This is a genomic window from Psychromonas sp. (genome assembly GCF_047632995.1).
Lineage (GTDB): Bacteria > Pseudomonadota > Gammaproteobacteria > Enterobacterales > Psychromonadaceae > Psychromonas.
Window position 1 is genome coordinate 1 of the sequence record NZ_JBLIEK010000005.1, and the last position, 57671, is coordinate 57671.

Here is a 57671-nt window from a genome sequence, read left to right on the forward strand (position 1 = left end):
ACTATTGATGTTGCCTTGCATTATAAATAATGCGAGGACTTTGATTTTTTTGAAATCACATCAACAATAAGTGTCCACACAGATTGTTTGATTAAATTGTTAAAGAGCAGCCTTTCGGCGAGGTGCGTATATTACGCGCCTTTCAAACGATGTCAACAGCCTTTTTAATGTTTCCAATTAACGTTTAACGTTATCAGAAACTAGCCTCTTTCGTTCTCATTCACGGGCGTTGCAGCCCTTGTCTGTGTGGCGCATTATAGGGATTCGGGTTTGTTTGGCAACCCTTTATTTGCACAATAATTTCGTTTGCTTGTTTAATGAGCAATCATCCGTTTTTTCCCTTTTTTTGTTTTATCATTAAAATAATTTCTGTTCTGTCATGCTGTGTTTCTAAATTGTTCGACTATTTTTATTTTGTGTCCATTAATGGCAAATTTATAGTTTTATGATTAGTACCTTGCCGTGTGATTTAGGTAACATAGCGCCCTTTCTTATTTTCAGTTTTATTTTGAGTGGTATTTTATGACATTTTCGTTGGGTCAACGCTGGATCAGTGATGCAGAGTCAGAATTAGGATTAGGCACTATCGTGGCTATAGAAGGCCGTATGTTGACTTTATTATTTGCAGCTTCCGGTGAACAACGCCTTTACTCTATCGCAGAAGCTCCCATCACTCGTGTTCGTTTTAATATAGGTGATGAAATACTTAGTCATCAGGAGTGGAAGCTTTTGGTGGAAGAGATCGATGAGACAGATAATTTAATTACTTATATAGGTACGCGGACAGATACTGGTGAGCCTTGCCAATTAAAAGAGACTTTTTTAAATAACTTTATCAAATTTAATAAACCGCAAGATAAACTCTTTGCCGGTCAAATTGATAAATTCGACCGTTTCGTATTACGTTATAAAGCATTAACACATCAACATCAGCAACAGAAATCTAATTTACGCGGGTTGTTAGGCGCGCGTGTTGATCTTATCCCACACCAATTTTACATTGCAGAAGAAGTCGGTAAGCGCCACGCGCCCCGCATTTTATTGGCAGATGAAGTCGGTCTTGGTAAAACGATTGAAGCGGGACTAATTATCCACCAGCAGTTGATAACAGGTCGCGCAAAACGTGTATTAATTGTATTACCCGAAAACCTGCAACATCAGTGGCTAGTGGAGATGATGCGCCGCTTTAACCTGCATTTCAGTATTTTTGATGATTCACGCTGTAATGAAGCCTATCTTGATGAAATAAATCCATTTGAAACTGAACAGTTAGTTTTATGCAGCATTAATCTGTTACGTAAGAAGAAACATTTTGAACATGCTTTAGAAGCAGATTGGGATCTGTTAATTGTTGATGAAGCACACCATCTGATTTGGGATAAAGAGAAGCCCAGTCGTGAATACCAAGTTGTTGAAGCATTAGCAAATGCTATTCCCGGGGTTTTATTGTTAACCGCAACCCCTGACCAATTAGGCCATGAAAGTCATTTTGCACGTTTACGTTTACTTGATCCAAGTCGTTTCTTTGATTACCAAACATTTGTTAATGAGGAAGCCGGTTATAAACCTGTTGTTAATGCTGTTAATCTATTGCTTGATAACCAGAAGTTAACTGATGACGCTAAAAACAGCATTACTGAGCTGCTCAGTGAGCAAGATACCCAACCATTGTTTAACATTATTGACGATCTTTCACTTGAAGATAGTGAACGTCAGCAGGCGCAACGTGAATTAATTAGTAATCTATTGGATCGCCACGGTACAGGCCGGTTGTTATTCCGTAATACACGTTCTTCCATTCAGGGTTTTCCAAAGCGCAGTTTAAAATCAATTGCTCTGCCTTTACCTGAACAATATAAAACAGCCATTAAAGTGTCTAAAATGTTGCCATCAGGCACGCGCGAGCAACAGGCATTTACTGCACTTTACCCGGAGAAGCTTTATCAGGATTTTGAAGGTTCTACGAGTAATTCATGGTGTTTATTTGATCCTCGTATTAGCTGGTTAATTGATCTGACGTTGCAGTTAAGAGATGACAAAATATTAATTATTGCAGCCCAAGCGGAAACTGCATTAGCCATTGAAGAAGCGCTACGCACACGCGAAGCGATTAAAGTGGCCGTTTTCCATGAAGGATTATCATTGATTGAACGTGATAAAGCAGCCGCTTACTTCGCTCAGGGAGAAGGCGGAGCACAGGTAATGGTCTGCTCTGAGATAGGATCTGAAGGTCGCAACTTCCAGTTCGCTCATCAACTTGTACTGTTTGATCTACCGATCAACCCGGATCTGCTTGAACAACGTATTGGCCGTTTAGATAGAATCGGGCAACGTTGCGATATTGAAATTTATACACCTTACTTAAAAGGCACTTCACAAGAATATCTGCAACATTGGTATGAAAAAGGGTTATCCGCTTTTACACAGACAACACCGACCGGCCATACTGTTTATGAGTTAATTAAAGATGATTTAATTGAACTGTTAGCCACGGGAAATAATGACAATGATGAATTTACCAAGTTAATTCAAACAACGCGAGAGTTTAATCAGAAGCTTAAAAAGCAACTCGAGCAAGGCCGCGATAAGCTGCTTGAAATCAACTCAAGCGGCATTTTACACCCAAGCGAACTGCTTGATGATCTCACTGAAGCGGATCAGCAATCTGACTTTACCCAGTTTGCACTGCAGCTGTTTGATGTTGTTGGCGTGCAGCAGGAAGACAAAGGCGAGCATTGTTTAGTGCTGCGACCAACCGATCATATGCTGACCTCTGATTTCCCGGGCTTAAGCGAAGAGGGAGCAACGGTGACCTTTAATCGCAAAACCGCATTAAGCCGTGATGATGTGCAATACTTAAGCTGGGAGCATCCAATGATAAGCGGTGGTATGGAGATGATTTTAAGCTCAGACACAGGTACTACATCTGTGGCTATTCTTAAAAACAACACGCTGCCGGCAGCCTCTACTTTTCTAGAGCTAATCTATATTGTTGAAGCGCTTAATACCGACAATGCCCAATTAAGTCGTTTTTTACCTACAACACCGATTCGTTTACTGCTCGATAAAAACGGTAAAGATTTGGGACAGAGTGTGACTTTTGATAGTTTTGATCGTCAATTAACCCCGATTAACCGTCATATTAGCCGTAAAATTGCCAATACATCGCAGCCATTAATCCATCAGCTAATTAAAAGTTCACTGCCAACCGCACAATCTTTAATGGCTGACGTTCTGCTTAGTGCAAAACAGGAGATGCAACAAACATTGCAACAAGAGCTGGACCGATTACAAGCATTACAATCCGTCAACCCGAATATTCGTGAGGATGAGATTCAATATCTCCGTGATCAACAAACTGATTTTGAGAAGATATTAAATCAAACGCAATTGAAGTTGGACGGAATTCGCTTTATCGTCTCAACCCATTCGTAATCGCTTCGCCTTTACATTCATCGCATAATAAGAGGAGTACGCTCCTCTTGTTATTTATTCAGTTGAGTTAATATGCCAAATTTTGTTTACTACCCGCCACAAGGGCCCTACTTAGATATCCTTTATCAGGATGATGATATTGTGGTATTAAATAAACCAGCGGGATTATTGAGCGTACCAGGTCGTGAAAAAAAAAATAGGGATAGTTTAGCATTACGCGTTCTACGCATTTGGCCCGATGCCTGCGTTGTACATCGTTTAGATTTAGCAACTTCTGGTATTCTTGTTTTTGCGATGCGAAAATCGGCACAAAGCCACATCGGTCGTCAATTTCAGCAAAAAGTAATAGATAAAACTTACTATGCACGTGTAGAAGGGGTAATCACAAAAGAGGAAGGCTTAATTGATCTGCCTATTCGCTGTGATTGGGAAAACAGACCCCGCCAGATTGTCGACTTCGAACAGGGTAAAAGCTCACAAACTCAATGGCAGGTTATTAAGCGCGACAAGCAGAGCACGCTTGTTTGCCTAAAACCATTAACCGGTCGCACGCATCAGCTGCGGGTTCATATGCAAGCACTGGGTCATGCTATTATTGGCGATGACTTTTATGCAACTGTTTTCGGTCAGCAACTCTCTCCAGAGAGATTAGCTTTACACGCTGCAAGTATCACTTTAACGCACCCTGGCACTGAGCAGAGAATCACCTTCAACTGCCCGCCTCCTTTTGCAAACATTTAAAATAGCTGAGACCTATTAAAGTCATCGGAACAAACAGAGATGAAGGATGCGAATTAATTACAAAAAAGTGTTACTTTCACATATTATCAACTGGATATATGGAATTGCTATATGAAGTTCATAATTGTTACAATAATCAGTGCTTTTTAGATGAAAAACAGTAGCCGAATACGATTTTATTCACTAGTATTTGCCTCTCGTTTTTTTATTGCGATAAATGCCATAAAACAATTTAGCGTGGCTATTTTCTGTAGCAGAAATAACAAAAAACAGCAGGGGCGTAGCAACACTTACAAAGCCCTACAAATATGTTTAAATAAATAAATACAAAGACGTATAAATAAATGGTGAACATGATCCAGATCTGTTTTTACCTTTTTATTGTACGTAAAATCGACTATTCATAATAACAAGCGATCACGGACTTACTATGCAAATAGGTATACCTAGAGAGAGCCAAAAAAATGAAAACCGCGTAGCGGCGACTCCCAAAACAGTAGAGTTGCTGATTAAACAAGGTTTCACTTTTATTGTAGAAACAAACGCAGGAACAGCCGCTAGCTTTTCTGATCAAGCCTATCAAGATTCAGGTGCGCAAATCGGCACCGACAATGAACTTGTATGGCAATCAGATATTATATTTAAAGTTAACGCGCCTACCGACAGTGAAATTGGACAAATGAAAGAGGGAGCAACCTTAGTCAGTTTCATTTGGCCAGCTCAAAATCCAGATTTACTGAGCAAACTAGCCGCTAAAAAAATTAGCGTAATCGCAATGGATAGCGTGCCACGCACCTCTCGTGCGCAGGCTCTTGATGCGTTAAGTTCAATGGCCAATATCGCGGGTTACCGTGCGGTTATTGAAGCGGCTAACCAGTTTGGGCGTTTCTTCACCGGGCAAATCACTGCAGCCGGTAAAGTGCCGCCTGCTAAAGTACTCATTATCGGGGCGGGTGTTGCCGGTCTGTCTGCATTGGGTGCGGCTGGAAGTTTAGGTGCAATTGTTCGCGCATTCGATACGCGTCCTGAAGTAAAAGAGCAAGTCGAAAGTATGGGCGCTGAGTTTCTCGAAGTTGATTACGTTGAGGAAACAGAAGTCAGCACCACAGGTTATGCAAAAACCATGAGTGCAGGTTTTCAAGCCGCACAAGCACAAATGATGGCAGAACAAGCGAAAGATGTTGATATCATTATCACCACAGCGCTTATTCCTGGTAAACCCGCACCGCTTCTCGTTACGAAAGAGATGATAGCGTCAATGAAATCGGGTAGCGTGATTGTCGATTTAGCGGCACAAGCTGGCGGTAACGCGGCTTTAACTGTTAAAGATGAGATATTCCAGACGGAAAATGGCGTAAAAATCATTGGTTACACCGATTTACCAAGCCGTTTACCTACCCAATCAAGCCAACTTTATTCGACAAACTTAGTTAACCTGATGAAACTGCTTTGTAAAAACAAAGACGGTCTAATCGATATCGACTTTGAAGATGAAGTAGTACGCGGTGCGACAGTCGTTAAAGAGGGTGAAATCTCATGGCCGCCACCAGCAATTAACGTCAGCGCAGCTCCCGCAGCTAAAGATGCACAAACTAAAGAAGCTGTTGTGGTTGAAGAAAAAAAACCGAACAAATGGATCAAACCAGTTTCTGCCATTGTTGCAGCGGGTTTATTCGGCTGGCTGGCAAGTGTTGCTCCAACAGACTTTCTAGCTCATTTCACCGTATTTATACTGGCATGTATCGTAGGTTACGGAGTGGTCTGGAATGTTGCGCATTCACTGCACACACCTCTTATGAGTGTGACAAACGCAATCAGCGGCATCATAGTTGTCGGTGCGCTGCTTCAGGTCGGTAGTGACAGCGCAGTTGTTACTTTGTTATCTACGATTGCGATACTAATCGCAACCATCAACATAGTGGGCGGTTTTACTGTTACACATCGTATGTTGAAAATGTTCCAAAAGGATAAATAACCATGTCTCAAGGATTAATTACTGCTGCATACATTATTGCAGCCATCCTATTCATTGCCAGCCTTAGTGGTTTGAGTAGCCAAGAAACTGCTCGAAAAGGTAATATCTTTGGCATCATAGGCATGATCATTGCTGTTATCGCAACCATTGCCAGCGCGCAAGTTTCCGGCTTAGGTTACATTACTATAGCAATGGCTGTCGGCGCTGGTATCGGTGTACGTTTAGCATTAAAAGTTGAAATGACTTCAATGCCTGAGCTTATCGCTATCCTGCATAGTTTTGTAGGTCTGGCGGCCGCCGTTATCGGTTTCAACTCATATCTTGATCACAGCGTGCTATTCGGTGCTGCAAAAACGATTCACAATGTTGAAGTGTTCTTAGGTATCTTCATCGGTGCGGTGACCTTTACCGGTTCAATTGTTGCCTTTGGCAAGTTAAGCGGAAAAGTCAGCAGTTCAGCATTAGCTTTACCCGGCAAAAACTGGATCAATATCGCGGCGATCACAGCGTCTGCGTTATTATTGGTGAGCTTTGTCACGGGTGATTTAGGCCTGATAGCATTAATCATTATGACAGTGATTGCATTGGCATTCGGCTGGCATTTAGTGGCTTCAATCGGCGGTGCAGATATGCCCGTTGTTGTTTCAATGCTTAACTCCTATTCGGGTTGGGCAGCAGCAGCAACAGGTTTCATGCTCTCAAATGACCTGTTAATCATCACCGGTGCATTAGTGGGCTCTTCGGGTGCAATCCTTTCTTACATTATGTGTAAAGCAATGAACCGTTCATTTATCAGCGTTATTTTAGGCGGTTTTGGTAACGAAGTATTTGCACAAGATGGCGATAATGAATATGGCGACCATTTTGAGACCAACGCGCAAGAAGTTGCTGACTCATTAAACGCGGCTAAAAATGTAATTATCGTACCAGGTTACGGTATGGCGGTTGCACAAGCGCAATATCCAGTTGCGGAACTAACTAAACGTCTTCGCGCTAAAGGTAAAAATGTTCGTTTTGGCATCCATCCTGTTGCCGGCCGTTTACCGGGTCATATGAACGTATTATTAGCTGAATCTAAAGTTCCTTACGATATCGTATTAGAGATGGATGAGATCAACGCAGATTTCCCTACAACTGATGTGGTACTGGTAATCGGTGCAAACGATACAGTTAACCCAGCGGCCAATGAGCCGGGTACACCTATCTCGGGCATGCCGGTATTAAGCGTTTGGGAAGCAGAAAAAGTTATTATCTTTAAACGTTCAATGGGCGCAGGTTATGCTGGCGTTCAAAATCCATTGTTCTTCAATGAGAACTCGGAAATGTTGTTAGGTGACGCTAAAACATCTGTTGATGCTATTTTACAAAATATGTAACCAGCTCTGATTATATAAAGAGTAAAAAGGCGCTTTTTAAGCGCCTTTTTTATATCGATTCGCACTGAAATAATCTCCCCTGCTATAAAGTCATCAAAAACCTACCAGTGAACGTTGTTAAAAAAATTAAAAAAGCATCCTTACTAAAAAACAACAACAAACATAAGCTATTGATTATTAAGAATTAAAAGATAATTGTTAATGATCGGTTAAAAAAAAGTTAAAAAGTATGAAATTTTTTCTCCGATTCCTCGGTTTATATAATCGAATACGACAAAAAATGCACAAATGGTGCTTACTTCATCTTAATCATTATATATAGGATTTCTATTATGAAAAAATCAAATCTTGCTTTAGCCGCGACTGTTTCAACACTTCTTGCTGTAGGCGGTGCGCTTATTTCAACCCCAGCGATGGCCGCGGGTAAAGAGAAATGTTATGGCGTTGCAGCAGCTGGTCAAAATGATTGTGCAACAAAAACAAGCTCATGTGCAGGGACTTCAAAGGTTGATAACCAGGCAGATGCTTTTCTAGCTGTACCGAAAGGTTTATGTGAAAAATTAGCAGGCGGTAGCTTAATGCCAAAAGAAAAATAGTATTTATATATAGATTAGGGCGTTAACGCCCTAATCTATTTCAACTGTAGTGGAGGTTTAAGGGGATATTGTGAAGAAAATTGACAAAGGTGCATTTGGAATAGGGTTACGCGCACCGCACTATCAAAATATATTATCCTCAAAACCAGCGCTTGGTTTTCTTGAGATACACAGCGAGAATTATTTCAATCCACACAGTAAAAATCATTTTCACCTTGAACAGATTGCTGAATGTTATCCACTGAGCTTTCACGGAATAGGTTTATCATTGGGTAGCAGTGAGCCGATCAGTGTGAGTCACTTAAATAATCTCAAGCAGTTAGTGGACCGCTTTGAACCTGCGCTTGTCTCTGATCATTTAAGCTGGAGCTCTTTGCAGGGCAATTTCTTTAACGATCTATTACCTATTCCCTATACCAAAGAGGCTCTCTCCTGCTTTGTAAGCAACGTCAATCAAGTTCAAGAGACGCTACAACGACAGATACTGATAGAAAACCCCTCCTCCTATTTAGAGTATAAAAACAGTGAGATGAGCGAGCCTGAATTTATCAATGAGATAGCAAAGCAAACCGGTTGTGGTTTACTGCTGGATCTGAATAATATTTATGTCAGCGCGACTAATCATCAATTTTCAGTGGAAAAATACCTGGATATTATAAATGCCCAAGCCGTGCAGGAGATTCATCTAGCAGGCTTTACTAAAAAAGAGGTCAATGGCGGATCTATTTTAATTGATACGCACAGCACCTTTGTTAGCCAGGCTGTTTGGGATATTTATGAGCAATATATAAAGCAGACAAAAACAGAGGCAATCACCCTAATCGAGTGGGATTTAGAGATACCACAACTTGACATTTTAATCGGGGAGCACAACAAGGCCAAAAAAATAAGGCAGGCTATTGATGGGGGCTGCAGTGATGAAAATCAATAAATTACAGCAACAATTTAGTGAAACGCTGTTATACAAAAACGATTTGATCGCATCTGAAATTCAAGAAAAAGAGCACTTCAGCAGTAATGATTTACTGCAGCTTTACCGCAATAGTTTTGTAATGGGTGTAACCGAAGCACTTGCGGTTACCTATCAGCATACCTTATCGTTAGTGGGAGAAGACTTTTTTAATACGGTAGCCCGACAATTTATACTGACGCAGCCGCCCCGCGAAAATAATATAATTAATTACGGTAATGGTTTTAGTGGTTTTTTACAAAACTTGCCGCAATTAAAGAGCTTGCCTTATATTGCTGAAATGGCGCGATTTGAATGGTGTTTAGAGCAAACAAGTAACGCGCAACTACAATCCGAGCCGCTTGATATCGAAAAACTGGCAGCCCTACCCGCCACTTTATTTGCAACAATTATCTTTAATATACCCTCGCAAGTAAGCCTTTTTGTAAGTGAGCAAGATATCTACCGTTTGTATCAGATGATTGTTAACGACAAGGTAGAAGAAACCGACTTAAATAGCCCTTGTTACCTGGCTTTAAAAAAACAGGCGGATTTTAATGTCGAACTTATCGAGTTAAGTGTCAATCAGTATGCACTGCTGCAACAAATCTCCAACCATCGCACTTTAAGCGAAATAACACCGGCTGATTTACATCAGTTTCTACCTGTATTACTGGAAAAAGAGCTACTCAACGGATTTACTGTTAAGGAAACATCATGAATAAAACACTCGAATTTTATCAGCGCTCAGTGCAAAAAATGCACTGCTACGCCACACCTCTGTTGCTCTTGTTTACACGTTTTTGGGTGGCGAGTGTTTTTTTGAGATCAGGTTATTTAAAAATAACCACGTGGGATAGCACCTTATATCTTTTTGAAGAGGAGTATCAGGTGCCCTTTCTACCATGGGAAATGGCGGCATATTTAGGCACCGCGGCTGAGCTGATAATCCCAATTTTTCTATTATTCGGCTTGCTTACAAGACCGATGGCCGCTGTTTTATTTGCTTTCAATATAATGGCGGTTATTTCATACCCGGTGCTTTGGGAAGGCGGTTTCTATGATCACAAATTATGGGGATTAATGATGCTTATCAATCTGTTTTGGGGAGCGGGCTCGATTTCTCTTGATCAATTGCTAAAAAAACATTTTTTAATTAAATAACCCGGCTTTGGATTGAGAGAAAATCGTTTGCCAAAATTAATGGGTAACCACAAAATCAAATAACAGTAATTCGCTTATATCGTTAACTTCAGCGGTTATCTGTAATTGCCAAATCATCTGTTTGGAGGTGCAGGCGCCAACTAAGGTTTTCGCCGCAAAGCCCTTTTCAAAGGGGCTAAAAAGAACGGGAATACGTCCCATAAACATATTTTTACCGATAATTTTTGCATCGATTATCCGCCACGTTTGCAGTTCTGATTGTAAATTAAAATCGATCCACTGCTCAGCTTTGATAGGGGGGTTAGCAACAGTTAACCAAAATGCGCCCTGCGGGGTGGTAAACTCACAGGGAGTAAAATAATCACAGTTCACCAGTTCCGCTTCACTCTGGTTCTTTGGCGCAACAGCTTGGACGCTATCAAAAGTTCGCCACAGCACCAGTGCAAGTAAAACAAGCAACATCAGACCCAACTGGATAACTCGACCTTTTTTTAACATTGTAAACCCCTGTAAAAATAATGAACTGCACTAGCTTGTAACACAAAACGCAACATTGTTAACATTTAGATAACCAAATTCTGTTCATTTAAAACATCTTCACGTAAACTCTAGCAAAAATTAATATGTTTTATCAGTGATGCCAAGAATAATTTATTGATGAATAATAATTACTTATATTACGCCATAAACAAACTTACATTGTAAATACATGCATGGAATCAAAACAATGACAAGCGCAACTACAATTCAACCTGACTACAACTATAAAGTTGTCCGTCAGTTCACACTTACCACCATATTTTGGGGTATTATTGGCATGAGTGTCGGAGTGTTAATTGCAGCTCAGTTAATCTGGCCCGTACTTAACTTCGACACCCCCTGGCTAACATACAGCCGTTTGCGTCCACTACATACCAATGCGGTTATCTTTGCATTTGGTACGTCGGCATTAATGGCCACCTCTTTTTACGTGGTGCAACGTACCTGCCAAACACGCTTGTTTGGGGGGCAGCTCGCTTCGGTGGTCTTTTGGGGCTGGCAATTGGTGATTATCTCAGCCGTCATTTCACTTCCTTTGGGCTACACCACGTCAAAAGAATACGCTGAACTTGAATGGCCAATCGATCTGCTTATCACTGCAGTATGGGTTGTCTATGCAATCGTATTTTTTGGCACATTAGCAATACGTAAAACATCACATATTTATGTGGCAAACTGGTTCTTCGGTGCATTTATTCTCACTGTCGCTGTATTGCATATCGTCAACAGCCTGGCCATCCCGGTTTCAATGGGCAGCATGAAATCTTACTCTGTCTACGCAGGTGCGGTTGATGCCATGGTGCAATGGTGGTACGGACATAACGCAGTAGGTTTCTTATTAACCGCTGGTTTCCTGGGTATGATGTACTATTTTGTTCCCAAACAAGCAAACCGTCCGGTCTACTCTTACCGTTTGTCTATTATCCATTTTTGGGCATTAATTGCGGTTTATATTTGGGCTGGCCCACACCATCTTCACTACACGGCGTTGCCTGATTGGGCACAATCGTTAGGCATGGTGATGTCGTTAATCCTGTTTGCGCCATCTTGGGGCGGCATGATCAACGGGATTATGACGCTATCGGGGGCTTGGCATAAACTGCGCAGCGATCCTATTTTACGTTTTTTAGTGGTCTCACTCTCTTTCTACGGTATGTCTACCTTTGAAGGCCCGATGATGGCAATTAAAACGGTCAATGCCCTATCGCACTATACTGACTGGACGATTGGCCATGTGCATTCCGGCGCATTAGGCTGGGTTGCGATGATAACCATCGGCTCCATTTACCACTTAGTACCAAAACTATTTAATCAAAAGGGGATGTATAGCGTTGCCCTGATCAATCTGCATTTCTGGTTAGCAACCATAGGCACGGTGTTGTACATAGTGGCGATGTGGATTTCCGGTGTAATGCAGGGGCTGATGTGGAGAGCTGTGAATGATGACGGTACCTTAACCTATACGTTTGTTGAGTCACTGGAAAAATCATATCCTTTCTACACTATCCGTTTCGTTGGTGGTTTAATCTTCTTATCAGGTATGTTTGTGATGGCTTACAACACTTACAAAACTGTTGTTGCAAAAGATGGCTCTATAGCGCCTCAAGAACTTGGTTAGGGAGTTAGATAATGAAGCACGAATTTATTGAAAAGAATGTTGGTCTACTGGCTCTCTTTATCATCATCGCAATCAGCTTTGGTGGTCTGGCCCAAATCACACCATTACTCTTCCAAAAAGAGACCAATGAGCCTGTTGATACACTGCGTCCCTATACTGCATTGGAAATGGAAGGTCGTGATATCTATATCCGTGAAGGGTGTAGTGTATGCCATAGCCAAATGATCCGCCCTTTTAGAGCAGAAACAGAACGTTACGGTCACTACAGTGTCGCGGGTGAAGGTGTTTGGGAACATCCGTTTTTATGGGGGTCAAAACGTACAGGTCCGGATCTGGCACGTGTTGGTCAACGTTACTCCGATGCCTGGCATGAAGTTCACCTGCTTAATCCGCGCGATGTTGTACCACAATCCAATATGCCAGGCTTCCCATGGCTTGCAGAGAACCACCTGACAGGTGAAGATACTGCGCGTAAATTGGAGATATTTAAAAACAACTTCGGTGTGCCCTATACGGAACAAGATATTGCAGGAGCAAAAGCGGCAGTTGCAGGAAAAACCGAGATGCAAGCGTTAATTGCTTACCTGCAGTCACTGGGACATGCGTTTAGATAACTAGGGTACCCAGTTTGCTGGGCACCTCTTTCAACTACTGGGGGCTTTATGGATTACGCAACATTTAATGGACTATACACGCTGTTCTTAATTATTATTTTCGTTGCTTTAATTGCATGGGCATACAGTAAAAAACATAAAAAGTCGTTTGAAGAGATCGGAAACTCCATTTTCGATGAAGATCAAGACTCAACAAAGTATGTAAGCGAAAAAGACGAACATACAGGAGCTAAAAAATAATGACCGTTTTTTGGACAATATGGATAACTGTGATCACTCTGATCGTTATTATTGGTTGTGCGGTGCTGCTTAGAGCGACCTCAAAAAACAATACTGGCGTCGAAGAAGGTCAACCAATGCCACATAGTTTTGATGGCATTCAAGAATTAAACAACCCACTGCCTAAATGGTGGGTCGGTCTATTTTGGTTCACTATCATTGTTGGTTTGCTGTATAGCCTCGCATTCCCAAGCTATACCGCCAACTGGAATGGTTTACTTGATTGGACAAGCTCTGAGCAGAGCGTCATGTCACCAGAAGAATCTGAAGCGCTTGCAGAAACATCACATTCCCAGTACCAACGCGAAATGAATGCGGCAGAGAAGAAATTTGGCAGCGTATTTAAGCAACTTGCTTATGATGAAAATGGCGTTTACAAAGATTTCACTTTAATTGCCAAGGATCCGGAAGCGGTCAAAGTGGGACAGCGTTTATTCCTACAAAACTGTGCTCAATGTCACGGTTCTGATGCGCGTGGCAGTAAAGGTTTCCCTAACTTAGCGGATAATGATTGGCTATACGGTGGTGACGCCATTAGCATTAAACAAAGCATTATGCAGGGCCGTAAAGGGGTAATGCCCGCCTGGAAAGATGTATTAGGGGAACAAGGTATTAAAGAAGTGGCAACATATGCACTTAACCTAAGCGGACGTCGCGTTAACTCAGTTGAAGCGAGTGCAGGGGAAGAGCGCTTTGTTATCTGTGCGGCTTGTCATGGCGCGGACGGGAAAGGTTCTCACCTGCTTGGGGCTCCAAACCTAACCGATACAACATGGTTATACGGCGCTTCCCGCAAAGCGGTAGAGGATAGTATCCGCAATGGCCGCAATGGTGTTATGCCCGCTTGGGCGGACGTACTCGGTGAAGATAAAGTTCATTTAATTGGCGCATTTGTTTATTCGCTTTCACAACAAGAATAAGTATAGAATAGCGGCAAACATGACCTTTGTTGACTATAAAAAGCCTCGTTTTCGAGGCTTTTTATATGCACAGTTAATTCATTGACACTCTCGTTATAAGGCTATTATGAAAAACAGTAATAAAAAATGGTTTAAACAGTTCTGGCCTTGGTTTTTAATCATATTGCCGCTGACCGCAGTAATCGGGGGGATCAGTACCCTTATTATTGCCAGCCATAATAAACCAGATATGGTTGTGGATGATTATTACAGCAAAGGCAAAGCAATAAACGCCGATTTTACGCTGCTAAAAAATGCGCAAAGTCGCAATATTAATGCGCTTGTAACGCAAATAGATAACGAACTTATTATTCACTTAAATGGGGTTAAGGATAGCAGCTCAATCAATCTCTCTTTATTTCATTCTACACTGGCAAATCGCGATATTTCTTTACTGCTTACCGCCGACGGCAAAGGGGATTTTCATTTTAGCAGTGATGCCGACCTTAAAGGTAAATGGCAACTGCGCATCGAACCCTTTGATAAAAGCTGGCGTCTGCAAAAAACAGTTACCTTACCGACCACTACTCTTAGTTTGTAATGGTTGCACAGAAAAACTGCTTTCATTGCGGAGAGCCTAATCCAGAAAACAGCCATTACCAAGTGACTATTAACGGGCAACTACAAAAGATGTGTTGCCCGGGATGTACCGCCGTAGCACAAACCATAGTTGATAGCGGTTTAACATCCTACTATGCACATCGCAGCGACCATGCAGAAAAAATAGTGGCGTTGGTTCCCGATGAGCTAAAGCAACTGGATTACTATGATCTCACAAAAATCCAGGAAGATTTTGTTAAACAAAACCAATCAATCAGTGAAATAACCCTAATGGTTGAGGGGATAAATTGTGCTGCCTGTGCCTGGCTTATCGAAAAACAGCTCCGTTTTATACCCGGTTTGCTTTTTGTTAATGTAAATACCACCCTCCATCGTGCCGTCATTAAGTGGGATAACCAGCAGCTTAAACTCAGTGCTATTTTAAAAGAGATCCAAAAAGTAGGTTACAAGGCTTACCCTTTTCAAGTTAATAAACAGGAAGCCTTTTATACACAGCAGGTAAAGTCATATCTGCAACGTCTGGGACTCGCAGGTCTTGCGACCATGCAGATTATGATGTTTGCAATTGCGCTATATTCCGATTTTTTCTCGGTTATGGAAGCCGAGTTTATTCACTATTTCCGTTGGGTAAGTTTGATTTTGGCAACGCCAGTATTACTTTATAGCGCGCAACCTTTTTATATCAATGCGTGGCGTAATCTGCGTAATAAAGCCTTGGGTATGGATATCCCGATCTCCATTGCCCTGCTCGGCGCCTACAGTGCATCCGCTTATGCGACCATTATAGGGCGCGGTGAAGTGTACTTCGAATCTGTTTCTATGTTTACTTTTCTGTTATTACTGGGCCGCTTATTAGAGCTACGAGCAAGACGCAAAGCATCCGAAACAACAAGCAATTTATTGCGCCTGCTACCCTCAATGGCAACCTTAATTGAAGATATAAATAAACCACAGCAACAATCAATTATCCCGGCAAAAACGCTTCAGATAGGGCAGATTATTTTAGTCAAAGCAGGCGAAACAGTACCCGTTGATGGCACTATTATCGATGGCACCAGTAATATCGAAGAGTCAATGTTAACTGGCGAGCATCTGCCAGTTAGTAAAGGAGAAAACGATCCTGTTTTCGCCGGCACTGTGAATAGCAGCAGCCCGTTAACCATTCGCGTTGATAAGCTCGCCCAAAACAGTTTGATTGCCGATATTATTCACCTGCAGGATAGCGCGCAGCTTAACAAACCGCGCATTGAAATTTTGGCTGATACTGTCTCCCGCTATTTTGTTGCAACCTTACTTATTGTCGCATTACTCACCTATATCGGCTGGAGTTTAATTGCCCCCGAACAGGCTTTTTGGATAACGCTTTCCGTGCTGGTCGCGACCTGTCCTTGCGCACTGTCTCTTGCCACTCCCACGGCATTAACTTGTGCTACCGCACAACTCAATAAGCAAGGCATTCTAATTAAACAGCACCATGTACTGGAAACTCTTAATAAAATTGATCACATGGTATTTGATAAAACTGGCACCTTAACCAAGGGTGATTTTTCACTTCTTAATACAAGGGTTTACGGAGAGTACTCAAAACAGCAGTGTATCGACCTGGCATCGCAGTTAGAAAATGTATCGGAACATCCCATTGCACGAGCATTTCAAAAACAACAAAAAAACACAATTATATTAAATAATATTGTCAATATACCCGGTCAAGGACTGCAGGGTGATTACCGTCAACAAACATTAAAACTCGGACACGCACTGTTTTGCGCAATTGATACCCCCCTGGAGAGCAAAGAGTTGCTGATTTATCTCACTGTCGATAAAAAATTATTAGCAACCTTTGAATTAGGTGATCAGTTACGCGAAAGTGCTGCGACAATCATTGACTATTGCCATACTCGAAAAATTAAAACCACGCTGTTGACGGGTGACATCTCTCTCAAAAGTGAAGATATTGCGACCTTATTGAAGATTGATAATGTCATAAAAGGGGTGACACCTGAGGGAAAACTGCTCTATTTACAAAAACTGCAGAGAAAAGATAAGGTGTTAATGGTCGGTGATGGTATCAATGATGCGCCTGTCTTAGCAGGTGCCGATGTTTCCGTCACACTGGCAAGCGGCAGCGATATTGCCAAAAACAGTGCAGATGTGATTTTATTGGGTGAAGATCTCAATAAGCTTCAGGCGCTCAATAAAATAGCGCAAAAAACGACGGCTATTATTAAACAAAACCTTGCCTGGGCAATCGGCTATAATCTCATTATTGTCCCGCTTGCCATTATGGGGCACGTTCCCCCTTATATTGCAGTAATAGGTATGTCGTTTAGTTCGTTAATCGTAGTTAGTAATTCCCTGCGCTTACTAAAATAGAGCCGGTCATTGCCGCATATAGCTTAATAAGGTTACTAATATGAGTATTATTTATATCTTAATTCCAATCGCCATGCTTTTTGTCACGATCGCCGTAATACTTTTTTTCTGGGCGATAAGATCAAATCAATATGATGATTTAGACCGCGAAGGTATTAATATCTTATTCGATGAAGAGACCCCTAACACTGATCTGCTGCAGAATAAAAAAACAGCTCCAAGTGATTCAGAAAAAACAGATTTGGAATCCTCTGATGCTGATCAATGATTTTATTGCAGCACTGCTGATAGGGTTACTCGGCGCAGGCCACTGTTTGGGGATGTGCTCCGGTATTGCCAGTGCCATCAGCTTTTCAGTAAAAGAAGAGCAAAGCAAATTATCTTCAATGCTCTCATTACTATTATACAACTTAGGCAGAATATGCAGCTACTCCCTTGCCGGCGCTATTTTTGCGGCTAGCAGCGGCATACTAATCCTCTTTTTCGGGGGCAAAGAAGCGTTAATTTACCTGCGTTTGTTAGCGGCTATTTTAATGCTGCTATTGGCATTATATATCTCCCGCATCTGGTTTGGATTATTGAAGCTAGAGCGCGCGGGGCTGTTTATCTGGAAATTTATAAAGCCCATTGCACAATTTTTCATCCCCTTAAAACACCCATTATACGCTTTCCCTTTGGGTTTTTTATGGGGCTGGTTACCCTGCGGTCTGGTTTATTCGACATTGTCATGGGCTGCCAGCAGCGGCAGTGCAAGTAATGGTTTTATTATTATGGCCGGATTTGGTTTGGGCACCCTGCCAGCTATGCTCAGTGTCGGAACGCTTAGCCAACAACTAAAATATTATTTAAACCATCACTACTTTAGATATGGAAGCGGCGTGTTGTTAGCAAGCTTTGCGCTACACACCTTTTATATCGCAGTGAAACAATTGCTATAATAAACGATTACAAATATGGTCATTGCCCAATAAGGCGATATTTATTGCCCCTCCTTCCTCACTTTTTATTGTTCACCCGCTCACGTGTGAAGCGAAAATTACTTTATTAATTTATCATTACCTTTTTTATTGTGACCTTTTGTACTTAATTTACCGCTAAATAGACAATTTAAGAGGTAAAATGGAGCAGATTTGCACAAATCATTGGAAAGTGTTCAAAGCGACTTTAAATAATGCTAACATTGATTTAAGTCAAAAAAGGAAACTAAAAGAGCTATGGAAAAAAGTAATACGCATCGCATTCAATCGGGTGGTTCTTCCATTCGTTGCCAAGACTGTAGTATCAATCAGCTATGTATTCCTTACTCGCTTAATGAAACTGATTTAGATCGTTTAGATAATATTATTGAACGTAAAAAGCCGATTCAGAAAGGGCAGGAAATATTTAAAGCAGGGCAAGAAATGAAATGTCTTTACGCCATTCGTTCGGGCACACTTAAATCATACACAATAACTGAACAAGGTGATGAACAGATCACCGCTTTTCATCTTGCAGGTGATCTAGTGGGCTTTGATGGCATTAGTACTGGCACGCACCCGAGTTTTGCCCAAGCACTTGAAACAGCAATGATCTGCGAAATTCCTTACGATACACTCGATAATCTTTCCACCACGATGCCAAATCTGAGACAGCAAATTTTGCGTTTAATGAGTTCTGAAATTGTCGGTGATCAAAATATGATTTTGCTGCTGTCGAAGAAGAATGCAGAGGAGCGCCTAGCGTCTTTTATCCATAATCTATCTATCCGCTTTGCGACCCGCGGTTTCTCCCAACGGGAGTTCCGTTTATCAATGACACGTGGTGACATTGGCAACTATTTAGGACTCACGGTCGAAACCATTAGTCGCCTTTTGGGACGTTTCCAAAAAAGTAATATGATTGCTGTAAAAGGTAAATATATCAGCATATTAGATGACAAAATGCTTGCAGAACTGGCCGGTGAAAAGAAAAAAGATTGATACAACACTCTGTTCTGAAATTATCCTTAATTAAATAGTCTTTTCGTGACGACAAGGCTATCGATTTTTAACTATCTAATCTAAATTAATAAGTATCTTCTTTTCCCTATTAGAGGCCTACTATGCTTAACTACCGCAATATTTTAGTTTTTATCGATCCTACTCAAGAGTCTCAACCCGCTCTCGCGCGAGCGGTAGGTATCGCTCAAAAAGATAAAAAAGTGAAAATAACCCTGTTTTTATGTTGCTATGATCTTAGTTATGAGATGACATCACTAAGCTCAAGCGATGAGCGCCAAGCAATGCAGAGCCTTGTTATTAAAGAAAACCAGGATTGGTTAGAGACCCTGGCGCTACCTTATCAAGAGAACGGTTTAAATATAAATAATCAGGTTATTTGGCATAATCGCCCTTTCCAAGCCGTGATTATTGAAGTTTTAAAAAATAATTATGACTTAGTGGTTAAATCAACTCATCAACATTCCAAATTAAGTGCCATTTTATTTACCCCCACCGATTGGAATTTATTAAGAAAATGTCCCGTTCCAGTATTGTTAGTTAAACATCACCAATGGCCGGAAAACGGCAATATTCTTTGTGCCATTGACTGCAAAAGTATCCAAGATGAAGAACATCACCAACTTAATCAGCAGATTTTAAGTGAAGCTAAAATAATGGCAGAGGTGATCAATGCAAATATTCATATTGTTAACGCCTACCCCAGTCCGCCAATGAATATTATGCTTGAACTACCCGAATTTGATCCCATAAATTATGAAGATGGTTTGAAAAAATTCCATCAAAAAACCTTAAATGGATATGCGCAAGCTAATAACATCCCCAAGGATAGAACTCATCTGAGACAAGGCTTACCAGAGGATGTGATCAGTGAGGTTGCCAATGAAATTGATGCCGAATTAGTGATTCTCGGCACTGTCGGTCGCTCAGGTTTAAGTGCCACGTTATTAGGGCATACAGCAGAGCAAGTGATCGATAACCTAGACTGTGATTTACTCGCTTTAAAACCACAAGGTTTTATAAGCCCTATTAAAATTTAACTGAGGTATCTATGAATCGATTAGTTGCTGGCGATAAAGCCCCATTATTCACCTTACAGGACAACCAAGGGGATAACGTCTCATTAGCCGAGTTAGCGGGAAAAAAAGTGTTAGTTTATTTTTACCCGAAAGCATTAACACCCGGCTGTATTACACAAGCGTGTGGATTACGAGATGTAAATGCTGAGCTTGCCGCTTTAAATACTGTAGTTTACGGTATCAGCCCTGATCCGGTGAAAAAGCTAGCAAACTTTGTCGACAAAAAAGAGCTGAATTTCCCTTTGCTCTCAGATCAGGATCATGCGGTTGCAGATGCATTTGGAGTCTGGGGAGAAAAGAAATTCATGGGCAAGACTTATGATGGCATTCATCGCATTAGCTTTTTAATTAATGAACAAGGTGTTGTTGAAAAAGTGTTTGATAAGTTTACAACTAAAGATCATCACCAAGTTGTTTTAGATTATCTGCAAAACTAACGGCTTATTATAATTTAAAAGGGCTGCGCGCCCTTTTAAATTTTACTTAATGTTAATAATTAAGTGTTCTAATATCTTTTTCAGCAAGCGACCAGAAAAATAACTTTCTCTCTATATCCCACTGCCATTTTTGACACTATCCGGATCCAAATGCTCTAATTGCTCCCGGGTTGGCCAGGCGTTTAATACCGCTTTTACTAGCGTTGCTAGAGGAATAGCAAAAAATATCCCCCAGAACCCCCACACGCCGCCAAATATCAATACCGACATAATAATGATAACCGGATGTAAGTTAACCGCTTCCGAAAATAAAATAGGGACAATTAAGTTACCATCAAGCGCTTGTATTATAAAATAAGCTACCATCAGATAGATGAAATCAGGGGATGCCCCCCATTGGAAAAAGGCCACCACAGCCACCGGCACAGTAACCGCCGCAGCACCGATATAAGGGATTAATACCGATAAACCGACTAGCATAGCCAGTAATGCCGAATAACGTAACTCCATAAAAAAGAAGGTGAAATAGGTAGACACACCAACAATCAGAATTTCAATTATCTTGCCGCGAATATAATTCATAATTTGATCATTCATCTCAATCCAGACTTGATCTGCCAGTTTGCGGTTTTGCGGGAGAAATTTAACAAAACTATTGATTAACAGTTTTTTATCTTTAAGCATAAAAACCATCATTAAAGGTACTAAAATCGCGTAAACGATTAATGCAGCAATATCTAATAGTGAAGCAAAGGATTGTGATAATAGAAAACCACCGCTGTCTAACAGATAAGCACGTAAATTTTCAACAATATGCGTAATAGTGACCGGATCAATTGCCTCCGGATACTGGCTTGGGAGGGTTAGCACATAGGTCTGTACCTGATTAAACATCGCAGGCAAATCACGAAGTAAAGCAGCGCCTTGTTTAAATATCGTTGGCAGCAGGCCTAAAAAAGCAAAAATAGATAACGAAAAAAATAGTGAGGTAACAAGAAATGTCGCAATCGTTCTGTTTAACTTAAAACGCATTAAATAATTGATCGGCCAATCAAGCAGATAGGCCAGCACTAATGCAACAAACAGCGGCACTAAAATATCACCAAAAAAATAAAAAACTAAAAAAGCGCCAATCAGCAATAAAAAGAGTGCACTTAAATTGGGATCAGCAAAACGGTGCTTATACCAATCAGTTAATTGTCTAAACATAAATTCTTCTACCTTTTGTACTTACTTCAATAACTAATGAAACATTACTATCTAAAACGCTCATTGAATAATAATAGCCTTTTTTATCAAGGTACAAGATAATATCCTGCATCGCTTGCTTATTTGCAAAAAGGGCACAAACCTGCCGCCTTCTCGATGGTTCTGCCCTCTCATTGTGTAATAATAAAAAACGTTTTAATGTCACGAGTGCCATCGGGCACTGTTTTTCGCGCAAATCTATAATTTCCATCTAATTCAATTTTCAATAAAAACAGTAGATTATCATCTTTGCTCCCCTATAAGACAATCATCGCTTGCAATAACTTGAAGCTTAGTTATGATTTTATTCTGTTATCTATTATTCCTTTAGTGATGTGTGGTTACTGTGCTTAACAAATCCCTTATTATTTCACTCTATTTTATCTTTCTGTTGTTCTCCAATATTACAACTGCATCGAATATGCTTCCTGATATTGGTACGGTTGGTGCGGGGGCATTAACCATTGAAAAAGAAAAAGAATATGGCTGGGCATTTCGTTTAATGGCAAATCAGGCACTGCCAATAATTAATGATCCCGTCCTTAACCATTATATAAATGAACTAGGTCAGAATCTGGTTGGCCATACCGACTCGGTTAAACTGCCATTTAACTTCTTTCTTATTGAAGATAAAGAGATTAATGCAGCAGCATTCCTAGGCGGCAATGTAAAAATTCACAGCGGTCTGTTTTTATATGCTAAAAATGAAAGTGAACTGGCGAGTGTAATTGCACATGAAATCGCACATATAACACAACGTCACTTAGCGCGTATGTTAGAGCAGCAATCCTATAGTAACCCTGCAACATTAGCCGCACTGGCAGGCTCTGTTTTACTTACCTTAGTCTCACCCGCAGCGGGAATGGCCGCATTAAGCACAAGCATGGCGCTCACTATGCAATCACAAATCAACTATACGCGCTTACACGAGTATGAAGCAGACAGGATCGGCATAAAGATACTGTTCGATGCCGGTTACGACCCTTCTGGTATGGCAAACTTCTTTGGCACACTGGCTGAAAAATATAAATACGCCAATTTACCGCCGCAAATGTTGTCAACCCATCCCCTGCCGGAAACTCGTCTAGCCGAGGCTCGTTTACGCGCCAGCCAGCTTGATGTGAAAAATATTAAAAGCAGCTTAGATTATCAATTAAGTAAAGAGAGGATCACCGTTCGTTATAATGATATGACGGCGAGTGCGGCCATTGATTATTACCACAGCCTACTTAGAAGCAAGAAGTACCAGCTTAAAGAAGCGGTCTTATATGGGCTCGCTTTAGCGCACCTTGCAAATAAAGACTATAAAATAGCGCATGAAATCACTTTAGATTTATTGAAAAAACAACCCGATAATCTGTTTTTTGTGGATCTGCTGACAGATACGTCACTGTCATTGAATAAGGCGGATGAAATAATCAAACTGCTTGAAGAATATTATAAAAAGTCACCTGAAAATCCTGTGTTCACCCTTAATCTGGTTAATGCATTACAGGAAAACAGACAATATACTGAAGCAGAAAAGATACTGGAGTTATTTATACGTACTCATCCTCACTCTATTTTGGCTAACTCAATAGCTGTCGATCTTTATAAAAAAATGAAAAACCGGGCCAAAGAGCACGCCAGCAAAGCACAACAGTTAGCCCTGCAAGGGCGTTTTAGGGAAGCAAGTCAGGAGATGGGGAGTGCGCTGGCCTATGCAGATAATAAATTAGACCAAGCGCGCTACAGCGCTAAAATTGAATTCTATAAAAAGGATGATTTACGTTTGAAAGCGTTACAGAAATAAGCGCCAGGGGCGGAGCATAAAATTTACGTCCGCGCCCTCGCTCGATCTCATCTTAAAAGAAGATCACTATTTTCTGTTTTGAGCTGATTGGCAATGCCCGCCCCAATTGATAGACCCAGTTTATTAACAACAGCCTCAATAGCAGAAGGTTTAACAGAATAATCAACAATATTTTCCGCCTTGACTATCTCTCTTGCGACAAACCCAGGACTGCCTAAGCCATCAATTAAACCCAGTTGCAGCGCTTGCTCGCCATTCCAAATCAGCCCTGAATATAATTCAGCACTGTTTTCACCTTTGCTGATACGCTCTCCTCGTCCTTCTCTGACCACCTTGATAAACTGCTGATGAGTTACATCTAACACCTCTTGCCAGAACTCCCTCTCTTTTTCTTTGCTTGGCGAAAAGGGGTCTAAAAATGCCTTATGCTCACCCGAGGTAAAGTGACGACGTTCAACACCTATTTTTTCCATTAGCTCAACAAAACCAAAACTTGATGCAGTCACGCCAATTGAGCCCACCAAGCTGGCTTTGTCCGCATAAATTTGATCTGCAGCTGCTGCAATATAATATCCGCCAGAGGCGCCTAATTCAGCAATCACTGCATACAGTTTCTTTTGCGGATATAAAATACGCAGACGTTTAATTTCATCATAAACATAGCCGGCCTGAACAGGGCTTCCGCCCGGGCTATTGATCACCAGCATCACCGCTTGGCTAAATTCATTTTCAAAGGCCGCGCGCAAGCCAGTGACAATAAAGTTTGCATTGGCATCTTGATCGGCCGCGATAATTCCATTGACGCTCACCATTGCAGTGTGGGCTGCATTTTCTTTATCACTGCCATTATTAAAAGGCGAACCTACAAATAAAATCAGCACAACAAACAGGTAAATAAAGGTTAAAATTTTAAACAATCCCCCCCAGCGCCGCGATCTCTTCTGTTCAGCAAAGGTTTCTTGAATAAACACCTTCAGCCATTTATCTTCTTGCTCACTATTTTTGTCCATTATCTCGCCTCCTGCATCGCTTATTTATCATTATGGCAACGCTTATATTTAAAAGAATAATTATTAAATAATATTACTTCCCATGAGCCACAATCCACTTTTTCAATTCTGTAAGATCATTTTTATAGTGTGATTTAATTAACTCAAGCCAATCATCAATATTATCCCACCATGCAGGCAGTTGCGGTGATTGCATCTTTTGTGCTAATTCCTGAATACGTTTTAATCCCACAGAGCCTGCTGCGCCCTTTATTTTATGCGCTTCGCTGACAATGCCATCCTGATTTTTTGCAATCATATTAGAGTCTAGTACCTGCAGATAATCCGGCATCAGTTTTTCAAACAAAGCAACATTACCCAGCATGACCGAGGTTGGTAAAAAATCTAATAACTCAGTTAACATTACCTCATCAAATAGCAATTCCGGTTTATCGGCAGGGTTACAGGGCAACGGCAGCGCACTTTTATCGACCGGTTCTGCAGATAAAAACAACCTTTTGATCATGCTGTTGAATGATTCCCCCCGCAGCGGTTTGCCTAACGCATCATCCATACCCTGATCAATAAATTGCTGTTTGTCTGCAAAGACATTCGCGGTAAGCGCAACAATAGGGGGCAAATTTGAGCCATATGTTTCACGTAACTTTTTAGTTACCTGATAGCCATTCATATCCGGAAGCTGGATGTCCATTAATATCAATTGATATTGTTTATTTGCCACTTTTTGCAGCGCTTGTTCGCCGTTTATTGCGCTATCAACCTGGTGGCCTAATTTTTCTAGCAATGATTTTGCAACAATAATATTTAGCTCGATATCTTCAACTAATAAAATAGAGAGTGACGGCAGGTTTGACGATAGCGCTTTTTGTTGAGGCTCTTTGTTAGAATATTGGACGGGAATAGATAATTTAAAAACACTCCCTTTGCCCACTTCACTGTTTACAGTGAGTTCCCCTCCCATCACCTGGACTATTTGTGATGAAACAGCTAAACCTATTCCCGTTCCGGTTGCATCTGTATTGCCTTTAACCTGGTAATACATGGCAAAAATTTTATCCTGTTGATCTTCGGGAATACCGATACCGGAATCTTTTATCTCAAAGCAAAGTGTTGCTTGCAAGTCGTTTTCATATTCACAGAAACAACTGATACTCACGCTGCCTTGCTGGGTAAATTTTACGGCATTACTCACCAAGTTCCACAAAACCTGACGTAAACGGGTATCATCGGCAGATATATAGTGAGGAAGCAGACTGTTTTGCACAAAGCGTAATGTTAACCCTTTCTGCTCTGTTTGGATAAACGCCAAGCTTTTTAAATCACTCATAAAATCAAATAGATCAATATCATTACTGACTAAATGTAAGCGGCGACGATCAAGCTTATCTAAATCAACAATATCATTAAAGATATTGCCTAAGGTGATTGCGCTGATATGGATGGTTTTCATAAGCTTAATTTGCTCGCGACTAAGCGGCTCATCTAAGAGCATACGGCTTAAACCGACGATACCATTTAACGGGGTACGCAATTCATGACTGATCGTTGAAATAAATGTCGTTTTATCTCGACTGGCTTTCTCTAAAAACTCTTGATGCTTTTTACGCTCGGTAAGATCTCTCCCAAAACCAATAATACCTACGCATTTTTTATGGCTGTTATACAGCGGTAATGCACGCACTTCGAAATAAGCTTGCCGGCCATTTGGATAATGTAACCAATGCCCATGAATCTGCTCTTGCAGCGTATCTTGAACTTTCTGATCGCGGGCAACAACTTTCTTAGCATAGAATTCAGGATAGATATCGAAAGGGGTTAAACCAATCAATTGCTTTTCTGTTTTTCCAGTTAAAAGCTCCATCGCTTTATTACAACTGATAAAACAGCCTTTAAGATCTCGATGAAAAAACAAGTCCGGGGAAGTATCTAAAAATGAGCGCAATAAAATGGCAGACTGTTCAAGCTGAGATTGGCTTTTTTGACGTTCTATAATCTCTCGTTCAAGCGCGACTGTTTTTTGTTGATCCTTTTTCAAAAGAATCTGCAGTCTGGCGACCGTATGGCCAAGGCGCTCCCGCGCCTCTTCTAAATCCCCCACCACCACTGTCAGAAAATAAACAGCCCAAGGCGTTATCAATAAACCTAGAATAAATGATCGCGAAACAACGACAATATCCAGCGGCTCATTAAAATAATATGCCAGTAATATTTGTAATAATGAGTCAGCACTGATAATTGCAAAGGCAAGAATAAGGCTGAAGCGAAATGCACCCAATCGCTTTAATAAAGCCACATAATAATGAACCCATGTTTTCAAATTAAATATATTCACAGCGTCCTCTGTTATACCTACACTAGCGAAAATGCAGACTTTAACTCAGTAGATAAAAATTGATTTATTGTAATCATAAATCGCTTTGACATATTGAATTTATTCGCAATTTTAAAGCTTAAATTGCAAAAACAGGTTATTCCCCCCAAAACCCGGCTATTTGACTGATAATTGTACAATTTTACTGATTGCAAACAATCCTTTTCATTTCATGGTTTTTAAATTTTTATAAGCAGTCTATAATGCAACGCTTAAATTATTAATACATGATTAATAATGTTTAAGGGAGTTTTTCCTAATGGCAATGCCAGATATCGCAAATAACGTACAAGCTCAAACAGAAGGCAAACTTGACCGAGTTGGTATGAGTAATATCGAGTTACCCTTAATGGTTCAAACTGATGATGGTGCGCCACAACAAGTTAGTGCGAGTGCGGAAATATTTGTTAATCTGGGCGATGCAAAAGCGAAAGGTATCCACATGTCTCGCTTGTATTTGCAACTGGATCAACTTTCCACAGAATCTGAATTAACACCGGCAACATTAAGCACCCTGCTACACGGTTTTATTGAAAGTCATAGTGACCTGAGTCAGCAAGCTTTTGTTAAGTTTGCCTTTGATTATCACCTGCGCCGTAAATCTTTAATCAGCGAAAAGCGTGGTTGGAAAGCTTATCCCGTTATCATTATTGGTCAACTTATAAATAGCAAACTTGAGTTTGAACTGCAGGTGAATGTTCCTTATTCATCAACTTGCCCCTGCTCTGCGGCCTTAGCGCGTCAACTGATTCAACGTGAGTTCGCTCAACAATACTCGCAACAGACACAAGTTGCTAAAGACGAAATTCTACATTGGTTAGGCTCTACACAAGGGATTGTTGCAACACCGCACAGTCAGCGCAGTGTGGTTGAGGTTAAAGTAAAATTAAATCAATCAAACCAATGCTTCCCACTTATTGAGCTTATAGATTTAATTGAAAAGACCTTAAAGACACCGGTACAGGCAGCCGTCAAACGTGAGGATGAGCAAGAATTTGCACGCTTAAATGGTCAAAATCTGATGTTTTGTGAAGATGCAGCACGGCACTTACAGTGCGCACTTAAACAACAAGTGAAATTTGAGGATTTTTGGCTGCGCGTTAATCACTATGAAAGCTTACATGCGCACGATGCAGTATCAATTACGACTAAAGGTATTCAAGACGGCTATTGCGCATAATAATCAAACCGATATTTTAACCAAAAAAGAGGGAGCTATTAGCTCCCTCTTTTTTTGTCATAAATTATCATTTAACTATTAATGAACACTGATCATATTTCGTCCAGACGTTGTCGCGTTATGTAATGCGGTATTTGCTTCAACCATTAACATTTTCATCGAATTCATATCGCTTGGGAATATACTTGATAAACCGATACTCATAGTAACAACATCACTTACCCCAGAGTGATGATGCTCCGTAGCAGACTTTATTACCGCTTTATGTAAATCTTCAGCGACTTTCAATGCCCCAGTTGCATTGCCACCTTTATTTAATATTATAAATTTTTCGCCTTCAATATGGGAGACAAAACAGTCATACTTTTCACATATCCGCTGTAACTCACAAGCAACAATAATCAACACATCTTCACTCGCGGGTGTGCCATAGTGATCAACATATGCCTGAAAGAAATCAATCTCGCACATAAGCATAGAAAGTAACTCTTTCTCATCCTGACTTTCTTGCCAAAGTTTCACAAAATTATGATGGAAACAACTGCGATCAGCAATGTCCATATCCTGCATAACCTGTTTTAAATCAGACACTACAGGTTGAAGCGTTTCTTTTGTCTGAATTGTTTTTTCTTCTGGAGCAATCTTTGCTTCCGCTGTTACGCTATTTTGCTCAGTTGCAACACTGTTTTCTGCAGCTCTATCTGAATTGTTCAGAGAAAAATTTCCACAGACTTGATTTCGACCTGATACTTTTGCATCGTGCAGCGCACTGTCTGCAACTTTCATCAACAATTTCATCGAAGTAGGGTAAATACTTGATACTCCGATACTTAAAGTCACTATTTTACTGACACTTGAATATTTATGCTCAGTACGTGCTGATTCCACAGCCTGACGCAGAGACTCCGCAACTTCTAATGTTTTTTGCTGATCACCACCTTTCATCAAAATGGCAAACTCTTCATTTTTATAACGCGCTAAAAAACAGCCGTTTTTTTCACACATATTCTTTAAAGCGAGGCCAACCACAAGTAACATAAACGATGCCCCTTGGTGCCCATAGTTATCATTGTAAGCTTTAAAGAAGTCTATCTCGCACATAAGTACAGATAACAATTCATTCTCATCACTTGCCTCTTGCCAAAACTGTGAATATTTATTGTCAAATGCACGACGATCTGCAATATTCATCTGTGACATTACCTGCTCAAAAGCAGATGTTTCAGCACTGACACTCTCTTCAGGTTGTTTATATTTCGCCATATCAACAACACCTTTGGAATCACCTTCGTGGTTTTCCAGCTCAAAATCTAATGTATCAGAGCTAATCTTGTCTTCTGTTTGGTTGTATTGCGCCATAAGTAATTCCTTTAGAGTATCTGTCTTATTAAGCTGCTCAGGTTGAGTCATTTCAAAGCGAGCGTTCCATCATTTGCTACACACTTATCTTAATCTATGCAATTAAAGTGCCTAAGTGCAATTAAAGTGTCTATTTACATATTACTATTCAACTAAGGTGATGATCTTCTTTGCCCGAGAGTAATATTCAGTTTTATCTGATATTTCCGATGGATTTTCATTTGTCATTCTGTTGAGTGTAAACCTTAAACAGTTATTGTTCACAATATATTTGCTTTTAGATAAGCGTAACTTGCTAATGTTCACAGTTTAACCATATTAACATTATGATTCGCTCAGTTAAAACAAAAAATCACCACGATTTAGCACTGTTTTTCTTTTTTTATAACTGCCTCAAGATAGCCAGTCCGCGTGGAAATGCACCATTTTTAAAAACCAGCAGTGATAGCTATTTAACGATGCGGGGAAACAGAAAACTGCCGTTGATATTACACGGCAAAAAATAGGTGGGGTTAGATTGAGCGAGAGGAAACGGCTGTTTCCATCGCAGGTGTTAATAAGACCAAATCCAATAATTATCTATTCATTTATACTTGTTAAAATAAAGCAGCGAATTAATGGAATTGGTATAACAATTAATGCACGCAAATTTGATCTCGTCCAGACTCTTTTGCATCATACAAAGCTCTATCAGCTTCAGCTAATAACGTTTTCATGGAATTTAATTCACTTGGAAAGAGGCTGGATAAGCCCATGCTCATTGTAAGGATCGTATTTACTGAAGAGTAGAGATGCTCTATATGTGACTTTTCAATTGCTTGGCGTATATTTTCAGCGACTTTTAGCGCTTTGGTTGCATTGCCCCCCTTAATTAATACGACGAATTCTTCACCACCATAACGTCCCACAAAACAGTCAGATTTCTCACATACATCCTGTAAGGCATTAGCCACACACTGCAGCGCTTGATCGCCTTTTTGATGCCCATAATTGTCATTATAATATTTGAAAAAATCAATATCACACATAACCAGGGATAATAATTCTTGTTCCTCACAAGCTTCTTGCCACAGTTTGGCAAACTGGAGATCAAAGGCGCGACGATTTGCAATACCGGTCAATTCATCATTCAGCATCTTAACCTCGAAATCAGATGCTTCCGAACTTAATTTCTCCTCAGTTTGTTTACGTAATGAGATATCACGCGCCATAATCACAATACCTTGATAATCGCTTTCAGGATCTTCAAAGGGGGTTTTATGCACTTCGTACCAAATCTTTTTCCCCTCAGAGAATATCAATTCGTCAAATATCAGTGGTTCGCCAGATTCAAGCACCGCATTATTTTGACGCTCAGCCCAATCTGCACGATCTGACGGCAAAAGGTCACTCTGCAATTGCCCGACTATATCTTCTGGATTTGCGCCCATTAATTTAGCGAACGCATTATTAGCACCAATCACGCGCCCTGCCTTATCAACTAAACCGATAGCATCAATACTCGCTGAAAAGACAGTGCTTAACAATACATTCTGTTTTGATAAGGCTTTTTCTGTCTTTTTACGTTGCAAGTTTTCATCTTTTAACTTTTCATTCAAATTATATAAAGCAGTAATATCGTTATCGATAGTTAAGATTGCAAATATAGCGCCGTCGTTATTATACAGAGGTAGCTTAACGATATTTATTAACCCTAATTCACCATTTTTTTGCTGAATCCACTCTTGCGTATTAAATCTTTCCCCCGTCCAGACAAGCGCTTCCTGCTGTTTTTCTTTGTTAATAATATCAATTGATACAAGATCTCGAATCCGGCGCCCAGTCGCATGAGCCACAGTCGTGTTATTGGCGCTAGCCCATGACTTATTACAGCCTATAATGGTGCCCTTCGGTGATTTAAATGCTATCTGTTCAGGAATTGAATCAAGCACTTTACGCAATAACTCCCGCTCTTCTGTTAATTTCTGCTCAGCTTGTAATAATGCGGTAATATCCTTTAAGTAACAGAACCAAGCGGTTTTTCGCTGATAATGAACTCTTTTTGCTGACAGTTCAATATCATGAAAACTATCATCAACCAACAAACGCAGCTGCTTATCTTCAATTATAATTTGATGGCTTGCTTTATTAATAAAACGCGACAGTAAAAGCTGATTTTCCGCATCCTCAAACAGATATCTATTTTTATTTTTTTTAAATGGGAATAATGATTTAACTTCATCATTAAGATAATAAATAACGCTCCCATCTAATGAAAAAATGGCTAAGGGATAAGGGGATGAATCTAATATTTTTTTAAATTGCAGATCTTTTTTACGTATTGAACGTCTAAACATAAATAATAAAAAAACAACACAGACAATAAGCAGCATCTTTGCCGCCATATCGCTTGAAATACCCCAAACAGGGTTCGCAGATTTTGCGATCGAGGATGCAATATCACTCGGCATTTTTTGCAGTTGATTTCCCCAATGTATCCAATCGAGCACTGTATCTTGATCTTGGGATGTATAAACAAACAGTTCATTACTAGCTGCATCAAACGAGCTTTTATCAAAGAACAAAGACAAGCCCCTATCTAATAAATTGGCGCTTTGTTGCTCTCCATTGAATAATACCAAGGTATCAATCTTTCCAGAGTAAAGATCCAAAAGCAGCTCTAATAAACCGGGATATTCTTTATAAGCGAGAGTAGTCGTTGCCGCCCAAAGTGGTAACTGCTGTGCTTCTGCTAATAAACCGCCGACAATCATGTGCGTTCTTTTATCGATAAAGGAAGATTGAACAATAGAACGACGCGCAGGCAAATAATAAAAATCACTTTTTATCGCAAATAACGATGATTTTTTAAGGGCTTCTAGCTTTTTTGAATCATCTGGCAACGCACTATAAACAGCCGGTTTATTGTCACTTAACAATTGTGAGAGATCTTCGTCTAGATGCAGATAATATTGAACGCGAATACCTGTTTGAGATGACCACTGTTGCCAGTAATCAACAAGTAAACCTTGTGCATTTTGAGCTGAGTTAAAACCGGAATAGGGAAAGTTCTGCTCAAGATAAACATTAAGTTGAGTAGGTTTTGTGGATTCGTTTAACGCCCCAAAAACAGGCGTTAACGGAGAGAATAAATGAAGAAATAAAAGCAATTTAAATAATTTAAGCATCATAATATCTATTTTAAATATGAGTCATAGTTACTTATTCTAGCGCACTGCTTGATTAAAGATAATGATTATTCTTTTTTAAATAGATGGAACTTGCTGATAAACACAGATTTGATTTTTACCTGATTTTTTTGCAGTGAGTAAAGCACTTCTAGCTTCTGTTAATAATGACTCCATTGTACTCGGGTAGATGCTTGCGACTCCAATACTTGCTGTAATGCTGCTCGTTAGCGCGGAGGAGTTATAATCTATTCCCAAATTTTCAATAATTTTTCGCATATTTTCAGCAATCGGATACACCTTGTGCGCATTACAGCCTTTCATTAACACAACAAAGAGTTCGTCACTATGGTGTGCAACAAAACAATCTAGTTTTTCACATGCCTTCTGTAAGACACGAGTAACACTTTGCAGTGCTTGCTCACTTTTTTGATCCCCATAGTTATCATCACTATTTTTAAAGGGATCAATCTCACAGATCAATACCGATAATAACAGCTGTTCATCACAAGCTTCTTGCCAAAGTTTAATAAGTTGAAGATCAAAGGCGTTACGATTAGCAATAGGGGGTAATTGCTCATGTTCTATATTTATCGCAAAGTCAGATTCTTTCACTATCTGTTTTTGTTCTATTTGATTCCGTATGCTGATGTCTTGAGCCATTATAGCAAACCCGCCGCAATCACTTTCACTATCCTTGAATGGCGTTTTGTGCACCTCATAGCAAATGCTTTTGCCTTCAGATAAAAACGATAATTCAAATGTAATTGGATCAACTGATTCCAGACGTTCTTTATCTTGATGCGCAAGTTTACTGCCCGCATCTGATGATAGAGGATCACTTTCCAGTTGATTAATAAGCCCCTCGGGATTTGCATTCAGCAATTGAGTAAACTCATTATTTGCAACAATAACGTGCCCATCATGATCTAGTAAGGCAATTGGATCAGCTGTTACTGAAAATATTGTATTTAGTAAAAAATTGCGCATAAATAATGCTTTTTCAAACTGTTTACAGCGTAATTTTTTCCCCTGTAGCAGTTCTTTTGCAGCTGATAACTTTTCCTCGGTAGCAGTTAATCGAGCTTCAGCTACAGTAAGATTTTTCTCCTCTACGATTAATTTTTCATCTGAAAATCGTGATTTTTTTTCTTCAATCGCTAATTTACGCTCTGTAACCGTTAATTTATCCTCTGCAACTGATAACTTTTCATCTGAAAGTCTTAACTCTTTTTCTGCAATGACGAACTGACTTTCTGTCAATGTTAACTTATCTTCTGTTGTAGTTAGCGTCCCCGCGGTTACCGCTAACGTTTTCTCTATTTTCAGCTCTACGGTAATATCTTTTAAGTAACATAACCAGGCAGTATGACGTTTGTAATGAATTCTTTTTACTGCTATCGCTATATCTTGAAATCCATTGTCAATAGGTAAACGAATATGCGCATCTTCAATAGCCGTTAGATGACTTACATTCTTAAAAAGATTAGATATTAAAATTTGATGTTTGGCATCGATAAATGAATAGCGGTTTTCTCTACTTTTGAATGGAAATGATGATTTCGCTTGCTCATTTAGAAAATAAATCACAGTACCATCCAATGAAAGAATAACTAAAGGGTAAGGTGATGAGTAGAAAATATTTTCAAATTGTTTATCTTTTCGGCGAGTTATACGACGGACAAGAGTAAATAAGAGAATAAAACAAACCGTAATCTGCATGGTTACTGCCGTAGCTTCAGATACGGTCCAAATAGGATTAGCCATTTTTTCAATCAATAACGCGCTTTGAGCAGGAAGCATTTCAAGCTGAGTTCCCCACTTAACCCAATTTAAAACGGATTTTTGCACTTGTGAGGTATAAACAAACAGCTCGTTATTAGAAGAGCCCAATGAAGTACTATCAAACAGCAAAGATAATGCCCATTCTAATGAATTTTGCTGATCTTGATCACCACTAAATAAAACTAAAGCATCAATATTTCCCGAATAAATATCAAGCAGAATATCCAATAAACTAGAATATTCCCTATAAATAATATTGGTTGCTGTTGAAAAAATCGGTAACTGTTGGGCGCCAGGTAATAAACCACCAACAATAATGGTTAACTTTTGATCAACAAGCGAAGATTTAACTTTAGAGCTACTTGTTGAAAAATAATAAAATTGACTGTTCAATGCAAATAAAGGCAATTTATTGAGATTTTCTAAATTTTCAGTTTTTTCCAATAAACCGCTATAAACAGCGGGCTGGTTAGTGCTTAGTAATTGAGACAGTTGTTCTTTATGGTAAGGATGAAATTTAACGGAAATGCCAGTTTCCGCAGACCACAGCTGCCAATAATCAAAAAATAAACCTTCGCCATTTTGCTGCGCATCAAAACCAGAATAAGGAGGGTTTTGTTCAATATAAACATTAAGTTGAACAGGCTTTGTTGATTCATTTAAATTTGCGAAAACAGGGTTTAAACAAAATAATAAAGACAAAACTGAAAACAGTTTAAGCATAAGAGCACCTATTAAAAAAGGGTACATGCAAGTAAATTAGAGCTCTGGATAGCGATGGTAAAAATAGAAAACCATTGGTTTTGCTTAACCGAAAAATCTTATTTAATTGTACGTTAACGTAGGCTATCCTGGCTTATGGCTTATCTGGAAATGTTTTCACATGATAGCAGAGGCACACACTATCATGTTTTAATCACGTTATCACATTGAATTTATCACGCAGTAGTCAATTATAAAGCGCTACCTTGTCCGCCAAATTGTTGCATTAATTTGCCCATTCTATTTTGCACTGGCCAGCGTTTTTCACACCACAATGGAGAAAGTAACTGCTCAATCTTAGCGGTTGCAGATATACGGTGAAAAACAACATCGCTTGGGGTGCGGCGAATTAAATCAACTGCCGCCTGGCTATATTCCTCTAAAGATAATGTAGTTAAACGCCCTGCTTGCCAAGATTTTTCCATTATAGCGCCGCGCACAACATGTAGCGGATGGAGTTTTAAACCATCAACGCCCGTTTCAATCACCTGCTTTAAGGTTTCTTGGTAATCACTCTGTGTTTCATGTGGCAAACCGAGTATTAGGTGTGTACATACTTTTATACCGCGTGCGCGTGCCTTGAGACAAACCGATTGGTACTGCGCAAAGCCATGACCGCGATTAATGCGTTTAAGTGTTTTATCATTGGCCGATTGCAACCCTAACTCTAACCACACTTCATAACCACGCAGTAGATAATTGCTTAATAAATTTAATACCTCATCAGAAACACAATCAGGACGCGTGCCGATACAGATTCCAACAATATTATTATTAGCGGTTGCTTGTTCATAAAGTGAACTCAATTGTGCGATTTCTGAGTAGGTACTAGTGTAAGCTTGAAAGTAAGCGAGATATTTTTTGGCTTTATGGGAAACTTCTTCGGCGCGCAGCATGAGTTGATTTTTTATACTTTGTGTGGCTTGGTTTTCATCGGCAAAGGCGGCCACATTACAAAACGTACAGCCCCCTTTACCTAAGGTACCATCTCGATTCGGACAGCTAAAATCACCATGTAAAGTGAGCTTGTGCACCTTTTCACCATAACGTTTTTTTAAATCGGCACCAAGTGTATTAACAAAATCTGTTAGCTGCATTAAATTTCCAAAATAATAAAAAAGCCGCTCTACAGCGGCCTTGATTTACACTTTTAAGCTAGGTTCACTTAAAATGCAAAGGTAAAGTCAGCCCACGCTTCGCCATCGTTATTAATGTGCGCCGACAGTGCAATTTCTTTAGCGAGCTGATAACCAACATCGGCGGTTGCATTTAACTCTTTAATCTCAATGCCTTTCATAGCATACGTGTAGCTTGGTGTGACACCAAACCAAAAAGCACGATTAACTGAATAACGTACAGCAGCATCAACTTCAATATAGGTTGTGGTCTCAATAGAGTCACTCCACATCATACCAAGATTCATTGATGGGTAGATTTTAATGTGTTTGTCTTCTAATGTAAGTTTTTTTAACGCGCCAATAGAAGCCTTATCATATTCATCTCCCCAAGTTGTATTTAAAGAGAAACCTGTATCGTTACGGGTATTAAATATGAAATAATTAACATTGTAATAGTCCAAATCATGCATTGCTTCAAGAGTAAGCTGATGCTTAAATTGGCCACCTAAATAACCACCCAAAGCAGCATAAAGATCCACCCCTTCGGTGCCCGCACCTAATCCTGCTTTGGAATAAACGGCAGTTGGATCGCTAAAATCCACCCAATTACGGTTAGAATCTTGCGCTGCAACAGAGTGAGCAGCAGAAACTGATAATAATGAAATACTGAATAATTTAACGACTTTAGCTTTTAACATTTTTTGAATTACCTTATTTCCAGATAAATAGATTAAATAAACGTTTACCACGTTTAATCACTGTGTACTTCCCGTACAACGCATCCGTTTTTTGCAATACCAATTCACTCTCTAGCTGTTTTTCGCCATTGACTGTTACCGCGCCGTTATTAATAAACTCACGCGCCATTTTATTTGATTTTGCTAATTCACAACTGGTCAATAGTTCAACCAATGATTTTTGTTTTTCATATACTTGTGTTGAAGGAAGACCATCTTGCGCTAATTGCGCTAAATCGGATTCATCCAATGCACTTAAATCGCCAGAGAACAGTGCCTGAGTAATGCGCTGCGCTGAAGCTAAACCTTCGTCACCATGTACTAAACGCGTGACTTCTTGCGCTAAAATAGCTTGCCCTTCTGGACGACCTGCAATGGTTTTATCTTTTACTTCAATGGCAGCAATCTCTTCGATTGATAAAAAAGTAAAGTAACGTAAGAATTTATAGACATCAGCGTCTAATGTCGTGATCCAGAATTGATAAAAGGCATACGGAGAAGTTTTAGATTGGTCTAACCAGATAGTACCTGATTCTGTTTTACCAAATTTTGTACCATCTGACTTAGTCACCAGCGGCAGTGTTAAACCGAACACTTTTTCTTTGTTCATACGTCGAGTCAGATCGATTCCGCCCGTAATATTGCCCCATTGATCGGACCCACCGATCTGCAGAGAACAACCCATTGTCTTATTTAAGGCTGCAAAATCATAGGATTGTAATAGCATGTAACTAAATTCAGTAAACGAAATGCCTGCGCCTTCGCGATCGATACGCTGCTTAACCGATTCTTTTTGAATCATAGCGTTTACACTGAAGTGTTTACCTACATCCCTTAAAAAAGAGATGCAATCCATTTGCCCAATCCAATCCAGATTATTAACCACCTCAGCAGAATTTTCTTTATCGCCAAATTCAATAAAAGAGCTAACTTGTGATCTGATTTTAGCGACCCAGTTCTCAACAATATCGTCACTGTTTAATTTACGTTCATTGGCTTTAAAACTCGGATCGCCAATTAGCCCAGTTGCGCCTCCCACTAAAGCTAATGGTTTATGGCCGGCAAGTTGAAAGCGTTTTAAAGTCAGCAACGGAACTAAGCTGCCAATATGTAAACTATCCGCCGTCGGATCGAAACCACAATAAAGTGTTTGGCAGCCACTTGATAAATGTTCGTGTAGCTCTTCATCTGCTGTTGTTTGCGCCACGAGGCCGCGTGCTTTTAAATCTTCAAGTAAGGCATTCATTTATTTGGGTTCCTGATTCATTGCTTGTGCAATTTTAATATGCGAGATTTTACACAGTTCGGACACACAAAAAAACCATAGAGTGAAGATCTGCATAAGATTATGGTAACATTGCGCCTTTAATAGAACTCCAGAGAACATAACAGATGAAAATAGGCATTATTGGGGCAATGGATGAAGAAGTGAGCATCCTAAAAGCAAAAATGAATAACGTAGAGAAAACCGTTATTGCCGGATCTGTATTTTACCAAGGTGAATTAAACGCCAAGCAAGTGATTTTAACAAAGTCAGGCATAGGTAAAGTAGCAGCGACTATCGCAACCACGCTATTATTAGAAAGATTCTCTCCTGATATCATCATCAACACGGGCTCAGCAGGCGGTTACGATACGACGCTTGATGTGGGTGATATAGTTATTTCAACCGAAGTACGCTTCCACGATGTGGATTTAACGGCATTTGGTTATGAAATTGGGCAGATGGCGCAATTACCCGCAGCCTTTGCAGCAGATAAAACACTGATAAATATTGCGCAGCAAGCAGCGCAAACAATAGATTCACTAAAAATCATTCAAGGGCTTATCTGTACCGGTGATATTTTTATGGCCGATCCGAAAAAAGCAAAAATCGCCCTTAGTAACTTCCCCACTATGGCCGCTTGTGAAATGGAAGCAGCCGCTATTGCACAAGTCTGTTATCAGTTTAATGTACCCTTTGTGATCATACGTTCTTTATCTGATATTGCCGGTAAAAAATCAGAACTCTCATTTGATGAATATCTTCCAATCGCCTCAAAAAACGCATCAAAACTTGTTGAAGCAATACTGAATCGACTAGACTAAATGCAAGATTTTATTAGCTTTGTTGAAGAAAATAGCGCTTATTTTAGCTTCCTTAGTGTTGCGCTGTTTTCATTTTTCATCTCTCTGCCTAAAGATCTTAACCCGCTTTCAGCCGTTGAGTTAATGTTTCGGCAAATCGCTAAAAAAGTAAATTTAGAGGATCGCAGTGACAGTTATAAACGCCTTGCCAGTATCTTATCAATTTGCCTAATCTATTTCCCAACCCTATTAATTATCAGTCAGTTATATAATGTTGTTTTTCAATCAACTATTTTAGAGATGCTCTTATTATTCATATTACTTTCATGGCACGATAAAAAAATAACTTACCTAGAAATTTATGATGCATTAAAGTGTAATAATTTTGCCCAGGCAAAATACAAACTTGCATCATTAACCATGCGCGAAACAAAACCTCTCTCGTTAATAGGCATTAATAAAGCAACTATTGAATCTATGGTACTGCAGTTAACCGCATCATGGTTTGCCGTTGTTTTTTGGTATTTATTAACCGGAATTTATGGGGCTATGTTCTACCGCACAGTGCAAATTTGCGCGCAGCAATGGAATTCTAAACAGCTTGAATTCACCTCTTTAAGCACTATCCCCTCCTTTATATATTCCGCAATGCTCTTCCCAGTGCATCTAATCGTCAGCTTTACCTTTGCACTTTATGATAAACCACTGGAAAACCTGCCCAAAAAATTTAAACAAGGTATTCACTGGCACCATTTTTCATCCGGTTTAATGCTTGCAAGTTTCGCATTAAGTCTGCATATTGAACTCGGGGGAGTACGCCTCTATCAGCAGCAAAAAGTCACCTATGCCGCATTGGGTTTAGGCGGGGCTCCCAATATAGAGAAAATAGAGAAAGCACTGCAACGTCTCAGCCTCAGCGCTTGGTTTTGGCTTGCCTGTATCTCAGGTTATACCTTTTTCCCCTTATTAGTTGAATTCTTCACGCTCAATAATCACATCTGATCGACAAAAAAAATCCCCTAACCTGTTGCCAGATTAAGGGATTTTATAATCAACTCACATAAAGTGGGGAAATTATTTAATCGCTAACAGTTCAACATCAAATACTAGCACTGCATGAGGACCGATTGCAGCACCCGCACCGCGCTCGCCATAGGCAAGATTTGCTGGAACAGTTAATTTGTATTTTGAACCAACAGTCATTAGCTGTAATGCTTCAGTCCAGCCAGCGATAACGCCGCCAATAGGGAACTCAGCAGGTTGACCACGTTCAACTGAACTATCAAAAACAGAGCCGTCGATTAAAGAACCGTGGTAATGAACGCTAACAGTTGATTCCGCTGTTGGTTTTTCACCTTCGCCAGATGTGATGATTTCGTACTGAAGACCAGATTCAGTAACAACAACACCTTCTTTTGTTGCATTTTCAATAAGAAATGCTTCGCCTGCAGCGCCTAATACTTCAGCTTGCTCAGCTGCAGCTGCTTGCATACGTCCAGAGATAACTTGGAAAGCCTCTTGTAAGTCTGCTTGAGCAACTTTACTTTCTGCGCCAGCAAATGCATCAGCGATACCTTGGGACACAGCAGCGGTTTCTAACCCATCGAAAGGATTAGCTGCGAGTTGTTCGCCCATTTGTAGACCGATACCGTAACTTGCTTGCTGCTCTTGAGTGTTTAGTTGTAATTCAGACATGTTTTTCCTCTTATTTAATGAAAGGATGCACTCTAAAGAGCGATCCTTTGTTGACGATTTATATATATATGGGGATGAATGTTAACTTTTAAAGAGAAAGATTAAAAATAGTTTAATCAATTACGCTCCTATTCTTTGTCTTACTCTCAGTAACAATAGTTCGCAGAATAGCCGCTCTCTCGACAAAGAGAGCAACAGTTTATTTAAAGCACTAATTTCTGGTAAAAAAATACCATCACAAAGGATGGTATTGAATAAATGAAACAAGCAATAGTGAATTATTAGCTGCTTAAGTCATCAAAAAATGTCTTAATCGTATTCAAAAAACCATCAGACTTGGGTTTGTGCTTTTTTGAACTTGATGAACACAAGGCATCAAATTCTTTTAATAACTCCTGCTGTTTACTTGATAGTTTCACCGGTGTCTCAACCATAACTTTACACATTAAATCGCCGACAGTCTGGCTGCGTACCGATTGAACACCTTTATTACGCATGCGGTACATACGCCCGGTTTGTGTTTCCGCTGAAATTTTCAGGTTTACACGTCCATCAAGTGTCGGCACTTCAATTTCACCACCTAATGCAGCCTCTGCAAAACTAATAGGCACTTCACAGTAAAGATTATTACCATCACGGGTAAACACTTCATGTTCAAGCACATTCATCTGCACATATAAATCACCTGCAGGTGCGCCACGCTCTCCCGCTTCACCTTCTCCACTTAACCGGATACGGTCGCCCGTATCAACCCCAGCTGGAATTTTAACAGATAACGTTTTGCTGCGCTGATAACGACCTTCGCCATGACATTTATGACATGGATCGGTAATGATTTTTCCTTTACCACGACAGGTAGGACAGATCTGGTTAACCGCAAAGAAACCTTGGCGCATCTGTACTTGGCCCTGTCCATGACAAGTGCCACATGTTTTTGCTTGCGTCCCTTTTTTGGCACCCGAGCCATTACACTGTTCACAATGAACCAGAGTGGGTACTTGAATCTCTTTGGAAATACCTTTTACCGCTTCTTCAAGCGTCAACTCCATATTGTAGCGAAGATCTGAACCTTGTTGGGGGCGTTGTGCGCCACCACGTCGACCACCACCAAAAATATCACCAAAAATATCGCCGAACTGATCACCAAAGTCAGAATGTCCCTGTCCACCCCCGCCTTGATTAACTCCGTCATGACCATATTGATCATAAGCCGCTTTTTTTTGTGGATTATTTAGAATTTCATAAGCCGATTGTAACTCTTTAAATTTCTCTTCAAGCGCACCATCACCTTTAGTACGATCTGGATGAAATTTCATTGCTAAACGTTTATACGCCTTTTTTATCTCTTTTTCTGTCGCGCTTCTATCAACACCAAGCACTTCATAACAATCACGTTTTGCCATTTTCACATCTCAAAGTTACTGTTTATACCCAAGCCACTTGGCTATATTTAAAAAAACATGCGGATTATGGAAACATCCCATAATCCGCATTATTTAATAAAAAATATTAATTCATTGAAATTTAGCCAATTTCTAAATTATTTTTTATCGTCATTTACTTCTTCAAACTCAGCATCAACGATATCATCGTCTTCTTTCTTGGCATCTTTCTTAGGTTGTTCTGCACCCGTTTCTTCTGCCTGTGCTTTTTGTTGTGCTATTTCCATCAACTTTTGTGACGCTTCAGCAAGAGCAGCTGTTTTAGCCTCGATAACGTCTTTATCCTCACCTTTAGCAGCCGTTTCCAACTCTTTTACCGCGGCTTCTATTTTTTCTTTTTCGTCATCTGCTAATGCATCGCCCGCTTCTTCAATCTGTTTACGGGTAGTGTGCACCAATGCATCAGCCTGATTACGTGCTGTCACCACTTCTTCAAACTTTTTATCTTCTTCAGCGTGGGCAGCTGCATCATTAACCATTTTTTCGACCTCTTCATCAGTAAGACCTGAGCTCGATTTGATGGTTATTTTTTGCTCTTTATTAGTATCTTTATCTTTAGCAGAGACATGTAATATGCCATCCGCATCCATATCAAATGTCACTTCAATTTGTGGCAACCCACGTGCTGCTGCACGGATCCCTTCAAGATTAAATTGACCTAATGATTTATTATCTGCAGCACGTTTACGCTCACCTTGTAAAATGTGAATGGTTACTGCGCTTTGGTTATCTTCTGCTGTGGAGAAAGTTTGTGATTGTTTAGTTGGGATAGTCGTGTTTTTATCTATTACTTTAGTTAAAACGCCGCCCATTGTTTCGATACCCAATGACAATGGCGTAACGTCTAAGAGAAGCACGTCAGTTTTTTCACCTGAAAGTACCGCGCCTTGAATCGCCGCGCCCATTGCAACCGCTTCATCTGGGTTAACATCTTTACGCGCTGCCTTACCAAAAAAGTCAGAAACTGTTTTTTGTACAAGCGGCATACGAGTCTGGCCACCGACCAAAATAACATCGTCAATGTCACTAACGCTAAGATCAGCATCTTTTAATGCGATACGTAGCGGCTCAAGCGTTGCTTTCACCATATCTTCAACAAGTGATTCAAGTTTCGCACGGGTAATTTTGATATTTAGATGTTTCGGACCTGACGCATCAGCTGTCACGTATGGCAAGTTAACATCGGTATGCTGCGCCGAAGATAGTTCTATTTTTGCTTTTTCAGCCGCTTCTTTAACACGCTGCATAGCTAACGGATCTTTAGTCAAATCAAAACCTTGCTCAGATTTGAATTCAGCAACTAAAAAGTTAATTAAACGGTTATCAAAATCTTCACCACCTAAGTGTGTATCGCCGTTTGTTGCTAGTACTTCAAAGGTTTTTTCGCCGTCTACTTCATCAATTTCGATAATTGAAATATCAAAAGTACCGCCGCCTAAATCGTAGACGGCAATCACGCTGTCACCTTTAGCTGTGTTAACGCCGTATGCAAATGCAGCCGCTGTTGGCTCATTGATAATACGTTTAACATCAAGACCGGCAATACGACCCGCATCCTTAGTTGCTTGACGCTGAGCATCGTTGAAGTAAGCAGGGACAGTAATAACCGCGCCCGAAACTTTTTCGCCTAAGTAATCTTCAGCTGTTTTTTTCATTTTTTTAAGTACTTCAGCAGAGACTTGCGGAGGCGCCATTTTGTTACCACGCGCTTCAACCCATGCATCATTATTATCAGCTTTAACAATTTTGTAAGGCATGATTTTAATATCACGCTGTACTTCTTCATCTTCAAAACGACGACCGATTAAACGTTTAATCGCAAAAAGGGTATTTTGTGGATTTGTTACTGATTGACGTTTAGCAGGTTGACCAACTAATGTTTCACCATCGGTATACGCGATAATTGAAGGTGTAGTACGCTCACCCTCTGCATTTTCAATAATTTTAGCAACACCACCCTCAAGTACAGACACACATGAATTTGTTGTACCTAAATCAATACCAATTATTTTACCCATTTTACTTTTCTCCAAACTTAATTTGATTTAATTACTTATTGTTTTGTAAGCAGCCCCTATTTATATTTAAACAGAGGGTATCGCTTTGATACTTTTATATATGAGGGGCTATTTTTTACTTTCAAGGTTTATTAATAAAAAAAGATGATTTTTATTAATATTTTCAGCGCTTATAAAAAAGCACAGAAGTGCCTAATATAGCCAAACTAGCAGATGCATCTGCAAGTTTGGCTATTTAAACGCAGTTGAGCTGCTACTCAGGCGCTTTTGCAACAATGACCATTGCCGGACGAATTAAACGGCCGTTTAACTCGTATCCTTTTTGCATTACAGCAATAACTTGATTTGCAGCTACGCCTTCAACGCTTTGCATACTCATCGCTTGATGCTTTTCAGGGTTAAACGTTTCTCCTATTGGCTCAATAACAGATAAGCCAAACTTCTCAATCGTTGAAAGCAAAGATTTAAGCGTCAGCTCAACGCCATCAATCATAGGTTTTAACGCTTCATCTTCTTGATCTGCATGGCTAATCGCCATTTCCAAACTGTCGATAACGGGTAAAAGACCATCAGCAAATTTATCGAGCGCAAATTTATGCGCTTTTTCAACATCCAGAGCAGCCCGACGACGTACATTTTCCATGTCAGCCTTAGCACGAACAACAGATTCCTGTTGATCGATTATTGTTTGCTGTGCAAGTGCCAACTTTTTGCTAAGTTCAGCAACTTTATCGATCTCATTTGGAGTTTCAACTTTTGCTTCAGGTTCTGCTGATTCAACCTTCGCATCCGTTAAATTTTCTTCAGTATGCTCTTCGGGTGCTACTTTTTTCTCTTCACTCATTATCCAATCCCACATGTTTGCTCAATTATATTAGTTATACACTGTATTATGGGGATCGGAATAATAGTTTCAAGCCCGTTATGCCAATATGCTTAAATTCTTTGCCTCGGTACGAAAACCCGGCAAATGACTATTATAACAATATGCAATCAGGTTATACTCAATGTAAATTGAATCCCACCAACGACAGAGGCTCTATGAGTGTTCAACATACTGATCTGACTGAATTTAAAACGATTGGTTTAATCGGCAAACCTCAACATCCAAAAGCAAAACAAAGCTTGCTTGCTTTATATGATTTCTTACAAAAGAAAGGACTGAAGCTGATTGTTGACTCTCGTATTGCTGATGAACTGTCCATTGAATCAGTTGTCAGTGCAGATCTGGTCCAAATTGGCGAATTGTGCGATTTGGCGATAGTTGTTGGTGGTGATGGATATATGCTTGGCGCTGCACGTGTTTTGGCTCGTTTTGATATTGCTGTGATAGGTGTAAACCGCGGGAACTTGGGGTTTTTAACCGATCTTGATCCCGATAATTTCGAGCAACCACTCGAAGAAGTATTAAAAGGGAATTATCAGGTAGAAAATCGCTTCTTACTTGAAGCGCTGGTATATAGCCATGGGCATATGAAAAGCAGTAATACCGCCGTCAATGAAGCGGTATTACACCCAGATAAAATTGCTCACATGATAGACTTTGAAGTTTATGTCAACGATAATTTCATGCTTAATCAGCGCGCCGATGGTTTAATTATCTCCACACCAACGGGATCAACTGCCTATTCCCTCTCAGGTGGTGGGCCGATATTGACGCCTAATCTGGATGCTATTAGTTTACTGGCGATCTTCCCACACACACTGAACAGTCGCCCGATAGTTATTGATGCGAACAGTTGTGTGCGTTTGAAAATTTCAGAACATAATACAACAGAGATGCAGATCAGCTGCGATAGCCACGTCAACTTATCGGTTTTACCCGGTGATGAGGTGATCATAAAAAAAACTCAGCACAAATTAAAATTAGTGCATCCACAAAATTATAACTATTTCCATGTATTACAAAACAAACTGGGGTGGGGTAATAAACTTTTTTAAAAGTATCTAGCGGCATTAGGCCTGTTTATCTTTGCTCCTGCTGAAGGCTGTTTTTATACCCAGCAAGGCAGAAGTCATGTAATGTAGTCACTCTAAGTTAATAACTGATAACGAAGTTGAATGTGAAACTTTCAGGCTCAACAGGGGCAAACTTCAGTGGTAAACAGACATTAAAGTGCGATCAATATCAAAGCGCTTCGCTTGGTTTAATAAACAAACCGTTTACATTGTTCCTAATTGCTTTTTTAGATTTATCAGGCTCACAATATGAATTAAAAATCATCACCCGCGCAATCATCAACTCGATACCCAGAAGCTACAAAACAATATAAATGTAATATAAAAACATTATAAAGCCACGTGATATGCGTGCTAGTTCTATTTATTTTACACTCGTCCCACTATAATATGAGTAGCTAGTGGATGAGACTGTTGCTAATCTTCTATTATGAACGTAAATATTTTCTTTTATTATTTGTGCTATCAAACAAGCCTCTGTTTAGTGCTGACTTGATGCCACTAAGCGATGCCTTAAACGTGATTTTTTATGAGTGAATATGAGTATGCGAACCGACACCGGCTCCGAGACTAAACAAGTATTGACGATAAATGACATCCCCCCTTTCCAATGGCAGTTGCATCTGCAAAGCGGAGAGTTAATTGGTGATGCACCTCTATTAAATTTTTTGGGTTACGCTAAAAATTCCAAACTTACTCTCGATAGCCTTTTTAAAGTGTTTAAGGCAGAGCAAGTTACGCAATTAAAAAAAATGGTTAAACAGACCTTAGTCAGTCAACAGAGTTGTACCGGCACCTTTGTCACCACGGCCTTAAAAAGTCGTTACCTTATTGAATTTTATTTTGATTTAGATAGTCAGCAGGCGTCTGATTTGATGATGGTTGGTCATCTGCGTTTATTAAAACGCTTTCCTCAAGCTGCGCAAATAGATGAGATTATGGGATTAATATTTGCCAGCACCACGAGCGGGATGATGTTGTTAGATGCTGATCACAATATGTTAATGATCAATAAACAGTATTGTAGCGAAACAGGGTATTTAGAGCATGAACTGCTAGGAAAAAATATTCAGGTACTGAAATCTGACCATTATAGCGATGATTTTTACAATAAGCTCTGGTCCAAAGTGGATAATTGCAAAATTTGGAGTGGCGAGTTATTAGCCAAAAACAGACAGGATGAACTCTATACTAATGAGCTTAAACTGCGCAGATTGGATCTGCTTTGTGGTGACCATTATTATTATGTTGAGAGCGTTAAGCTGGACGTCTCAGCAAATCTATTTACAAACTACGAATTGCCTCAAAGTAAGCAGCATCTTCCTGATAAACAAGCCTTCACTGAACAGCTTGCAGAATCTTATAATGAACTTAGTACCAATAAAACCATTGTTGTCGCTGCATTTACAGTAAAATCTTCACATAAGATAAACTCCTCGGTAATGCAATGGCTGATAGCACAACGCTTTAATATAACAGAGCACAGCGCTGGCTTGGGTCTAATCAGCGATAAAATTTATTGTGCATATTGGGTACAGAATAAAGACGCCGATAAAATAAATATATTACTGCAAAAAACGGTTAAAACATTATCACAGGGTGATCCCCATGATTTAACAGAAAGTCTAAATGTAAAGATAAATATGGGGGTTTCTGTGCTTGCTGTTGATGCCAACAGTCCGGTGCAACTGCTGACTCACAGCATGCAAACTTTAATCGCCAACCCGTGCTCTGATGAAGGCGCAATCTATTATTTTGACAGCCGCTTTAGTAAACGTTTTAATAAAAAAGAGATCCTTGCCAAGCTATTAAAAGAGGCTTTAAAAAACGATCAAATAGCGGTTCACTACCAGCCAATTACCGATATACGCAGCATGCAAATCTGTAAATTTGAAGCCCTATTTAGAGTCGAACTTAACACCACGCTAAGTTATAACACTCAAGAGCTGATCTCGATAGCCGAAGAACATAACTGGGTCAGTGAAATCGATCGCAAAGTGACAAAAATAGCATTAAGCGCATTACCTTTACTTCAGAAGCATTTCCACTCTCTGGATATTGGCATGTCTATCAACCGGTCGTTGGCCAATGACCGGATCTCTAAATGTTGTCTTGAAGAAACCATAGATATATTACTGGATTCAGGCGCTGATTTAAGCAAAGTGACCATTGAGTTAACGGAATCCGCATTTTTTGAGAATATTGAGTGGCAAAAAATGTGGGTAGAAAAACTGCAGGCACATGGCGTTCAAGTTGCGCTTGATGATTTTGGTACCGGATACTCTACCTTTTCCTACCTCAAAGATTTAGCGGTTAATATTATCAAAATTGACAAATCCTTTGTCACGGATCTAACGCTGGACAGTAACGAATATTCAATGATAGAGATGCTGACTAAATTAGCCCACAAAATGGGAGGTAGAGTGATAGCCGAAGGTGTTGAAACCATTGATGAATTTAAATTGTTGTCACGCGCAAACGTTGATGAGATACAAGGCTATATTGTCAGTAAACCACAACCTTTAGAAATTATATTGTCCGCTTCTGCTTGCCCGATTCAAAAAGAGCTGCTCAAGCTGATCTATCAACCACCTGTCACTACCGTTGATTGCCTGATGAACAGAGAATTTTCGCACATATCATCGGATGACCGCTTGTTTAACGCCAGAAAATTATTTAATGAGCAACAACAAACATATCTATTGGTGATTAATGAATCGCAGTGTATTGGAGTGTTAAATTCAGCTGATATGCTTGCAGCATTAAGCCCCTACCTTGAAACTGAAGGTGAGCAAAAAAGAGATATTTTGACATTAGAAAAGCGTGTTCACCAAGTGATGAATAAAGAGTTCCCTAAAATCAGTGCAAATAGCCCTGTTGCGAGCCTTGAGCCCATTTTTTTACAGCGTCCAGATGCGGTAGTGATTGTTACCAATGAGCAATCAAAATCATGTGTCGGCGTGGTTACTATTCAGGAGCTGCTTAAATACAAACTTGTTGTGAAATATGATCCTCTTAATGATTGTGAAATTTGACTTTAACAAGATAATCGTAACAAAAAAACAAAACCTGCTTTACTGTTTAAAAAAACAGTATTAAACTGTATCTACAAACAGTAGTTATAGACAGTATTCGGGGTGTGAAATTATGCTTAGCCAATTAACCATTCAAAGTTTTGCCATTGTTCAATTTTTAGAACTTGAATTCCATCAAGGGATGACGACCATTACAGGGGAGACAGGTGCCGGAAAATCCATTGCCATTGACGCACTTGGTTTATGCCTGGGCTCACGGGCGGATGCGAATATGGTTCGAGTTGGCACAGAAAAAGCGGAGGTTAACGCGCGATTTAACTTGAACGACACCCCTCATGCGCAGAACTGGCTTAAGAGTAACGACCTGGAAGATAGTTTAAGCGACAATAGCGAATGTTTATTACGTCGAATCATCACCAAAGAGGGACGTTCCCGTGCCTATATCAATAGTACGCCCGTACCGCTTTCACAGCTAAAAAGTCTGGGCCAGTTATTGGTTAATATCCACGGACAGCATGCCCACCAAAGTCTGCTAAAAAATGAGATTCAACTTGCAATTATCGATGACTACGCCAATCACAATTCCTTATTACAGAAAGTAAAAGATACTTACCAGGGCTGGCACTTTTTAAATAAACAGTTAAAACAGCAGATCTTAAACCAGCAAGAGAAACAAGCACGTAAACAGCTGCTTGAATATCAAATTATAGAGCTTGACGAATTTGCACTAAATGAAAATGAATTTCAAAATATCGAACAGGAGCATAAACGTTTAGCAAACAGCGGCACCCTGCAAGAGGCCTGTCAAGTCAGCTTAAACCAGTTAACGGACGGCGAAGAATTTGATTCACTGAGTTTATTACGTAAAAGTATTTCCCTGCTGTCAGCGCAGATGGAACACGATATAAATTTAGAGACAATTGTCTCCAACCTTCAGGAAGCGGTCATACAAATAGAAGAGACAAGTTATGAACTGCGCCATTTCAATGATAATTTAGAACTGGATCCCGAGCAGTTTCAAGCACTGGAAAAACGCATGAGTGATGCGTTAACACTTGCTCGCAAGCATCATGTGCCACCAGAATCACTTTACAATCACCATCAAAAACTTGCCAAAGAGTATAAACAACTCAATAACAGTGAAGCGCAAATAGAACAGTTAACTGCTGATTTACAGCAAGCGGAAGCGGACTACTTTACCCATGCATGCAAACTCAGTCAAAGTCGTTTGCGCTACGCGAAAGAGATAAGTAAAAAGGTCAGCAAAAGTATTCAAACACTTAATATGGAATCCGGTCAATTTCACGTTGCATTAACGCAGAATGAGGGCAAGCAGTTAAGCCCTCTCGGCATTGATAGCATTGAATTTCAGATATCAACCAATGCAGGCCAGTCATTACAAGAGTTAGGTAAAGTTGCATCGGGAGGCGAACTGTCAAGAATTGGACTGGCAATTCAAGTTATTATCAGCCAGCACATTTCCACACCCACACTGATTTTCGATGAAGTCGATGTGGGTATCAGTGGTGCGACGGCTGCGGTTGTGGGCAAATTATTACGCAGCTTAGGTGAAAACACGCAGATTCTTTGTGTTACCCATTTGCCACAAGTTGCCGGCAATGGCCATCAGCAGATGTTTGTCGATAAACATAACGACGGGAAAACAACCAACACTACTATGGTTAAACTCAATAACAAAACCCGTATTAATGAACTGGCACGCTTGTTAGGTGGCAATACTATTACAGAGCGGACGCTGGCAAATGCGCAAGAGCTGCTAATTCAATAAATAGGCCTGCAGTGACTTTATTGATCTGCTTGCTAAGCAGATCAATAACAAAAAAACTATGGTTTAGATATTGGTTAATGGCGTCAAAATATTAAGTTCAACTACACGCGTTATACTTTTTTATTACAGCCTCAAAATTGCACTTTCCTCGTTACTCTACTCGCTTCCCTAAACAATGACGGCACCGCAGACTCAATATCTGTTCGTGCCTGCACGCTTTACAATGACTGTGTGGTATATATCTGCTTTAAAATCATTTACATTAAGCTACCTGCAAAGTTATCTGAGGCTCAGATGTTAATTAACATAAGTAAAAACGAAAGTGATCTGCGCGTATTATTGGGCGTTTTATCCATTACCGCGGGATCGCATTTTTTATGGTTTCTATTGCTGCCTGTGGGGATTATCTTAATCAACTCGGGGTTAACCTCAAAGTGCCCTATTACTCATCTTTTGGGTAGACAGACAGCGGCTGCTAAAAAGCACTTGTTTCTAAACTATCTGCCTAAGTATAACCCGCAACCTGTTTTTATTTTCAAAGCGGATAATCAGCTCGCGTTTGCAAACACGCCTGCTAAAGCGCTTTTTCCTGATGTGAAAAGGTATCAAGATTTAATTAATAGCGAAATTGACAGTATTATTCAAAAACAGCAGATCAATCGCACAACCCTTACCCTTCCTGATAAGCAAGTTTATTCGCTAATCACGCGCGGCTCTATTGAACTCGATGGTGTTGTTGTCTATGGGACTGATATCTCTGAAATTATGAAGCTTAATCAGGAGATACTCGACACCCAAAAAGAGATTGTTTACGCAATGGGAGAGATTGGTGAAACACGATCTAAAGAAACGGGCGATCATGTACGCCGTGTGGCTGAATATTCACAATTATTAGCCTTACTTGCCGGCATTGACAAAACGGAAGCGGAGCTTATTAAGTTCGCCTCCCCGATGCATGATATTGGTAAAATTGGGATCCCGGATGCAATCTTAAATAAACCGGGGAAATTGGATGAAAATGAATTTTCCATAATGAAAACACATGCAGAGATAGGTTTTGACCTACTTAACCACTCTACACGGCCCGTACTCAAAGCCGCTTCCATTATCGCCTATCATCACCATGAAAAATGGGATGGCTCGGGTTACCCGCAGCAACTGAGCGGTGAAGATATCCATATTTATGGCCGTATTACAGCCATTGCGGATGTGTTTGACGCATTAGGCAGTGCACGGGTGTATAAAAAAGCATGGCCATTGGAAGAGATTCTCGCATTATTCAAAGAGCAACGCGCTATACACTTTGATCCGTTACTGGTGGATTTACTATTAGCAAACTTAGAAATGTTTCTTAAAATACGTCAGAACCACCCTAATTAGTCGCCACTTATTGGTTAATATTGATCGTTTTAAATAGGTTTAACATTATGAAAAAAACTTTGCTGCTACTTCTCTTTACATTAGGCCTTGTTGGCTGTGCGCAAATTCCTACAGCGCAACATGTCAATTGGCAAACCCAGCAACAGCAGTTAGAGAATTTAAATGAGTGGACTTTAACAGGTAAGCTGGCTTATTTTACATCTGAACTACGGTTCAGCCGGAACCTGTTCTGGCAGCAGTCCGGAGAAGAGTTTCAAATCACTTTAACTAACTTTTTAGGATTAACAACTTTAGATGTAATAAAGGATCAATCAGGAACAAAAATAATTTTTGACGGTAAAACCTATTATGGAAACGATCCGGAAATCCTGATTGAAAAACTATCAGGATTTGTCATTCCAATTGCCGCTCTGCAGCAATGGATTAAGGGTAACCCCAACCATGCCAGTTATCAACTTGATGGAAATAACCAAGTTATTAGCCTATCAAGTAGCGATCCACACAATGTTCAATGGACGGTTGATTACGGTGATTACAAAGCCATACAAGGGATCAATTTACCGCATAAACTGCAACTCAAACAACAAGATTTGCGCATCAAATTTTCTATTTCAAAGTGGCAAATCACACCTATTAAAGAGTAATTAGCCTTGCTCCATAAATTTACTTCTAGATAACCTATTTATCATTTAAGTTAATGATTTCTGGCCAATGATAGCCTCCTTTTCTGATAAAAAATGGCGGCGAATCACCTCTCCCCTGATCCAGCTAATAAAATAAATTTAGTCATTTTTTGTGAAGAACGGCGCATTTTCTGGCGGCAACTAGTCTAGTATTTCAATGTCACATATTCGTTTTTCAAACAGTTATGGTTTAAAGCTGAGATACGCGCCTAAAGTTCCTGAACTGCCGGAGTTTGATGGCGATTCGTATGTTGTTGGCCAAAGTCATCGACCAATTAGCTTGCCTAATGCATACGAGGAGAAATAGTTCATGTCTTTATTGTCCAAATCTGATAAGCAACAGCAAGATATTCCGCAATACCCGGGGGTAGCGACTGTTATTCATGGTAATGGCGCGGTTGCACATGTTATGGATCATGTTTGCGGGGGGGTGATTGGTTATCCCATTACCCCCTCGACAGAAATTTCTGAACTATATGAAGCATTTCGCGCACAAGGCGGGTGCAATGTGTGGGGGGAGCACCCTTTTTTCTTTGAACCTGAAGGTGAACACTCCGCACAAAGTGGTGCATTAGGCGCCGCGTTAACAGGTGGAAAATATATTTCCAATGCGTCTTCCAGTCAGGGGATCCTGTACGCTTTAGAATCTCACTATGTAACGGTTGGCAAAAAGGCAGCTGGATTTGTACTTCATGTTGCAGCGCGCTCTGTCTCGCGTCATTCACTCAACGTCATGGCTGGCCATGATGATGTCTACGCCCTGCTCTCCGCGGGATATACCATATTATTTGCCAGCAACGCCCAGGAGGCAGCCGATTTAGCTGCCATCTCTTATCGGGTCAGTGCCCTCTCCCTTATTCCTGTCGCCAATACGATGGACGGTTTTGCCACCAGCCATATTCAAAGTGAAGTGCTGCTGCCTGAGCCGGAAATGCTAAAACAGTATCTCGGCGATCCACGCGAGCGTATTACAGCGCCAACCGAAGCGCAGCGTATGCTTTATGGTGCAAAAGGACGAGTATGGCAACTCACCCGCTTTATTGAAAAATATCAGGATCAGTTCTGGCCGGATAAATGCCAAGCTTTAAAAGATTATATCGACTACTGCAGTGAGCAGATAGAAGCGGATAGTGACGGCATTCGTCTTAGCGAAAGCAATGAGTTTATTCCGGCAGAGCTGCACAAAAAATGGCAGCGCACATGGCTAAACGCTTATCAAAAAGATAGTCGTCAACGCGTCCCTGCTTTAGTTGACACGCACAATCCCGGCTTGACTGGCGGGGTGCAAAATCAACCCGATTATCAAGCAGGTATCGTCGATCATCGAACCCATTTCATGAGTGATGTACCGCAGTTTATTGAACAAGCGATGAACGAGTATGCACATTTAACTGGCCGTCAATACGAACCTGTTATGGAATTTATGTGCACTGATGCGCAGTACCTGCTGCTTGGTTTAGGGTCTGTTACGGATGATGCGGAAGCGGTTGCCAGTTATTTGCGCACTCTAGGTCACAAAGTAGGCGTAATTTCCATTAAACAACTGCACCCGTTTCCCGAAGCTCAATTAATTGAAAAACTGGCGGGTAAAAAAGCAGTTACTATTCTTGAGCGTTGTGATGAAACGCGGCTAACTGAACGCGTCTCGCGGGCGATATTTAAAGCCAGTGAGAATGCTGTAACCCTTCGTCATAAAGGGATTATGCCGCTCACGAACACACCGCAAATCAGTACAGGTATTTTTGGCTTAGGCGGCCATGATTTACAACCTTGTCATCTGATTGCTGCATTTGAAAATATGTTTACACAAAGCAGCAAACCCTTTTTCTATTTAGGCAGTCAGTTCTTTACCTATTCAGCATCGGGTGAATTAAGCGCGAGCCAACAGCGTCTGCATCAAGCCTACCCGGATACTGAGCTGATGGCGTTAGCAACCGGTAAAAACCCGAACTTACTACCGGAAAGTGCTCTGCGCATCCGTTTCCACTCTGTCGGTGGTTACGGCACCATTGCAACGGGTAAACTGCTCACCGACATTCTCGCGGGTGCACTCGGTTTACATTCGAAATCAATGCCTAAATACGGCAGTGAAAAAAGTGGCGCGCCGACTAATTTTTTCATTACCTTATCACCCGAACCGATCAAAATAACCAACGCCGAGCTTCAGCAGATTGAGGTTGTCTTGTCACCCGATCACAAGGTATTCATGCACACCAACCCACTCGCCGGGCTGACTGAAAACGGCACTTTCATTTTACAAACTGAGCATACGCCCCAGCAGGCCTGGCAAGCGCTGCCGCAAAGTGCCCGCCGATACATACGTGAGAAAAATATTAATTTTTATGTCGTCGATGCATTTAAAGTTGCACGTAAGCATGCGCCGACGCCTGACTTAGAAATTAGAATGATGGGCATTGCCTTTATTGGCGCCTTGTGCGGACATGCCAAGCAGGTCATTGAAGATACTGATGCCGAGCAAATGCTCGCGCGTATTGAACGGCAAATTAATAAAAAATTCGGCGCGAAAGGTGAAAAAGTCGTGGCGGGTAATATGGCGGTGATTCGTGACGGAGTGCAAGCGACGCAAGCAGTGTGCTATGCCGACTTCACTGATATTGATGCAATCGAAACCCCAGAGACGCAGATACAACACAATACAGCCAGCAACGCCAGCTGTGGCTTATTCGATCAGGCTTACTTTGATCATATTGCCGGGAACAGCTATGCCGACGGTAGCATCAGTGAAGCGCCTGTCATCCCCGGCTCAGGGATGTTTCTGCCGCCTGCAAGCGCGATAACTAAAGATAAAGGCTTGTTCCGTTTAAATGTCCCCTTATTCAACGCTGACAAATGCACAGGCTGTATGGAGTGTACTATTGCCTGTCCGGACGGCGCCATTCCTAATGCGGTGCATGAGCTCCACGATATCTTAAACTTCGCCATCGGCAAACTCGAACTGCCACCCGCACAGCTTGAACTGCTCAAGGATCAGGTCCCCCCTCTTTGTGATGCTATTCGTCATCAATATCGCAGTGCAGCTAAAGGGGATACCGCCGCTTTACATGCTCTTATGGCAAAAGTTGTCGATAGCATGACATTTAGTAGCCGAGCAATGCAGCAGCACCTGGCCAGTGTTTGTGTGCAACTTGAACAGATGCCATTGAGCCGCACCAAACCTTTTTTCGATGCGATGGAAAATGCACTACCAGGTTCGGGTGGGCTATTCAGCGTCACCATTGATCCAAGCAAATGTAGCGGCTGTATGGAATGTGTCGATGTTTGTGGCCCTAAAGCACTTACAAAAACAGGTCAAACCAACGCAATCAACACACGGATGCATCAACTCTTTAATACCATGGCGGAAATGCCAAACACCCCGATTCGCTTTATTGAGCAGGCAACCCAGTCCGGTGGTGAAGCGAAACGCTTATTACTGGATCGCCATAATTACTATGCAATGAGTTCAGGTCATGGTGCCTGTCGAGGCTGCGGTGAAGTAACCACGCTACGTTTAGTCACATCAATAAACCGCGCGCTACAACAACAACGCTATAATACCCATATCGGGCAGTTAGAAAATCTGCTTGCACAATTAGAAGCTAAGCTCGCTACGACTGTGTCTGATGAAAAGGATGCAAATAGATCTGCGCGTATCAAACAAACAATCAAAACATTAGACAAACGTCTATTCCTCTTCGAACATGGGCCGACGGGCAATGGCCCGTCCGATGCTCTTATTGCCAACGCCACAGGTTGTAGCAGTGTTTATGCCTCAACGTTCCCGTCAAATCCTTATAATGATCCCTGGGTCAATAGTCTGTTTCAAGATGCACCGGCTGTTGCGAAAGGGTTATTTGAAGGGGAAGTCGCCAATCAGCTTGCGCAAATTAAAGCGATCCGCAGTGCAAAATTGGATATTGATGATCTCTATGACCCGCAAATCCATGACCAGCAGCTGCGCTACCTTGAGTGGACACAGCTTTGCGATCAAGAACTGGCGTTACTGCCAACGGTATTTAGCATAGGGGGTGATGGTGCAACTTATGATATAGGTTTCGGTGCCCTGTCCCGCTTACTAACAACATCGACACCCATTAAAGTCGTGGTACTTAATACCGGCAGTTACTCGAACACCGGTGGTCAAGCATCTACCGCAAGCTTCATGGCCCAAGACTCTGATCTTAGCCGTGTTGGCAGCGCGCACAGCGGTAAAGAAGAGGCGCGTAAAGAGCTCGGTATTATTGCCACCTTCCACCCGAAAGTGATGGTTGTGCAAACTTCAACAGCACTACAGGGTCACTTTATGTCCAGCTTGATGGAATACCTGAACTATCAAGATGCCCCTGCTTTGTTTGACGTGTATACGCCCTGCATGGGTGAACACGGTATTGCCGATGATGCC

At 40.6% G+C, this 57671-nt stretch carries 44 protein-coding genes (1 of these 44 running past the window's edge); 29 read left to right on the forward strand and 15 right to left on the reverse strand.

What is annotated here, in order from left to right:
- Window positions 1-522 precede the first annotated feature (522 nt).
- From rapA to ACJAT7_RS01850, 8 genes are all read left to right on the forward strand, one after another.
- On the forward strand, window positions 523-3435 hold the full coding sequence (gene rapA, locus ACJAT7_RS01815) for an RNA polymerase-associated protein RapA (protein ID WP_415225086.1): 2913 nt from the start codon (window positions 523-525) through the stop codon (window positions 3433-3435).
- Window positions 3436-3507: 72 nt separating this feature from the next.
- Window positions 3508-4176 carry an RluA family pseudouridine synthase gene (locus ACJAT7_RS01820; protein WP_415225087.1) on the forward strand — a complete coding sequence of 223 codons (669 nt, stop codon included), beginning with the start codon at window positions 3508-3510 and terminating at the stop codon, window positions 4174-4176.
- Window positions 4177-4606: 430 nt separating this feature from the next.
- Window positions 4607-6151 (forward strand): Re/Si-specific NAD(P)(+) transhydrogenase subunit alpha, encoded by a 1545-nt coding sequence (locus ACJAT7_RS01825; protein WP_415225088.1) that lies wholly within the window; start codon window positions 4607-4609, stop codon window positions 6149-6151.
- Between the two features lie 2 nt (window positions 6152-6153).
- Entirely contained in the window at window positions 6154-7527 is a 1374-nt protein-coding gene (gene pntB, locus ACJAT7_RS01830) for a Re/Si-specific NAD(P)(+) transhydrogenase subunit beta (RefSeq protein WP_415225089.1), read from the forward strand.
- Between the two features lie 332 nt (window positions 7528-7859).
- The gene (locus tag ACJAT7_RS01835) at window positions 7860-8123 is read left to right on the forward strand and encodes a DUF2282 domain-containing protein (protein WP_415225090.1); all 264 of its coding nucleotides are present in this window, start codon (window positions 7860-7862) and stop codon (window positions 8121-8123) included.
- 70 nt (window positions 8124-8193) lie between these two features.
- Window positions 8194-9054: a DUF692 domain-containing protein gene (locus ACJAT7_RS01840; protein ID WP_415225091.1), complete on the forward strand. Its 861-nt coding sequence runs from the start codon at window positions 8194-8196 to the stop codon at window positions 9052-9054.
- A complete protein-coding gene (locus tag ACJAT7_RS01845; protein WP_415225092.1) occupies window positions 9041-9793 on the forward strand; it encodes a DNA-binding domain-containing protein in 753 nt (250 codons plus the stop codon). Before ACJAT7_RS01840 ends, ACJAT7_RS01845 begins: the two co-directional genes overlap by 14 nt.
- Window positions 9790-10236: a DoxX family protein gene (locus tag ACJAT7_RS01850; protein ID WP_415225093.1), complete on the forward strand. Its 447-nt coding sequence runs from the start codon at window positions 9790-9792 to the stop codon at window positions 10234-10236. The genes ACJAT7_RS01845 and ACJAT7_RS01850 overlap by 4 nt, the downstream gene beginning before the upstream one ends.
- Before the next feature lie 36 nt (window positions 10237-10272).
- Here the strand turns inward: ACJAT7_RS01850 and ACJAT7_RS01855 are convergent, their stop codons facing one another.
- Window positions 10273-10734: a hypothetical protein gene (locus tag ACJAT7_RS01855; RefSeq protein WP_415225094.1), complete on the reverse strand. Its 462-nt coding sequence runs from the start codon at window positions 10732-10734 to the stop codon at window positions 10273-10275.
- 229 nt (window positions 10735-10963) lie between these two features.
- On the opposite strand from ACJAT7_RS01855, the gene ccoN reads away from it, so the two are divergent.
- From ccoN to bcp, 11 genes are all read left to right on the forward strand, one after another.
- Entirely contained in the window at window positions 10964-12394 is a 1431-nt protein-coding gene (gene ccoN / locus ACJAT7_RS01860; RefSeq protein ID WP_415225095.1) for a cytochrome-c oxidase, cbb3-type subunit I, read from the forward strand.
- A gap of 11 nt (window positions 12395-12405) precedes the next feature.
- The gene (gene ccoO / locus ACJAT7_RS01865; protein ID WP_415225096.1) at window positions 12406-13008 is read left to right on the forward strand and encodes a cytochrome-c oxidase, cbb3-type subunit II; all 603 of its coding nucleotides are present in this window, start codon (window positions 12406-12408) and stop codon (window positions 13006-13008) included.
- A gap of 48 nt (window positions 13009-13056) precedes the next feature.
- Window positions 13057-13248 (forward strand): cbb3-type cytochrome oxidase subunit 3, encoded by a 192-nt coding sequence (locus ACJAT7_RS01870; protein ID WP_415225097.1) that lies wholly within the window; start codon window positions 13057-13059, stop codon window positions 13246-13248.
- Window positions 13248-14207 carry a cytochrome-c oxidase, cbb3-type subunit III gene (gene ccoP / locus ACJAT7_RS01875; protein WP_415225098.1) on the forward strand — a complete coding sequence of 320 codons (960 nt, stop codon included), beginning with the start codon at window positions 13248-13250 and terminating at the stop codon, window positions 14205-14207. Before ACJAT7_RS01870 ends, ccoP begins: the two co-directional genes overlap by 1 nt.
- Window positions 14208-14313: 106 nt before the next feature.
- Window positions 14314-14787, forward strand: a complete 474-nt coding sequence (locus ACJAT7_RS01880; protein ID WP_415225099.1) for a FixH family protein — start codon at window positions 14314-14316, stop codon at window positions 14785-14787.
- Window positions 14787-17180 carry a heavy metal translocating P-type ATPase gene (locus ACJAT7_RS01885; protein ID WP_415225100.1) on the forward strand — a complete coding sequence of 798 codons (2394 nt, stop codon included), beginning with the start codon at window positions 14787-14789 and terminating at the stop codon, window positions 17178-17180. The genes ACJAT7_RS01880 and ACJAT7_RS01885 overlap by 1 nt, the downstream gene beginning before the upstream one ends.
- Window positions 17181-17220: 40 nt before the next feature.
- Window positions 17221-17448 carry a cbb3-type cytochrome oxidase assembly protein CcoS gene (ccoS, locus tag ACJAT7_RS01890; RefSeq protein WP_415225101.1) on the forward strand — a complete coding sequence of 76 codons (228 nt, stop codon included), beginning with the start codon at window positions 17221-17223 and terminating at the stop codon, window positions 17446-17448.
- Window positions 17435-18118 carry a sulfite exporter TauE/SafE family protein gene (locus ACJAT7_RS01895; protein WP_415225102.1) on the forward strand — a complete coding sequence of 228 codons (684 nt, stop codon included), beginning with the start codon at window positions 17435-17437 and terminating at the stop codon, window positions 18116-18118. The genes ccoS and ACJAT7_RS01895 overlap by 14 nt, the downstream gene beginning before the upstream one ends.
- A gap of 276 nt (window positions 18119-18394) precedes the next feature.
- The gene (locus tag ACJAT7_RS01900) at window positions 18395-19138 is read left to right on the forward strand and encodes an FNR family transcription factor (protein ID WP_415225103.1); all 744 of its coding nucleotides are present in this window, start codon (window positions 18395-18397) and stop codon (window positions 19136-19138) included.
- A gap of 122 nt (window positions 19139-19260) precedes the next feature.
- A complete protein-coding gene (gene uspE / locus ACJAT7_RS01905; protein WP_415225104.1) occupies window positions 19261-20196 on the forward strand; it encodes a universal stress protein UspE in 936 nt (311 codons plus the stop codon).
- A gap of 11 nt (window positions 20197-20207) precedes the next feature.
- Window positions 20208-20672 (forward strand): thioredoxin-dependent thiol peroxidase, encoded by a 465-nt coding sequence (bcp, locus tag ACJAT7_RS01910; protein ID WP_415225105.1) that lies wholly within the window; start codon window positions 20208-20210, stop codon window positions 20670-20672.
- A gap of 111 nt (window positions 20673-20783) precedes the next feature.
- Here the strand turns inward: bcp and ACJAT7_RS01915 are convergent, their stop codons facing one another.
- Complete coding sequence (locus ACJAT7_RS01915) at window positions 20784-21881, reverse strand: AI-2E family transporter (RefSeq protein ID WP_415225106.1); 1098 nt, start codon at window positions 21879-21881, stop codon at window positions 20784-20786.
- Complete coding sequence (locus ACJAT7_RS01920) at window positions 21874-22131, reverse strand: sulfurtransferase TusA family protein (protein ID WP_415225107.1); 258 nt, start codon at window positions 22129-22131, stop codon at window positions 21874-21876. Before ACJAT7_RS01920 ends, ACJAT7_RS01915 begins: the two co-directional genes overlap by 8 nt.
- 135 nt (window positions 22132-22266) lie before the next feature.
- Here ACJAT7_RS01920 and ACJAT7_RS01925 point away from each other — a divergent pair, with 135 nt between their 5' ends.
- Window positions 22267-23712: a M48 family metalloprotease gene (locus ACJAT7_RS01925; RefSeq protein WP_415225108.1), complete on the forward strand. Its 1446-nt coding sequence runs from the start codon at window positions 22267-22269 to the stop codon at window positions 23710-23712.
- Window positions 23713-23759: 47 nt separating this feature from the next.
- Here the strand turns inward: ACJAT7_RS01925 and ACJAT7_RS01930 are convergent, their stop codons facing one another.
- Together ACJAT7_RS01930 and arcB are read right to left on the reverse strand one after the other, a co-directional pair.
- Window positions 23760-24722, reverse strand: a complete 963-nt coding sequence (locus tag ACJAT7_RS01930; protein WP_415225109.1) for a S49 family peptidase — start codon at window positions 24720-24722, stop codon at window positions 23760-23762.
- Window positions 24723-24795: 73 nt separating this feature from the next.
- Window positions 24796-27054, reverse strand: a complete 2259-nt coding sequence (gene arcB, locus ACJAT7_RS01935; RefSeq protein WP_415225110.1) for an aerobic respiration two-component sensor histidine kinase ArcB — start codon at window positions 27052-27054, stop codon at window positions 24796-24798.
- A 298-nt stretch (window positions 27055-27352) separates the two neighbouring features.
- Between arcB and folE2 the strand changes: the two genes are divergently transcribed.
- Window positions 27353-28273 (forward strand): GTP cyclohydrolase FolE2, encoded by a 921-nt coding sequence (gene folE2 / locus ACJAT7_RS01940; RefSeq protein ID WP_415225111.1) that lies wholly within the window; start codon window positions 27353-27355, stop codon window positions 28271-28273.
- 78 nt (window positions 28274-28351) lie between these two features.
- Here the strand turns inward: folE2 and ACJAT7_RS01945 are convergent, their stop codons facing one another.
- From ACJAT7_RS01945 to tyrS, 6 genes are all read right to left on the reverse strand, one after another.
- The gene (locus ACJAT7_RS01945; RefSeq protein WP_415225112.1) at window positions 28352-29632 is read right to left on the reverse strand and encodes a diguanylate cyclase domain-containing protein; all 1281 of its coding nucleotides are present in this window, start codon (window positions 29630-29632) and stop codon (window positions 28352-28354) included.
- A gap of 635 nt (window positions 29633-30267) precedes the next feature.
- The gene (locus tag ACJAT7_RS01950; RefSeq protein ID WP_415225113.1) at window positions 30268-32802 is read right to left on the reverse strand and encodes a diguanylate cyclase; all 2535 of its coding nucleotides are present in this window, start codon (window positions 32800-32802) and stop codon (window positions 30268-30270) included.
- 75 nt (window positions 32803-32877) lie between these two features.
- Window positions 32878-35307, reverse strand: a complete 2430-nt coding sequence (locus tag ACJAT7_RS01955) for a diguanylate cyclase domain-containing protein (RefSeq protein WP_415225114.1) — start codon at window positions 35305-35307, stop codon at window positions 32878-32880.
- 230 nt (window positions 35308-35537) lie between these two features.
- Entirely contained in the window at window positions 35538-36443 is a 906-nt protein-coding gene (locus ACJAT7_RS01960) for a TIGR01212 family radical SAM protein (protein WP_415225115.1), read from the reverse strand.
- A gap of 68 nt (window positions 36444-36511) precedes the next feature.
- Window positions 36512-37162, reverse strand: a complete 651-nt coding sequence (locus ACJAT7_RS01965) for a hypothetical protein (RefSeq protein ID WP_415225116.1) — start codon at window positions 37160-37162, stop codon at window positions 36512-36514.
- Between the two features lie 13 nt (window positions 37163-37175).
- Entirely contained in the window at window positions 37176-38447 is a 1272-nt protein-coding gene (gene tyrS / locus ACJAT7_RS01970) for a tyrosine--tRNA ligase (RefSeq protein ID WP_415225117.1), read from the reverse strand.
- Window positions 38448-38593: 146 nt separating this feature from the next.
- Between tyrS and mtnN the strand changes: the two genes are divergently transcribed.
- Window positions 38594-39289: a 5'-methylthioadenosine/S-adenosylhomocysteine nucleosidase gene (gene mtnN, locus ACJAT7_RS01975; protein ID WP_415225118.1), complete on the forward strand. Its 696-nt coding sequence runs from the start codon at window positions 38594-38596 to the stop codon at window positions 39287-39289.
- A complete protein-coding gene (locus ACJAT7_RS01980) occupies window positions 39290-40270 on the forward strand; it encodes a cobalamin biosynthesis protein (RefSeq protein ID WP_415225119.1) in 981 nt (326 codons plus the stop codon).
- 72 nt (window positions 40271-40342) lie between these two features.
- Here ACJAT7_RS01980 and ACJAT7_RS01985 read toward each other — a convergent pair whose 3' ends face one another.
- From ACJAT7_RS01985 to grpE, 4 genes are all read right to left on the reverse strand, one after another.
- Window positions 40343-40963 carry an FKBP-type peptidyl-prolyl cis-trans isomerase gene (locus tag ACJAT7_RS01985; RefSeq protein WP_415225120.1) on the reverse strand — a complete coding sequence of 207 codons (621 nt, stop codon included), beginning with the start codon at window positions 40961-40963 and terminating at the stop codon, window positions 40343-40345.
- Window positions 40964-41244: 281 nt separating this feature from the next.
- Complete coding sequence (gene dnaJ, locus ACJAT7_RS01990) at window positions 41245-42366, reverse strand: molecular chaperone DnaJ (RefSeq protein ID WP_415225121.1); 1122 nt, start codon at window positions 42364-42366, stop codon at window positions 41245-41247.
- 137 nt (window positions 42367-42503) lie between these two features.
- Window positions 42504-44423 carry a molecular chaperone DnaK gene (gene dnaK, locus ACJAT7_RS01995; protein WP_415225122.1) on the reverse strand — a complete coding sequence of 640 codons (1920 nt, stop codon included), beginning with the start codon at window positions 44421-44423 and terminating at the stop codon, window positions 42504-42506.
- 253 nt (window positions 44424-44676) lie between these two features.
- Window positions 44677-45267 carry a nucleotide exchange factor GrpE gene (gene grpE, locus ACJAT7_RS02000; RefSeq protein ID WP_415225123.1) on the reverse strand — a complete coding sequence of 197 codons (591 nt, stop codon included), beginning with the start codon at window positions 45265-45267 and terminating at the stop codon, window positions 44677-44679.
- Between the two features lie 197 nt (window positions 45268-45464).
- Between grpE and nadK the strand changes: the two genes are divergently transcribed.
- The 6 genes from nadK to ACJAT7_RS02030 form a co-directional block, all read left to right on the forward strand.
- A complete protein-coding gene (gene nadK, locus ACJAT7_RS02005) occupies window positions 45465-46364 on the forward strand; it encodes an NAD(+) kinase (protein ID WP_415225124.1) in 900 nt (299 codons plus the stop codon).
- Between the two features lie 557 nt (window positions 46365-46921).
- Window positions 46922-49417 (forward strand): EAL domain-containing protein, encoded by a 2496-nt coding sequence (locus ACJAT7_RS02010; protein WP_415225125.1) that lies wholly within the window; start codon window positions 46922-46924, stop codon window positions 49415-49417.
- 112 nt (window positions 49418-49529) lie between these two features.
- Window positions 49530-51206, forward strand: a complete 1677-nt coding sequence (recN, locus tag ACJAT7_RS02015; protein ID WP_415225126.1) for a DNA repair protein RecN — start codon at window positions 49530-49532, stop codon at window positions 51204-51206.
- A 294-nt stretch (window positions 51207-51500) separates the two neighbouring features.
- Window positions 51501-52586 (forward strand): HD domain-containing phosphohydrolase, encoded by a 1086-nt coding sequence (locus ACJAT7_RS02020; protein WP_415225127.1) that lies wholly within the window; start codon window positions 51501-51503, stop codon window positions 52584-52586.
- A gap of 47 nt (window positions 52587-52633) precedes the next feature.
- Window positions 52634-53230: a lipoprotein insertase outer membrane protein LolB gene (gene lolB, locus ACJAT7_RS02025; protein ID WP_415225128.1), complete on the forward strand. Its 597-nt coding sequence runs from the start codon at window positions 52634-52636 to the stop codon at window positions 53228-53230.
- A gap of 349 nt (window positions 53231-53579) precedes the next feature.
- A protein-coding gene (locus ACJAT7_RS02030; protein WP_415225129.1) for a 2-oxoacid:acceptor oxidoreductase family protein crosses the window boundary here: on the forward strand, window positions 53580-57671 show its 5' portion. The gene runs 918 nt beyond the window's last position; only the first 4092 of its 5010 coding nucleotides appear in the window; the start codon lies at window positions 53580-53582; its stop codon lies off the right edge, out of view.

Coding starts and splice junctions, on each gene's coding strand:
- rapA (WP_415225086.1), top strand. CDS start 523: ATGACATTTTCGTTGGGTCAACGCTGGATCAGTGATGCAGAGTCAGAA.
- ACJAT7_RS01820 (WP_415225087.1), top strand. CDS start 3,508: ATGCCAAATTTTGTTTACTACCCGCCACAAGGGCCCTACTTAGATATC.
- ACJAT7_RS01825 (WP_415225088.1), top strand. CDS start 4,607: ATGCAAATAGGTATACCTAGAGAGAGCCAAAAAAATGAAAACCGCGTA.
- pntB (WP_415225089.1), top strand. CDS start 6,154: ATGTCTCAAGGATTAATTACTGCTGCATACATTATTGCAGCCATCCTA.
- ACJAT7_RS01835 (WP_415225090.1), top strand. CDS start 7,860: ATGAAAAAATCAAATCTTGCTTTAGCCGCGACTGTTTCAACACTTCTT.
- ACJAT7_RS01845 (WP_415225092.1), top strand. CDS start 9,041: ATGAAAATCAATAAATTACAGCAACAATTTAGTGAAACGCTGTTATAC.
- ACJAT7_RS01850 (WP_415225093.1), top strand. CDS start 9,790: ATGAATAAAACACTCGAATTTTATCAGCGCTCAGTGCAAAAAATGCAC.
- ACJAT7_RS01855 (WP_415225094.1), bottom strand. CDS start 10,734: ATGTTAAAAAAAGGTCGAGTTATCCAGTTGGGTCTGATGTTGCTTGTT.
- ccoN (WP_415225095.1), top strand. CDS start 10,964: ATGACAAGCGCAACTACAATTCAACCTGACTACAACTATAAAGTTGTC.
- ccoO (WP_415225096.1), top strand. CDS start 12,406: ATGAAGCACGAATTTATTGAAAAGAATGTTGGTCTACTGGCTCTCTTT.
- ACJAT7_RS01870 (WP_415225097.1), top strand. CDS start 13,057: ATGGATTACGCAACATTTAATGGACTATACACGCTGTTCTTAATTATT.
- ccoP (WP_415225098.1), top strand. CDS start 13,248: ATGACCGTTTTTTGGACAATATGGATAACTGTGATCACTCTGATCGTT.
- ACJAT7_RS01880 (WP_415225099.1), top strand. CDS start 14,314: ATGAAAAACAGTAATAAAAAATGGTTTAAACAGTTCTGGCCTTGGTTT.
- ACJAT7_RS01885 (WP_415225100.1), top strand. CDS start 14,787: ATGGTTGCACAGAAAAACTGCTTTCATTGCGGAGAGCCTAATCCAGAA.
- ccoS (WP_415225101.1), top strand. CDS start 17,221: ATGAGTATTATTTATATCTTAATTCCAATCGCCATGCTTTTTGTCACG.
- ACJAT7_RS01895 (WP_415225102.1), top strand. CDS start 17,435: ATGCTGATCAATGATTTTATTGCAGCACTGCTGATAGGGTTACTCGGC.
- ACJAT7_RS01900 (WP_415225103.1), top strand. CDS start 18,395: ATGGAAAAAAGTAATACGCATCGCATTCAATCGGGTGGTTCTTCCATT.
- uspE (WP_415225104.1), top strand. CDS start 19,261: ATGCTTAACTACCGCAATATTTTAGTTTTTATCGATCCTACTCAAGAG.
- bcp (WP_415225105.1), top strand. CDS start 20,208: ATGAATCGATTAGTTGCTGGCGATAAAGCCCCATTATTCACCTTACAG.
- ACJAT7_RS01915 (WP_415225106.1), bottom strand. CDS start 21,881: ATGTTTAGACAATTAACTGATTGGTATAAGCACCGTTTTGCTGATCCC.
- ACJAT7_RS01920 (WP_415225107.1), bottom strand. CDS start 22,131: ATGGAAATTATAGATTTGCGCGAAAAACAGTGCCCGATGGCACTCGTG.
- ACJAT7_RS01930 (WP_415225109.1), bottom strand. CDS start 24,722: ATGGACAAAAATAGTGAGCAAGAAGATAAATGGCTGAAGGTGTTTATT.
- folE2 (WP_415225111.1), top strand. CDS start 27,353: ATGGCAATGCCAGATATCGCAAATAACGTACAAGCTCAAACAGAAGGC.
- ACJAT7_RS01945 (WP_415225112.1), bottom strand. CDS start 29,632: ATGGCGCAATACAACCAAACAGAAGACAAGATTAGCTCTGATACATTA.
- ACJAT7_RS01950 (WP_415225113.1), bottom strand. CDS start 32,802: ATGATGCTTAAATTATTTAAATTGCTTTTATTTCTTCATTTATTCTCT.
- ACJAT7_RS01955 (WP_415225114.1), bottom strand. CDS start 35,307: ATGCTTAAACTGTTTTCAGTTTTGTCTTTATTATTTTGTTTAAACCCT.
- ACJAT7_RS01960 (WP_415225115.1), bottom strand. CDS start 36,443: ATGCAGCTAACAGATTTTGTTAATACACTTGGTGCCGATTTAAAAAAA.
- ACJAT7_RS01965 (WP_415225116.1), bottom strand. CDS start 37,162: ATGTTAAAAGCTAAAGTCGTTAAATTATTCAGTATTTCATTATTATCA.
- tyrS (WP_415225117.1), bottom strand. CDS start 38,447: ATGAATGCCTTACTTGAAGATTTAAAAGCACGCGGCCTCGTGGCGCAA.
- mtnN (WP_415225118.1), top strand. CDS start 38,594: ATGAAAATAGGCATTATTGGGGCAATGGATGAAGAAGTGAGCATCCTA.
- ACJAT7_RS01980 (WP_415225119.1), top strand. CDS start 39,290: ATGCAAGATTTTATTAGCTTTGTTGAAGAAAATAGCGCTTATTTTAGC.
- ACJAT7_RS01985 (WP_415225120.1), bottom strand. CDS start 40,963: ATGTCTGAATTACAACTAAACACTCAAGAGCAGCAAGCAAGTTACGGT.
- dnaJ (WP_415225121.1), bottom strand. CDS start 42,366: ATGGCAAAACGTGATTGTTATGAAGTGCTTGGTGTTGATAGAAGCGCG.
- dnaK (WP_415225122.1), bottom strand. CDS start 44,423: ATGGGTAAAATAATTGGTATTGATTTAGGTACAACAAATTCATGTGTG.
- grpE (WP_415225123.1), bottom strand. CDS start 45,267: ATGAGTGAAGAGAAAAAAGTAGCACCCGAAGAGCATACTGAAGAAAAT.
- nadK (WP_415225124.1), top strand. CDS start 45,465: ATGAGTGTTCAACATACTGATCTGACTGAATTTAAAACGATTGGTTTA.
- ACJAT7_RS02010 (WP_415225125.1), top strand. CDS start 46,922: ATGAGTATGCGAACCGACACCGGCTCCGAGACTAAACAAGTATTGACG.
- recN (WP_415225126.1), top strand. CDS start 49,530: ATGCTTAGCCAATTAACCATTCAAAGTTTTGCCATTGTTCAATTTTTA.
- ACJAT7_RS02020 (WP_415225127.1), top strand. CDS start 51,501: ATGTTAATTAACATAAGTAAAAACGAAAGTGATCTGCGCGTATTATTG.
- lolB (WP_415225128.1), top strand. CDS start 52,634: ATGAAAAAAACTTTGCTGCTACTTCTCTTTACATTAGGCCTTGTTGGC.